Annotated in this window: 51 protein-coding genes and 1 pseudogene (1 of these 52 running past the window's edge); 16 read left to right on the plus strand and 36 right to left on the minus strand. The window is 60.7% G+C overall.

What is annotated here, in order from left to right:
• Together D1223_RS09895 and ligD are read right to left on the minus strand one after the other, a co-directional pair.
• Nucleotides 1-964 (minus strand): NAD(P)H-dependent flavin oxidoreductase (locus D1223_RS09895; RefSeq protein ID WP_147372775.1); only part of this gene is annotated, 964 nt, incomplete at its 3' end.
• 118 nt (nt 965-1,082) lie between these two features.
• Nucleotides 1,083-2,015, minus strand: a complete 933-nt coding sequence (gene ligD, locus D1223_RS09900) for a non-homologous end-joining DNA ligase (protein WP_233353119.1) — start codon at nt 2,013-2,015, stop codon at nt 1,083-1,085.
• Nucleotides 2,016-2,174: 159 nt separating this feature from the next.
• On the opposite strand from ligD, the gene D1223_RS09905 reads away from it, so the two are divergent.
• Nucleotides 2,175-3,257, plus strand: coding sequence for a DUF2855 family protein (locus D1223_RS09905; RefSeq protein WP_119376287.1), 1,083 nt, complete (start codon nt 2,175-2,177; stop codon nt 3,255-3,257).
• 42 nt (nt 3,258-3,299) lie between these two features.
• On the opposite strand, the gene D1223_RS09910 is transcribed toward D1223_RS09905, so the two are convergent.
• From D1223_RS09910 to D1223_RS09920, 3 genes are read right to left on the minus strand one after another with little or no spacing between them, the layout of a single operon-like run.
• Nucleotides 3,300-4,223 carry an alpha/beta hydrolase gene (locus D1223_RS09910; protein WP_158588448.1) on the minus strand — a complete coding sequence of 308 codons (924 nt, stop codon included), beginning with the start codon at nt 4,221-4,223 and terminating at the stop codon, nt 3,300-3,302.
• A gap of 1 nt (nt 4,224) precedes the next feature.
• Nucleotides 4,225-5,973, minus strand: coding sequence for a sulfatase family protein (locus tag D1223_RS09915; protein ID WP_119376289.1), 1,749 nt, complete (start codon nt 5,971-5,973; stop codon nt 4,225-4,227).
• A complete protein-coding gene (locus D1223_RS09920) occupies nt 5,973-7,343 on the minus strand; it encodes an MFS transporter (RefSeq protein WP_147372777.1) in 1,371 nt (456 codons plus the stop codon). Before D1223_RS09920 ends, D1223_RS09915 begins: the two co-directional genes overlap by 1 nt.
• Before the next feature lie 139 nt (nt 7,344-7,482).
• Between D1223_RS09920 and D1223_RS09925 the strand changes: the two genes are divergently transcribed.
• The 6 genes from D1223_RS09925 (at nt 7,483) to D1223_RS09950 (ending at nt 16,280) form a co-directional block, all read left to right on the plus strand.
• Nucleotides 7,483-8,163 carry a TetR/AcrR family transcriptional regulator gene (locus tag D1223_RS09925; RefSeq protein ID WP_119376291.1) on the plus strand — a complete coding sequence of 227 codons (681 nt, stop codon included), beginning with the start codon at nt 7,483-7,485 and terminating at the stop codon, nt 8,161-8,163.
• A 102-nt stretch (nt 8,164-8,265) separates the two neighbouring features.
• Nucleotides 8,266-10,557 (plus strand): TonB-dependent receptor, encoded by a 2,292-nt coding sequence (locus tag D1223_RS09930; protein ID WP_158588449.1) that lies wholly within the window; start codon nt 8,266-8,268, stop codon nt 10,555-10,557.
• A gap of 75 nt (nt 10,558-10,632) precedes the next feature.
• Entirely contained in the window at nt 10,633-12,768 is a 2,136-nt protein-coding gene (locus D1223_RS09935; protein WP_119376293.1) for a beta-glucosidase family protein, read from the plus strand.
• The gene (locus tag D1223_RS09940; protein ID WP_158588450.1) at nt 12,758-14,470 is read left to right on the plus strand and encodes a carboxylesterase family protein; all 1,713 of its coding nucleotides are present in this window, start codon (nt 12,758-12,760) and stop codon (nt 14,468-14,470) included. Before D1223_RS09935 ends, D1223_RS09940 begins: the two co-directional genes overlap by 11 nt.
• A 321-nt stretch (nt 14,471-14,791) precedes the next feature.
• Nucleotides 14,792-15,433 carry a type IV toxin-antitoxin system AbiEi family antitoxin domain-containing protein gene (locus tag D1223_RS09945; RefSeq protein ID WP_206750909.1) on the plus strand — a complete coding sequence of 214 codons (642 nt, stop codon included), beginning with the start codon at nt 14,792-14,794 and terminating at the stop codon, nt 15,431-15,433.
• Entirely contained in the window at nt 15,426-16,280 is an 855-nt protein-coding gene (locus D1223_RS09950; protein ID WP_119376295.1) for a nucleotidyl transferase AbiEii/AbiGii toxin family protein, read from the plus strand. Before D1223_RS09945 ends, D1223_RS09950 begins: the two co-directional genes overlap by 8 nt.
• 142 nt (nt 16,281-16,422) lie before the next feature.
• Here D1223_RS09950 and D1223_RS09955 read toward each other — a convergent pair whose 3' ends face one another.
• Nucleotides 16,423-17,148, minus strand: a complete 726-nt coding sequence (locus D1223_RS09955; RefSeq protein WP_119376296.1) for a hypothetical protein — start codon at nt 17,146-17,148, stop codon at nt 16,423-16,425.
• 730 nt (nt 17,149-17,878) lie between these two features.
• Here D1223_RS09955 and D1223_RS09960 point away from each other — a divergent pair.
• Nucleotides 17,879-17,995: pseudogene (locus tag D1223_RS09960) on the plus strand (transposase); the annotation flags it as partial.
• 67 nt (nt 17,996-18,062) lie between these two features.
• On the opposite strand, the gene D1223_RS09965 reads toward D1223_RS09960, so the two are convergent.
• Genes D1223_RS09965 through D1223_RS10010 form a run of 10 tightly spaced genes read right to left on the minus strand, consistent with a single transcriptional unit; the run spans nt 18,063 to nt 28,657 of the window.
• Nucleotides 18,063-18,416, minus strand: a complete 354-nt coding sequence (locus D1223_RS09965; RefSeq protein ID WP_233349665.1) for a hypothetical protein — start codon at nt 18,414-18,416, stop codon at nt 18,063-18,065.
• The gene (locus tag D1223_RS09970; protein WP_034827876.1) at nt 18,413-19,405 is read right to left on the minus strand and encodes an alpha/beta fold hydrolase; all 993 of its coding nucleotides are present in this window, start codon (nt 19,403-19,405) and stop codon (nt 18,413-18,415) included. Before D1223_RS09970 ends, D1223_RS09965 begins: the two co-directional genes overlap by 4 nt.
• The gene (locus D1223_RS09975; RefSeq protein WP_119376299.1) at nt 19,402-21,039 is read right to left on the minus strand and encodes a flavin-containing monooxygenase; all 1,638 of its coding nucleotides are present in this window, start codon (nt 21,037-21,039) and stop codon (nt 19,402-19,404) included. Before D1223_RS09975 ends, D1223_RS09970 begins: the two co-directional genes overlap by 4 nt.
• The gene (locus D1223_RS09980; RefSeq protein ID WP_119376300.1) at nt 21,036-22,649 is read right to left on the minus strand and encodes an acyl-CoA synthetase; all 1,614 of its coding nucleotides are present in this window, start codon (nt 22,647-22,649) and stop codon (nt 21,036-21,038) included. Before D1223_RS09980 ends, D1223_RS09975 begins: the two co-directional genes overlap by 4 nt.
• A gap of 57 nt (nt 22,650-22,706) precedes the next feature.
• Nucleotides 22,707-23,798: an acyl-CoA dehydrogenase family protein gene (locus D1223_RS09985; RefSeq protein ID WP_119376301.1), complete on the minus strand. Its 1,092-nt coding sequence runs from the start codon at nt 23,796-23,798 to the stop codon at nt 22,707-22,709.
• Nucleotides 23,798-25,048: an acyl-CoA dehydrogenase family protein gene (locus tag D1223_RS09990; protein WP_034827881.1), complete on the minus strand. Its 1,251-nt coding sequence runs from the start codon at nt 25,046-25,048 to the stop codon at nt 23,798-23,800. The genes D1223_RS09985 and D1223_RS09990 overlap by 1 nt, the downstream gene beginning before the upstream one ends.
• Before the next feature lie 7 nt (nt 25,049-25,055).
• A complete protein-coding gene (locus D1223_RS09995) occupies nt 25,056-25,517 on the minus strand; it encodes a Zn-ribbon domain-containing OB-fold protein (RefSeq protein ID WP_119376302.1) in 462 nt (153 codons plus the stop codon).
• Entirely contained in the window at nt 25,514-26,704 is a 1,191-nt protein-coding gene (locus D1223_RS10000) for a thiolase C-terminal domain-containing protein (RefSeq protein ID WP_034827883.1), read from the minus strand. The genes D1223_RS09995 and D1223_RS10000 overlap by 4 nt, the downstream gene beginning before the upstream one ends.
• 24 nt (nt 26,705-26,728) lie before the next feature.
• Nucleotides 26,729-27,871: an NAD(P)H-dependent flavin oxidoreductase gene (locus tag D1223_RS10005; protein ID WP_119376303.1), complete on the minus strand. Its 1,143-nt coding sequence runs from the start codon at nt 27,869-27,871 to the stop codon at nt 26,729-26,731.
• A gap of 45 nt (nt 27,872-27,916) precedes the next feature.
• Nucleotides 27,917-28,657: a FadR/GntR family transcriptional regulator gene (locus D1223_RS10010; protein ID WP_119376304.1), complete on the minus strand. Its 741-nt coding sequence runs from the start codon at nt 28,655-28,657 to the stop codon at nt 27,917-27,919.
• A gap of 190 nt (nt 28,658-28,847) precedes the next feature.
• Here D1223_RS10010 and D1223_RS10015 point away from each other — a divergent pair, with 190 nt between their 5' ends.
• The 4 genes from D1223_RS10015 (at nt 28,848) to D1223_RS10030 (ending at nt 32,834) form a co-directional block, all read left to right on the plus strand.
• A complete protein-coding gene (locus D1223_RS10015; protein WP_034827886.1) occupies nt 28,848-30,110 on the plus strand; it encodes a cytochrome P450 in 1,263 nt (420 codons plus the stop codon).
• A 29-nt stretch (nt 30,111-30,139) separates the two neighbouring features.
• The gene (locus D1223_RS10020) at nt 30,140-30,466 is read left to right on the plus strand and encodes a 2Fe-2S iron-sulfur cluster-binding protein (protein ID WP_034827898.1); all 327 of its coding nucleotides are present in this window, start codon (nt 30,140-30,142) and stop codon (nt 30,464-30,466) included.
• A gap of 67 nt (nt 30,467-30,533) precedes the next feature.
• Nucleotides 30,534-31,745, plus strand: a complete 1,212-nt coding sequence (locus D1223_RS10025) for an acyl-CoA dehydrogenase family protein (RefSeq protein ID WP_034827888.1) — start codon at nt 30,534-30,536, stop codon at nt 31,743-31,745.
• 18 nt (nt 31,746-31,763) lie between these two features.
• Complete coding sequence (locus D1223_RS10030) at nt 31,764-32,834, plus strand: acyl-CoA dehydrogenase family protein (RefSeq protein WP_119376305.1); 1,071 nt, start codon at nt 31,764-31,766, stop codon at nt 32,832-32,834.
• Between the two features lie 33 nt (nt 32,835-32,867).
• Here D1223_RS10030 and D1223_RS10035 read toward each other — a convergent pair whose 3' ends face one another.
• The 5 genes from D1223_RS10035 to D1223_RS10055 all read right to left on the minus strand — a co-directional run bounded on the left by D1223_RS10035 (nt 32,868) and on the right by D1223_RS10055 (nt 39,527).
• Nucleotides 32,868-33,638 carry an NUDIX hydrolase gene (locus tag D1223_RS10035; RefSeq protein ID WP_119376376.1) on the minus strand — a complete coding sequence of 257 codons (771 nt, stop codon included), beginning with the start codon at nt 33,636-33,638 and terminating at the stop codon, nt 32,868-32,870.
• A gap of 330 nt (nt 33,639-33,968) precedes the next feature.
• On the minus strand, nt 33,969-37,130 hold the full coding sequence (locus D1223_RS10040) for an efflux RND transporter permease subunit (protein ID WP_119376306.1): 3,162 nt from the start codon (nt 37,128-37,130) through the stop codon (nt 33,969-33,971).
• Nucleotides 37,127-38,245 carry an efflux RND transporter periplasmic adaptor subunit gene (locus D1223_RS10045; RefSeq protein WP_267896309.1) on the minus strand — a complete coding sequence of 373 codons (1,119 nt, stop codon included), beginning with the start codon at nt 38,243-38,245 and terminating at the stop codon, nt 37,127-37,129. Before D1223_RS10045 ends, D1223_RS10040 begins: the two co-directional genes overlap by 4 nt.
• Nucleotides 38,242-38,661: a PaaI family thioesterase gene (locus tag D1223_RS10050; protein ID WP_034827893.1), complete on the minus strand. Its 420-nt coding sequence runs from the start codon at nt 38,659-38,661 to the stop codon at nt 38,242-38,244. Before D1223_RS10050 ends, D1223_RS10045 begins: the two co-directional genes overlap by 4 nt.
• On the minus strand, nt 38,658-39,527 hold the full coding sequence (locus tag D1223_RS10055; RefSeq protein ID WP_233349663.1) for an alpha/beta fold hydrolase: 870 nt from the start codon (nt 39,525-39,527) through the stop codon (nt 38,658-38,660). The genes D1223_RS10050 and D1223_RS10055 overlap by 4 nt, the downstream gene beginning before the upstream one ends.
• 76 nt (nt 39,528-39,603) lie before the next feature.
• Here D1223_RS10055 and D1223_RS10060 point away from each other — a divergent pair, with 76 nt between their 5' ends.
• Nucleotides 39,604-40,065 (plus strand): MarR family winged helix-turn-helix transcriptional regulator, encoded by a 462-nt coding sequence (locus D1223_RS10060; RefSeq protein WP_158588451.1) that lies wholly within the window; start codon nt 39,604-39,606, stop codon nt 40,063-40,065.
• 503 nt (nt 40,066-40,568) lie between these two features.
• Here the strand turns inward: D1223_RS10060 and D1223_RS10065 are convergent.
• From D1223_RS10065 to D1223_RS10125, 14 genes are all read right to left on the minus strand, one after another.
• Nucleotides 40,569-40,958, minus strand: coding sequence for a hypothetical protein (locus tag D1223_RS10065; RefSeq protein WP_119376310.1), 390 nt, complete (start codon nt 40,956-40,958; stop codon nt 40,569-40,571).
• A gap of 4 nt (nt 40,959-40,962) precedes the next feature.
• Nucleotides 40,963-42,924 (minus strand): conjugal transfer protein TraG, encoded by a 1,962-nt coding sequence (locus D1223_RS10070; RefSeq protein ID WP_119376311.1) that lies wholly within the window; start codon nt 42,922-42,924, stop codon nt 40,963-40,965.
• Nucleotides 42,925-43,040: 116 nt separating this feature from the next.
• Entirely contained in the window at nt 43,041-44,966 is a 1,926-nt protein-coding gene (locus D1223_RS10075; RefSeq protein WP_119376312.1) for a DUF3363 domain-containing protein, read from the minus strand.
• A gap of 218 nt (nt 44,967-45,184) precedes the next feature.
• A complete protein-coding gene (locus tag D1223_RS10080; protein ID WP_119376313.1) occupies nt 45,185-45,685 on the minus strand; it encodes a S26 family signal peptidase in 501 nt (166 codons plus the stop codon).
• Complete coding sequence (locus D1223_RS10085) at nt 45,682-45,915, minus strand: helix-turn-helix transcriptional regulator (protein WP_119376314.1); 234 nt, start codon at nt 45,913-45,915, stop codon at nt 45,682-45,684. Before D1223_RS10085 ends, D1223_RS10080 begins: the two co-directional genes overlap by 4 nt.
• Before the next feature lie 166 nt (nt 45,916-46,081).
• A complete protein-coding gene (locus D1223_RS10090) occupies nt 46,082-46,405 on the minus strand; it encodes a DUF736 domain-containing protein (RefSeq protein ID WP_045694945.1) in 324 nt (107 codons plus the stop codon).
• Between the two features lie 291 nt (nt 46,406-46,696).
• Nucleotides 46,697-46,873 (minus strand): hypothetical protein, encoded by a 177-nt coding sequence (locus tag D1223_RS18835; protein WP_158586588.1) that lies wholly within the window; start codon nt 46,871-46,873, stop codon nt 46,697-46,699.
• A gap of 24 nt (nt 46,874-46,897) precedes the next feature.
• Complete coding sequence (locus tag D1223_RS10095) at nt 46,898-48,670, minus strand: ParB/RepB/Spo0J family partition protein (protein WP_119376315.1); 1,773 nt, start codon at nt 48,668-48,670, stop codon at nt 46,898-46,900.
• Nucleotides 48,671-48,718: 48 nt separating this feature from the next.
• A complete protein-coding gene (locus D1223_RS10100; RefSeq protein WP_119376316.1) occupies nt 48,719-49,195 on the minus strand; it encodes a hypothetical protein in 477 nt (158 codons plus the stop codon).
• Between the two features lies 1 nt (nt 49,196).
• A complete protein-coding gene (locus D1223_RS10105) occupies nt 49,197-49,763 on the minus strand; it encodes an antirestriction protein ArdA (RefSeq protein ID WP_158588452.1) in 567 nt (188 codons plus the stop codon).
• A gap of 246 nt (nt 49,764-50,009) precedes the next feature.
• Nucleotides 50,010-50,762 (minus strand): DUF6339 family protein, encoded by a 753-nt coding sequence (locus D1223_RS10110; RefSeq protein WP_119376317.1) that lies wholly within the window; start codon nt 50,760-50,762, stop codon nt 50,010-50,012.
• Nucleotides 50,755-51,594 carry a hypothetical protein gene (locus tag D1223_RS10115; protein ID WP_119376318.1) on the minus strand — a complete coding sequence of 280 codons (840 nt, stop codon included), beginning with the start codon at nt 51,592-51,594 and terminating at the stop codon, nt 50,755-50,757. Before D1223_RS10115 ends, D1223_RS10110 begins: the two co-directional genes overlap by 8 nt.
• Nucleotides 51,591-53,360 (minus strand): hypothetical protein, encoded by a 1,770-nt coding sequence (locus D1223_RS10120; protein WP_147372779.1) that lies wholly within the window; start codon nt 53,358-53,360, stop codon nt 51,591-51,593. Before D1223_RS10120 ends, D1223_RS10115 begins: the two co-directional genes overlap by 4 nt.
• Before the next feature lie 176 nt (nt 53,361-53,536).
• The gene (locus D1223_RS10125; protein ID WP_119376320.1) at nt 53,537-53,764 is read right to left on the minus strand and encodes a hypothetical protein; all 228 of its coding nucleotides are present in this window, start codon (nt 53,762-53,764) and stop codon (nt 53,537-53,539) included.
• A 266-nt stretch (nt 53,765-54,030) separates the two neighbouring features.
• Between D1223_RS10125 and dcm the strand changes: the two genes are divergently transcribed.
• From dcm to D1223_RS10140, 3 genes are read left to right on the plus strand one after another with little or no spacing between them, the layout of a single operon-like run.
• Nucleotides 54,031-55,263 carry a DNA (cytosine-5-)-methyltransferase gene (gene dcm / locus D1223_RS10130; RefSeq protein WP_119376321.1) on the plus strand — a complete coding sequence of 411 codons (1,233 nt, stop codon included), beginning with the start codon at nt 54,031-54,033 and terminating at the stop codon, nt 55,261-55,263.
• A complete protein-coding gene (locus D1223_RS19280; protein WP_119376322.1) occupies nt 55,256-55,744 on the plus strand; it encodes a very short patch repair endonuclease in 489 nt (162 codons plus the stop codon). Before dcm ends, D1223_RS19280 begins: the two co-directional genes overlap by 8 nt.
• Before the next feature lie 60 nt (nt 55,745-55,804).
• On the plus strand, nt 55,805-57,136 hold the full coding sequence (locus tag D1223_RS10140; protein ID WP_119376323.1) for an MvaI/BcnI family restriction endonuclease: 1,332 nt from the start codon (nt 55,805-55,807) through the stop codon (nt 57,134-57,136).
• 288 nt (nt 57,137-57,424) lie between these two features.
• On the opposite strand, the gene D1223_RS10145 is transcribed toward D1223_RS10140, so the two are convergent.
• A protein-coding gene (locus tag D1223_RS10145) for a DNA -binding domain-containing protein (RefSeq protein WP_119376324.1) crosses the window boundary here: on the minus strand, nt 57,425-57,671 show its 3' end. The gene runs 602 nt beyond the window's last position; 247 of the gene's 849 nt are visible here — the last part of the coding sequence; its start codon lies off the right edge, out of view — the gene reads right to left on this strand; its stop codon occupies nt 57,425-57,427.

Below are 57,671 nucleotides of genomic sequence, written 5' to 3' on the forward strand. Positions count from 1 at the left end.
TCGCCAGCCGCTCATCCATGATCTTTTCGGCATCCGCGATAATCCGGTCGATCAGCTCCTTGACGGTCGGAATATCGTGGATGAGGCCCTGGATCATGCCGGCGGACCAGATGCCGTCGTCGGCATCGCCCTTCTCCATCGCCGCACGCCCGCGCACACCGGCAACGAGGTGCTGGATATCCTCGAACTTCGCCCCGCCCTTGGCCTCGATGGCAACGACTTCCTCACTCACGGCATTCTTCATCACACGCGCTGTGTTGTGGAGCGTCCGGAAGATGAGCTTGGTGTCGCGCTCGTCATTCTCGACCATCTGCTTCTTGAAGTTCTCATGAATCGGCGCCTCTTTCGTGACGCAGAAACGGGTGCCCATATTGATGCCGTCCGCGCCGAGCGCGAGCGCCGCGACGAGGCCGCGCCCATCGCCAAAGCCACCGGAGGCCAGCATCGGTACTTTCACCTTGTCGGCAGCCGCCGGGATGAGGATCAGGCCGGGAATATCGTCCTCGCCAGGGTGGCCGGCGCACTCGAACCCATCGATGGAGATCGCATCGGCGCCCATGCGTTCGGCCGACAGCGCGTGGCGAACCGCGGTGCATTTATGGATCACCTTGATGCCATGTTCCTTGAAATGGTCGATATGCTCCTGCGGCTTGTAGCCAGCCGTCTCGACGATCTTGATCCCGCCCTCGATGATGGCCTGGCGGTATTCGGCATAGGGCGGCGGCTTGATGGCCGGCAGGATGGTCAGGTTCACGCCGAAGGGCTTGTCGGTCATTTCCTTCGTGCGCGCGATTTCCTTGGCGAGGTCCTCAGGCGTTGGCTGGGTCAGCGCCGTCAGGAAACCGAGACCGCCTGCATTCGCGACGGGTGCGACCATCTCAGCATAGCCGACCCACTGCATGCCCCCCTGAACGATGGGGTGCTCGATACCGAACTCTTCAGTGAAACGCGTCTTGATAGCCATTCCTGTTTTCCTCCTCGGGGGCTGCCCCGTCCTCTTCGGGACAGTGCCACGGTCAATCTGCAGGCGTTGATAGATCAACGAGCGCGGCTTGCGAACCACTGCCCCAGCGGAAGTTTTCTCAACCGCTTTCGAGCTTGGTGAGCGTCTCAGCGCTGATCGACTGGCGGGTGCTGGAATAGCCTTCCCAGGGATCAGCGTTCAGCGCGGCAAGTCGCTGGCCAATCGTCGACAGCGTATAGGCATTCGCCGTCTCGATGCCCGGCAGTTCCATCCAGCTGACAGGTGTGGCAACCGGCGCACCGGGACGCGCCCGCAGGGAAAAGGGGCAGATCGCCGTGGCGCCGCGCTCATTGCGCAGCCAGTCGATGAAGATCCGGCCCTTGCGCCGGGATTTGGAGGCTTCATCGACATAGGTGTCTGGCGCCTTTTCTGTGAGCTGCCGGGCAAGCCCCTTCGCCGCCGCCTTCACCGTCTCCCAGGGCTGCCGGCGCTGCAGCGGCGCAACGACATGGATCCCCTTCCCGCCTGTCAGCAGCGGCCAGGAATCGAGGCCCGCCTTCGCCAGCAGGTCGCGGACCTCGAATGCAGCATCTTTCACAGGATCGAAGCCAAGGCCCTCATCGGGATCGAGATCGATCACCAGCCGGTCTGGACGCTCCAGCTTGTCAGTCCGCGCGCCCCAGATGTGGAATTCGAGCGCACCGATCTGGGCCGCCGCGACCAGCGCTTCGGCCGAGTTGAAGACGAGATAGCTTGCGAGGTCGCCATCCTTCTCCTCGATCTGCGTCTCGCCGATCTCGTCGGGAACGGAGCCTGTGTGGTGCTTCTGGTAGAAGCACTTGCCGCCCGCCCCCGAAGGACAGCGCACAAGGCTCGTTGGCCGGTCGCGGAGGTGGTCCAGCATGCGCGGCGCCATGCCGGCAAGATACTCGGCAACTGCGCGCTTCGTTGCGCCCTGGCCTTCGAACACGACCCGGTCCGGATGACTTATCCGGATACCGAGGATCTCGGTGTCCTCATCGCCAGCGCCGGATTCGGCGTGTTCAGCCACGCTGCAGGCCTCCCTGTCATGCCTGCGCCTATCTCTCGGCAGAGCGGGCGCGCGGTTCAAGTTATTTCTCGGCGGCCGGAAAGTTTGCTTTGCGCTTGCGCCCCCGTGCATGCCCATGGTCTTTACAGGGAAAAGCCTGTCCTGGGAGGAAGATAAAAGATGTCGGATATCAAAGAACTGCTGGTCAACCGGTCGGACTATCGCAAGACGCGCGCGATCGAGCGGCCACAGGAGATACTTGCCCCCCGGCAGATCCGCGTCGCGGTCGAGAAATTCGCCATCACCTCGAACAATGTCAGCTATGCCGTCTCAGGCGATGCCATCGGCTATTGGCGCTTCTTCCCCGCCGAGGAAGGCTGGGGCAAGGTGCCTGTCTGGGGGATCGGCAAGGTGGTGGAGTCGCAGGCCGACAGCATAAAGGTCGGCGAGAAACTCTACGGCTACTTCCCGATGAGCAGTGAGGCGGTCCTGACCGTCGGAAAGGTCAGCGACGACTCCTTCATGGAGGCCTCCCCGCACCGGGCCGACCTCGCCGCGGTCTATAACAATTACCGCCGTCTCGCCGGCGAACCCGAAGCCATACAGGCGCTGGAGGATGAGCGCTGCCTCTACTTCCCGCTCTTCATCACCTCGTATGTCCTTTACGACTATCTCACCGACAATGACTATTTCGGCGCCAAGCAGATCGTGATCGGATCGGTCTCCTCGAAGACTGCCTTTGGCCTGGCCCAGCTGCTTCATGAGGACCGCCCAGACGGCCCGCGCGTCATCGGCTTCACCTCCCCCGGCAACCGGGCCTTCGTCGAAAGCCTCAATTGCTGCGACGACATCCTGCTCTATGGCGAGGAGGCCGCTGTCGATGCGTCGGTGAAGACGGCCTATGTCGACATGTCCGGCAATCGCGAGCTGACCGGAAAGCTGCACAGGCACCTTGGCGACAATATGGTCGAAAGCTGTATGGTCGGCGCAACCCATTGGGAAAAGCGCGGCGTCGCCAAGGACCTGCCGGGCGCCAAGCCGACGTTCTTCTTTGCACCGGCCCAGATCGCCAAGCGCAACAAGGAATGGGGCCCGGGCGTACTTTACAACAAGGCCGGCGAAGCCAGCGCCCGCCTCGCGCGCTCTGCTGCCAGCGAAATCACCGTCGAACGTATCAGCGGCGCGGATGCCATCGCCGACACCTGGCGCGACTTCCTCGACAACAAGGTCGCGCCCAGCCGCGGGATCATGGCCTCTCTCTAAACGGAAGAGCGCGAGGCCGTCGGCCACATCAGCTGTCGCAAGTCATCCGTCCTCTGCAGGCTGGACGGACAGCCACGCGACGTACTGATCCAGCCAGCGTTCGGTCGTCGCGCCCTTGCGCAGCGTGCCGAAGCCGTGGCCGCCACGCTCGTAAAGATGAAATTCGAGTTGTCCTGTGGCGCGGTACCAGGCTTGCGGGAGGGTAAAACCACCTTGCCTGAAGAACGGATCGTCAGATGCGACAGCCAGAAAGAGCGGCGGCTTCGTCACAGCCCGCACCGTATGCGTCAGCGGCGGATAGACGAGCGCTGCCGAAGCGATAGCGACATCCTGCAGTGGCGCCTCCAGCATTCGGATGACGGAGAGCGCGCCCGCGGAAAACCCGATCAGGTTCACTTCGTCCGCCGCACAGCCATAGTCCGGGCAGTGCTGCGACACGTAGGCCATGGCCGCCGCCAGATCCGACACGGCAGGTTCATAGGCTTCGAGGTCTACCGTCCCCATCTGGGACGCACGCTCCGCCACAAGGGCCAGAAAAGCGTCCGCCGCCTCGGGTGTTTCCCGAGTCCGGTATTTCAGGACGAAGGCCACATACCCTTCGGCGGCAAGACGCTCTGCGACGGGAAAGCCCTCATTCTCCACCGAGACGAATGTGTAGCCGCCGCCCGGAACAACGATAACAGCTTTGCCATTAGCCCGTCCGGGACCTGGCAGCACGGGATAGAGTTCCGCAGCGGTGACATTCCGGACGGTGAGCTGATCCAGGAAATTTTCCCATTGCGCCTGATCGCCTGCCACCGCACCGAGCGGAATGGCGGCATGGTCCGGGGCGTCTGCGGGCACAGGCGGGGGCGGCAGCGTCCGGGCCGCACCTTCGGTGTCAGCGTCCGATTGCGCGAGCGCCGGTGAGACTGCCGCAATCATGAAAAGGCCTGCAAGGGCGAGTTTCGTATGTTTTAGTAGCATACTAATTGTCTCCTTCCATGATCGTCGGGACGCCTTCGGCCGGCTTGCAGCTTGCGGCGATATCACTCGCGCGATAGCCATAGCGGACCGCGCGGGCTTCGATGCAGGCGCCTGCTGGCAGGCGGATTCCGGGCGTGTAGATCTGCCAGCCCCCGTCGGCATCGTCCTGCAGGCGCCAGGCAAGCGACGCGCCCTCGGTTTCAGAGGTGAGGATAAGGTCCGCCGGGACCGTGCCGGAAACGCCGATCACGGGCGCGCTGGTGACCGGCTGCTGGCCGCCGGGCCACATCGCCTCGACCATCTCGGCCTCCGGCAAGGCAGATAGATCCGGTGTCCGACCGAGCCAGTCATCGAGCGCACCTTCAAGGCGCAGGCGGACGGCATGCAGCGCGGGCTGGTCCGCGAGGTTGTGCGTTTCCTCGGGATCCGCCTTCAAGTCATAAAGCTCAAGCGGCGCGCGCGGCGTATCGAGATAGCTCGCCTGGAGTTCGCTGAGCGCGCCCGTCTCATGCAGCCGCTCAAACGCCTGCATCGACCGCAGCTCCTCGCGGAAGGCGACAGGTTGCAGCAGCGCCACGTCGGGCATGTAGTTCCGGATCAGCTTGTAGCGTGCATCGCGCACCGCTTTGCTGCGGTCCATCCATTGGTCCATCCGATCGCTGGCGGCAAAGACATAGGTATTGGGCGCATCCCGCCCCGTGCCCAGGAAGGTCCGCCCCTGGAGCCAATCGGGCGCCTGCGCTCCCGCCATCGACAGGATAGTCGGGGCGAGGTCGACAAAACTCACCAGCTCATCGCGCACCTCGCCGGCGCCACGCCTGTCCGGAAACCGGATCATCAGCGGCACGCGGATGCCCGAATCGTAAATCGAGCGCTTTGCCCGCGGAAAGCCATCGCCATGATCGGTGGTGACGATCACGATCGTGTCGTCGGCAAGTCCGGCCCGGTCCAGATCTTCAAGAAGCGTGGCGAGCTTCTGTTCGGTAAAGGCGATATTGTCATACTGAGTCGCGATCTCCTGGCGGACACCAGGCTCGTCCGGCAGCCAGGACGGGACAATCACGTCGGCAGGATCGGTGACTGCCGTCTTGCCGGCGAGCAGTTTTTCGTTTCGTGCCGCAACGGTACGGGCGAGCGGCGTGTCGCGAATCGCCGGGACGGGAAACAGGAAGGATTCATGCGTCGTCACAAGGGTGACCATGCCGAAGAAGGGCTGGCCCGGCCTGCGCCCATCCCAGCTGGCCGTTTCGCGATCGTCGTCCCAGACGGTGAAGGGCGTCCCGAACTGGTAGTCCTTCTTGTTCGAATAGGCCCAGCCGCCATAGCCGGCAAAGGTGTAGTATCCCGCCTGGCGCAGCAATTCCGGGAAGGCCTTCACCTCCGGCGGCGGAACGGCCGCATAGCCAATGTCGAACCCTGACGGCTCGAATTCCGTCCGAAAGGCGTGCGTCCGCATGTGCTGGGCGCCCAGGGTCTGCTGGTGTACACCCGTGATCAGTGAGGCCCGCGACGGCGCGCAGACGCCCGCCGTTGTGAAAGTGTTCGGATAGAGAAGGCTGTCCTGCGCGAAGGCATCGAGGACCGGGGTGGTGGCGACAGGGTCGCCGAATGCGCCGACCTTGAGGCTCATATCCTCGAAGACAACCAGCAGGATGTTTGGACGCCCGCCCTCCGGACCGGCCGTGCCGGGGATCGTCTGGCAGGCCGCGGCGGCCAGCAGCACCAGGGCGGTCAGCAGATTGCGAAGCATTACCGGTCTCCGTTCAGCTTGAGCTGCGCGACGATCGTGCTGTGCCGGTTACCGCGCATTGGATAGAAAGCGATGATCACCGCCGCAGCCGCCATGGCAGCCGCTGGAAGTGCGAAGCTGAGCACCCTCAAGCCGACCAGCGTGTCCGCCGTCTGATCGGCATTGGCGACATAGCCAATCGCCTGGAGGATCAGGCCAACAGCGCCCACAGCGAGGCCGGACGCCGCCTTCTGCGAGAACTGGTAAAGACCGAAGAAGATGCTCTCGTCGCGCACACCTGTCTTCCACTCACCATATTCGACGGTATCGGGCAGCATCGCCCAGAAGGCCACGATGGTCGCCGCCATGCCGATGCCGGCCAGGACAACGAAGCCGAGAAACAGCGGCTTGCTTTCCGGCGCAATCAGGAAGAGCAGGAAAAAGACGACGGCATCGAAGGCGAGGCCGATGGTCAGCACGAGCGACTTCGAGGTTCGCCTGGCAAGCAGCGTCCAGCCGAGGACGGCGGCCGCAGCAGCAATCGTGTAGAGTGTCAGCACCTCCCGCACCATTCCGGCCTCACCGATCACATAATGCGTGTAGTAGATGATCGACTTGGTAAAGACGGTTGTGGCCACGACACTCATCACCACGCTCGCGAACAGTATCCAGAATGCGTGATTGCCCCGCACGGCACGAATCGAGGCCGAGAAATCCAGGCGCTGGATGCCGATATCTGCCCGCTCTCGTACGGAAAAGAAGGTCACGAGGAAGACGGCTTCGGCCAGCAAGGCGTAGATGACCGCCGTCATCATGTAGCCGCGCACCAGGCTGCCACCGCCAAGCTGCTCGGCAAGCCAAGGCGTCAGGAATGCGGTTGCGATGGCACCGAGCGTCGCGAACTGCATCCGGGCGCCAGAAAGGGATGTGCGCGTGTTTCCGCTGGTCGTCATTGCGGCGCTGAGCGAAACATAGGGAACGGCGAATACTGTATAGACCGACCGGAACAGCAGGTGCGTCAGCAGGCAGGCGATCACTGGCTGAGCTGGCCACAGCACGGGCGCTGCAAAGAGCAGCACGAAACTCGCCCCGAGCAAGGGGCCACCGAGCAGAATGTAGGGCCGGTAGCGGCCAAATGGTGAACGGGTGCGCGAGGCGACAGCGCCCATGACTGGATCGGTCACCGCATCCCAGAGCAGCGCGACCATGAACAGCGAACCGGCTATGCCCGGCGCGAGCCCCACGACGTCGGTATAATAGTAGAGGAGGTAAAGATTGAGCCCGGTATAAAACAGGTTGAGACCGAAATCGCCCGCACCATAGCCAATGACGGTGCCGAGCTTCACGCGGTTCATCCCGACCGCGCCGCCTTCTGACGGTTCACGATTCACACTCTACCTCCCTGGTCGTTTCGGGCAGCCTTAACCCAAAACTTCATCCAATTGGAATATTTTTGTGATGATAAAGTGCACAAAGGCAGGTTTCGGGTTAGGTCCTAACACCTGCACCATGCAGATGGGAGACTAGGTAATGGCGGGAAAGACAGCACGCAAACCCCTGCAGGCAAGGGCCGAAGCCACACGCGCCCGGATTCTCGATGTTGCCCGGCATCATTTCGCCGAGCGAGGCTTCGACGCAGCCAATACGCGTGACATCGCCGCCGATGCCGACACCTCGCATGCCATGATCCGCTACCACTTCGGCACCAAGGACAGTCTCTGGCGCGAGGCGGTCGCCGACATGTTCGAACGCCTGCGTGCAGAGCTTGGTTTCGAGAACGGCGCCCCACCGGAGATGGACACAATCGAAGGGTACCGCGAATTCCTTCGCCGCTATATTCATTATTGTGCGAAGCACCCGGAGCACGCGCGCATCATGATCTCCGAATCGGTGCGTGGCGGGCCTCGCCTGCACTGGATGGTGGAGAATTTCATCCAGCCGGGACACGCCGTCTATGCGGGCCCGACCCGCCGGCACATGGAGGCAGGAAATCTCCCCAATGCCTGGCATCCGTCCCTCATTTTCATCATCACATCCATCTGTCAGATGCCCTTCGTTCTCGCTGCCGAAGCCCGCGAACTCTACGGCGTCGACATGCTCTCGCCCCAGGCGATCGAGGCTCATATCGACTCGGTTTTCGCCTTCCTGCTGCGTGACCCGTCCCGGATCCGCGCTGACTGGCCGGCCATTCCTGACTGGTTGAAGTCCTAGAAAAGCCGTCTCCGTCAGACCGCTTGACAGGGCCGTCTTTGCATGGAATCCATCCACTTGGATGAAAAACTGGATGAAGCCAGTTTACCGGGAGGATATTCAATGCTTCATAATCGCCTTGCCATTACGGCTTCCTGCATCGCACTCGGCACCTGTCTGGCCACCCCTGCCTCCGCGCAGGACACCGCCGACGACACCGAGCGAAAACTTGACACCATCATGGTCTCCGCGACCAAGCGGCCAGAAACCCTTCAGGACGTGCCGGTGGCCGTGTCTGCCCGCTCTGGTGAGGACCTGGAAAACTCCGGCGTATCCTCGATCGAGGGCCTCGCGACGCTCGTGCCGTCCCTGACCTTCACGCAGAGCTCGAACGAACTGAACAGCTCAGTGCGTATCCGCGGAGTCGGCACCGAGGTTTTCTCTTCGGGCGTGGAACCGAGCGTGTCATTCGTCGTCGATGACGTCGTGCTTGCCCGCCAGGGCCAGGGCTTCCAGGACCTGGTCGATGTCGAGCGGGTGGAAGTCCTGCGCGGCCCTCAAAGCACCCTGTTCGGCAAGAATGCCTCGGCCGGTGTGATCGCCGTGACGACGCAGGCCCCGACAAACACCCTGTCCGGGAAGATCGATGCAACCGTCGCCGAAGGAGAGGAATATGCGCTTCGCGGCACGGTCTCAGGACCGATCACCGACACCGTCCTGGGCCGCCTGACCGCGTTTACCAAGTCGCAGAAGGGCCATATCGAGAACGTGTCGGACGGCCGCGACCTCAATGGCTATGACAATTGGGGCGTGCGGGGGAAGCTTCTCGTTCAGCCGAGCAATGCGCTCGACCTAACCTTCATTGCTGATTTCCGGGACACCGAGCAGGACTGCTGCGCCTATCAGATCCGCGACACGTCCACCGCGCTCAACCCCGTTGTCGGCGCCACACTGGACGCACTGCTGGACCCTGTCGTGGCCAGTCCTGAAAACAACCAGACCAAGCTGAACGCGCCCGTCTACAACAATTCAGAGCAATGGGGCCTTTCCGGCAAGGCGGAATACCGGTTCGACAACGGCTTTACCTTCACCTCCATCACCGCTTTCCGTGAGTGGGATTTCGAGAACAATATCGATGTCGATGCCCTCGACTTCGAAGACCCGATCGCGGGTGTCATCACCTTCGACCTCAATAGCGGCCAGACGAGTCTTTCGCAGACCTCGCAGGAATTCCGCCTGGCTTCGCCGCAATGGGACAAGTTCGATTATGTTCTCGGCGTCTACCTGTTCCAGCTCGACCTCGACCGCTCCTTTCGCCGCCGCATCGAGGCCCTGACCGGGCTTGGCGTTGTCGGCCAGAGTGGCCAGTTCAATGGCTCGGTCGGCAACCGGAACTATGCGGCTTTTGCCAGCGGTAACTACAGATTCGGCCAGGGCACGACCCTGTTCGGTGGTCTGCGGGTGATTAATGAGACGCTCGACTACCGCGTCTTCCGTGATCCGACAAACACCCTACTTCCGGGCGACTTCCCGCTTGGCGGTTCGGCCGGTACGCCGGCGGACATTGATGGCGATACGTCCGACACCGCGCTTGTGGGCAATATCGGTGTTCGCCAAGAATGGTCCGACAGCGTGATGACCTATCTGCGTTATGCTCGCGGCTATAAGGGTCGCGCCTTCGACGTCATCTTCACTGCGCCGCAGTCGACCGAATATGTCGATGCCGAAGTGTCCGACAGCTATGAGGCCGGCCTGAAAGTCCAGACGCCGAACGGCCGCCTGCAGTTCAACGCCGCCGCCTTCTGGACCGAGTATGACGACTTCCAGGCCCAGGAACGCGACGTGGCTGCCTCCACCATTGTGGTTGCCAATGCCGGCAAGGTCAGCACCAAGGGCATTGAGCTGGACGCCTCGGCCCTTCTGACCGACAACACCCTGCTCCAGGGGGGTATTGCCTATACAGATGCCACCGTGGAGAGCTTTCCGTTTGCCCAGTGCTATCGCGGCCAGACACCGGCCGAGGGCTGCGTCGACGGTGCGCAGGACCTCTCCGGCGAGGAGCTGCCCAACTCGCCGGACTGGCGCTTCACCGCAAGCCTGCGTCAGGACATCCCTCTCGCAAGCATGCCTTTTGACGGCTTCTTCCAGCTCGATGGCAGCTGGCAGAGCGATGTCCAGTTTCAGCTCGACCAGAACCCGAACACGACGCAGGACGGCTATGGCCTCTTGCATCTGAGCGCCGGGATCACGGCCGATGACGGTGGCTGGACCGCCTCTGTCTTCGTGCGCAACCTGCTCGACGAGACCTATGCCTCGAACGTGTTCGCAGATCCTCTTTATGCTGGCGTCATCAGCCAGTATCTGCCCCGCGACTTCGAACGCTATGTCGGCGCAAGGCTCACAGCCTCCTTCTGACACCCCTCTCCCACTGGCCTAAGGGGCCGGTCCTGAACCGGCCCCTCCCTTTTCCAGACGACCGAAAGACCCCGAATGTCCGACGAGACCGGCTGCCAGGACAGCATCTTCCAGAGCATGACCATTGGCGAAATCATTGCCAGGCTCACCCTGGAAGAAAAAGTCGCCATGATGTCCGGGAGCGGGTTCTATAGCATTCATGCTGAATCCAAGAAGTGGGGCGCCAAGCCTTATCCTGCCGGCGGCGCCAATGAGCGCCTAGGCATCGAAGGGCTGAAATTCAGCGATGGTCCGCGAGGCGTGATCGTCGGGCACTCGACCTGCTTTCCCTGCTCCATGGCCCGCGGCGCAACCTTTGACCGTGACCTCGAATGGCGGGTGGGTGAAGCCATGGCGCTGGAAGCGCGGGCACAAGGGGTGAACCTGCTCGGCCAGGTCTGCGTAAATGTGCTGCGTCATCCCGGATGGGGCCGCGCGCAGGAGACCTATGGCGAGGACTCATTCCATCTCGGCGAAATGGGCCGCGCCCTCTCCCAGGGCAGTCAGCATCACAATGTCATCTCGACCGTGAAGCACTTCGCGCTCAACAGTATCGAGAATACGCGCTTCAATCTTGATGTGCATGTCGATGAACGCACACTTCGGGAAATCTACCTGCCGCATTTTCGCAAGATCATCGAATCCGGATGCCTGTCGGTGATGAGCGCCTACAACAAGGTCAATGGCACGTACTGCGGCCAGAACCACTACCTTCTCACCCAGATCCTTCGCAATGAATGGGGTTTTGAAGGCTTTGTGCATTCCGACTGGGTGCTTGGCGTCTACAGCCCTCACGCCGCCGAAGCCGGACTGGATGTGGAAAATCCCGAGCCGGCCTGGTTTGGCGACAACCTCCTTGCCGAAGTAAGAAAGGGCAACATTGCCGAAGTCGCCATCGACACCGCCGTCCGGCGCATCCTGCGCACCCTGAAGCAGGTTACCAAGGCAGACGATCCGCGCCCGTCCTACCCGATGAGCCTGGTCGCCTGCAGCGAGCATACCGGCCTTGCGCGCAAGGTCGCCGAACAGTCGGCCGTGCTCCTGTGGAACCGCGACAGTCTTCCGCTCGACGAAAGGTCGGTGCGGCGGGTCGGCGTGTTCGGAAAGCTCGCAACGCTCGAGAACACTGGCGATCGCGGCTCCTCACGGGTCAATCCGCCCTATGTGGTCACACCGCTGAAGGGCCTGACATCCTTTCTCGGGACCGATCGGGTCACGCTCGCGGGCGACGAGGCGGATCCAATTGCCGCCGGCAAGGCCGCAGACGCCTTTGATGCCGCCATCGTCATTGTCGGCTACACGGCCGTGGAGGAAGGCGAATATATTCCCAGCCACATCAATCTCGGCCAGGAGGATATTCCCGAAAACCTGACCTCCATCCTCGATGGCGCGCGCAAGCGCAGCAACGGCCAGACCATGGGTGGCGACCGCAACGATCTCCGCCTGCCCCCAGCGCAGGTTGACCTCATCAGGCAGGTTGCAGCCGCCAATCCGTGCACCGTCGTCGTCGTCGTGGCAGGCTCGGCCGTGATGGTGGAGGACTGGATGGATGCAGCCCCGGCAGCCATCCAGACTTTTTATGCCGGAATGGAGGGCGGCAACGCGCTCGCCAGCCTTCTCTTCGGAAAGGTCAGTCCCTCGGGACGCCTGCCCTTCACGGTCGCCCGGGATGCCAGTCACTATCCGCCTTTCGACACCAAAGCCCACGATGCCGAATATGGCTACTGGCATGGCTACGCCCTGTTCGACCGTGACGGCAGGGATCCCCGGTTCCCTTTCGGCCACGGCCTGACTTACAGTCAATTCGAATACAGCGGGCTTCGGGCCGGCCGGCGGGAGGATGGCGCGCTGGACGTTGCGGTCACCGTCACCAATACCGGTACGCGGGCAGCCATAGAGACACCACAGCTCTATATTGGCTGGCCGGGCAAGGCTGCGCCGCGCCCGAAGCAGAGCCTGCGCGGTTTCAGCCGCGTGCCGCTTGCGCCCGGTGAAAGTGCCGAAACCGTTTTTACCGTCGAGCCGAGGGACCTTGCCTGGTATGACGCCAGCCAACGAACCTGGCGGATTGAGTCCGGCCTCCACACCATTACCGTCGCCCGGTCGGCGCGCGATCCACGGGCCCTGTCGATGCAGCTGCCATTCGAAAGGGAGTTCAATCTTGGCCTCTAGACTGAGCCTTGTCTCGCTTATCCTGCTCTTCATGGCCGCTGCGTGCGCAAAGCCACCGCTGCCTCATGCCGCCCCGCTCGCGCCGCAGCCCACCATGATGGTACAAACCCAACAAGGCGATGTCATCGGCGGCGCCTCGCCAAACGGCGCACGCACCTGGCTCGGTATTCCTTATGCCAGCCCGCCAGTCGGCCAGCTTCGCTGGCGACCCACCGAACCGCCCATGCCGCGCAGCGAAACACTCAGCGCCCTGCAGCATGCCAGCTGGTGCCCGCAGATTACAAACGGGCTCGACAGTCTGATGGGTATCGAAAAGGGCACGCTGCGCGGCGATGAGGACTGCCTCTATCTCGACATCTACGCGCCTTCCGACGCCAAGGCATCTTCCGCCCTTCCAGTCATGGTCTGGATCCATGGCGGCTCGAATGTCTGGGGGCGGGCCGAGCAGTATGATGCCTCGAAACTCGCGGAAGCCGGCGATGTGGTCGTGGTCGTAGTGCAATATAGACTGGGACCGCTCGGCTGGTTCGCGCATCCGGCGCTGGAAGACGGTATCGCCAATTTTGCCCTGCTGGACCTTGTCCAGGCCCTGCGTTGGACCCGAAACAATATCGCGGCCTTTGGGGGCGATCCGGACGCGGTCACCCTGTTTGGCGAAAGCGCTGGCGCCAACAACGTTCTTGCACTGCTTGCCATGCCAGCAGCCGACGGCCTCTACCGGGCGGCTGTTGCCCAGAGTGGCCTTCCCGCGAGCTTTCCCCTCGACATTGCGAGGGATGGCCGGGGATTGCAAATCGTAGGCGCCATACCGGCTGGCCAGGCCTTTACCGAACACATGGAGCCGGATGCCGCCGCTTTGCGAGCCGCGCCCCTCGAGGCGATTTTCGACGCCTATCGCAGCGGCCGTACGCCGGCGGTCATCCGCGATGACATCACGCTGGCCGATCAGCCGCTGGCCGATGCGATCACGGCCCATCAGGCTGGCCGGAACCTCCCTCTGATCATCGGCTCCAATCGGGATGAAGCGAAATACCTGCTCGCCTTCGACCCGGCCATGACACGGAAGGCGCTCTTTCTGTTCCCTGTCGCGCGCGATGCCGACCACTATGAGGCGGTTTCCCGCTATATGTCAGGTGTCTGGCGCGCCATTGGTGTTTCCGGCTTCGCGCAGCAACTCGCCGAAGCGGGCACTGGGCCCGTGCGGACCTACCGTTTTGACTGGGATGAAGGCGCGCGGGTCGGTCTCAGTGATCTCGGCCAGCTGGTCGGTGCGGCGCACAGCCTTGAGATCCCCTTTGTCTTCGGCCACTTCGAGAACTTCATGGGGCGTCTCGACAAACGCCTGTTCACACGCAGGAATGCAGACGGGCGCATGGCGCTTTCACAGGCAATGATGGCCTGCTGGACCCGGTTCGCAACCGGTGGACCAGACGCGCTCCTCTCCGGGGGCACGTGCCCCGCCTGGCAAGCCATTGATGCCAGCGACCGCCAGGCAACCATGGTGTTTGACACCCCCCAGGCTGGCGGCAGCGGCATGAAAGCGGAGACCGGAAGCATCACCAACCTGATGTCCGAACTTGCCGCTGATCCGGTGCTCGACCAGAACAATCGCCGGTGCGAGCTTGCCGCCAGCCTCACCCGCATGTTCGGACAGCTCCGCCCCGGCCTCGCAGCAGAGCTGACAGCCGAGTGCCCGGAGTGATGCCTTTGAATCAACGCGGGAGTGAACCCCTCACTCCCACTCGATGATGAAAGAACTGAAATTATAGTTTTGAATCAACGCTTTGCAAAAAAACCTGTGGAAAACTACCGTCGCCGATTCCGGCAATATCGTTCCGTAGGCAAATTGAATGATGCACGCATGACGCGTCGTTGCAGTTGCCACGATTCCAGTGCACAGCCTGACCTTAGCCGAATTACGGTGTCGGCTCCAGCTTGCGATCGCATCATGGCCGGACTGCTCTTATCACCGGCTCGACGAATGCCAATCAATGTGTTACATAACCTCGGACAGAAATGCATCTTGTCCGAGAATATGAAACACGCCTCTTCACACCCCGTCACCCAGCAGGACAGGCTCCTCGCCTATCTCCGCGATCACGACATCGCCCGCGCTTTCGAGCTGCGGGAGATCGGCGTCAGCGCCACCGCGATCTCAAGGGCGGTGGAAGCCGGCAACGTGGTCCGGATTGGTCGCGGCCTCTATCAGGCAGCCGATGCGGAAGCAGACCTCAACACCAATCTGGCGGAAGTCGCCAAGCGGGCACCGCGGTCGGTCATCTGCCTTCTCTCCGCACTGGCCTTTCATGGTCTAACAGACCAACTCCCCCGCAAGGTCTGGTTTGCGATTGGCGCGAAGGACTGGGAGCCGTCGATCGCCTATCCGCCCGTGCGCGTCGTCAGGTTCCGCGAGCCCTATTTTTCGGACGGCATCGAGACACACAGGATCGGCGGAACGCAGGTGCGCATCTATTCCGTGCCAAAATCGATTGCAGATGCTTTCCGCAATCCGAAACTGGTCGATCGGTCGGTTGCGATCGAGGCGCTCAAGGCGGCCCTCGATCAACGCAAGGCCACGCCGGCCGTCCTGATGCAGGCCGCTGCGGACTATGGCGCTGCCAGGATCATGCGCCCCTACCTGGAGGCGCTGACCTCGAATGGCTAAGTCACCAACGAACATCGCAGCTTCGGTGCGCCAGCGCCTCCTCAACCTTGCCCGGTCAGAGGGCCGCGACTTCCAGACCCTTCTTGTGGCGTTTGGCCTGGAGCGTCTCATCTACCGTCTTTCCAAATCTCCGCACCGAGACAGATTCGTCCTGAAAGGCGGAATGCTGGTCACCCTCTGGACCACCGATCCCGGCCGCTTCACACGCGACATTGATTTCCTTGCATTCGGTGAAACCAGCGATGCAGCGCTGACCTCCATCTTTGCCGAAATCTTGGCACTCGACACGGGCGACGGTCTTGAGTTCAGCATCGACACCATCACCACGACGGACATCCGCGAAGATCAGGTCTATGGCGGCAAACGTCTCCGCACGGTGGCCCATCTCGGCAAGACAGAAATTCCGATCACCATAGATCTTGGCTTCGGCGACGCCCTGCCCGACCCACACTATGAGATCGAATACGGATCGATCCTCGATTTCGAAGCCGCGCGCATACGCGCCTATTCACCTGCCACGGTGATCGCGGAGAAGTTCCAGGCGGTCGTCGCGCTCGGTCTCATTAACGGCCGCATGAAAGACTTCTACGATCTCTGGGCAATTCCAAGAGCGACCAAGATCGATCCGGCAGACCTGCGCGCAGCCATTGCGGCGACGTTCGATCGCCGAAACACATCTATCCCGACTGAACCACCCCAAGGTCTCTCCGTTGCGTTCGCAGAGCATCCGGCAAAAGCAAGGCAGTGGCTGACTTACGCCGACGGCACGGAACTCAAAGGCGTTCCGCTGGGCACGGTCGTTGCCGATATCTGGACCTATCTGAAGGCCGCCCTTGACATAAACTGAGGTCGACGGCTCAGCGTCGGCTTAACAGATTCCTCTATGTCATCTTCGTGGCCTCCTAAAGCTCCCTTGTGGCTCACGAAGGCTACACTCCACCCGCCCCTCATTGAGCAGACCTTGGTCGCCCATCGGTCGAAGCACGCACTTAATGCAGCGTCACCAAACCGACCTGGCCATCAAACGGGAACCGAAAGGCCTCCGACCAAAGATCGGTCGTCCTGTAGACGCGATCTGCGAATTGTTGTCGCTCATCTGACATCGTCTCGGCCAGTAACCCCATCCAGCACAGCGGTTGAAGCACCTGTGACCAGATCATTCTCGGCATGCGGTCATAGGGCTGTCCGACGTCCGGCGGACCGTAAAGTATTTCCCCAAGCGCGCCGCATGTCACGCCTGGCGCCGCCTCCGTATTCAGCACACCGAGAAACACATCCCAGTTGCCAAGCCTCGGCTCGGGCATCCGGGACGCCGCGGCATGATCGACCTCGAACAGCCAGAACGGCGCTATCAGGTTGAAGAGATCGCCGGGCTGGTCAGCAATGTCCCTGCCCGCCTTGGTGAGCCGACAGGTCAGCTTGTAATGCCGGATCAGCTTGAGTCTCAGCAGAACGAAATGCAGGGCTTCGAGCGGCGGGAAATCGTACTCATTCAGAACCTTGTTGACGAGGAACAGCTTGTCCTCTTCCCAGCCCGGCCAGGCGAACTCGGCAGCCGCCCAGTGAACGAATTTCCTCTGAAACGCCTTGCCCTTCGTCAGGCCGATCGTCTCATGTTCGGCCAGATAGGCCAGAAGCTTCTGAGCCGCGCCAATCATGGGCGCACCGGCAAGTGCAGGCTCATCATTCTTCACGGGCTGGAGCAGAAAAGTCATCGCATATTCATTGTCAGGCTTGTTGCCAAACAGGCTAACGACGAAAGCGCGGGATGCCTATTCGCGGTGTTCAAGGTTCGAGCCCCGAATGTCGCGCCCAACCCGACGCATCGCGCTCTTGCAGAATTTTTCTGCTTCTGAATCAGAGGGTTAGGTGGTCAAGTTTGGCGCGAGTGACGTGCCACGATCCATATTATTTATCCAATATATTCAAACACATACGTGCATGAAAGTCAATTTTTGGTCCTCAGTTCGGTCGGATTTTGGTCCACAGTTTTGCGGACCTCACTAGTTCGACGCGCGGTTAGGCGTCGAACTAGCTGATAGCATAGAATTCCAAGATTAGGAGCCCAAACGAAAAGCCTTGCCTATTTCATAGTCTCAGATCAACCAGTTCTGTGTTTAGGTGGTGTCTCAGTTTGAATCTTCCGCTGCAGCTTGCGGCCGGAAAAGGCCTCAGGATTGCCGTTCGCAATGGGACCGGTGTGAGGCGGATATTCGCCGGAAGGTGCCGGTCACAACTGATTGCCGATTCCGGTCGTTCGATGTTCTGCGGTATCATTGTAAATCGGCGTCAAATTGGGACCCCTGCACCTCTAGCAAAATCAACTGGATATTGCGCCGATCGGCGTCGGTTCACCGCGCTGATTTACATGCATTCATAGAGTGTGACCTGATATCCATTTGGTCCCGCATTTGAATGGAGAGCCTGTCGCAACGGAGACAGACAATGCGCAAAAGCAAATTCACCAGGGAACAGATCATCGCGACCCTGGCTGAAGAGGAAAGAGGCATGGCAGCCGCAGACGCGTGCCAGCGTCATGGTGTCAGCTCGGCTAACTTCTATATCTATGGACGGCTCTCCCGGTGCAAGCGATTTGAGTCCTGATCGAACGGGTGTTGGATGCCAACATCTACTGGCAACGCCCCGCAACGTGACAGCATCGCCTGGTGCCCAGACACATGCCCTTGCGCTTCTCCACCATCCGGACATGCTTGCGCCGGGCGGCATGGCGAAGGGCCTGGACGACCTTGAAGACGACCGAATTGCGCAGCGTGGTATCCGTCGCGTCAAGTCGGCGCTCGATCATCACCCGCTCAGCGAGATCCCGGGTTGTGAGTTCGCCATCGACCTCAAGATGGCGCACACAGATATCGGTGAACAGCCGGATCGACGCATTTATATGAGCCAGGTCTTGCTTCGCCTGCGCGATCTGAGCCTGGTACGCCGTGATCCGCCCGTGGATCTCGGCGCGCTTGTCCTTCACGCACACCTTGGGTGTGCCTGCGCCTCCCAAAGGGAGAGAATGCTTCTGAGCGCAGTTAAAAAAGCTAATGGCTGATCGAGCATCAAATGGTGGCGCGCCTCAGGTACGGCGATTATCGGAATGTCACCGCCCCCTAGCTCGCGGATGTAGTCAGCCGAGTCCCTGGTGAAGAGCTGACTCTTTCCGCCATGAACGATGATCTTGCGGCCCGGCGCATTCACGAGTCGATGGCCGATTGTGAGCCATTCGTCGGACTTATTGCTTCGTCGGAATACCTCGGGTGAGAACTTCCATGTCCAACCGTCTCCGTCGCGTCGCATTGAATGATACGCCATGTAATCTAGGAGGAACGGCTCGCCGACTGGCTGGGGCGGAGAAAGGACGTATCTTTTGCGCGCCTCTTCATAGCTCGCATAGAGCCGGTTGGGCTTGTCAGGATCACCTGATCCCGGGCTTGAGCGGCGATGGTTCCAGTATTGATCGAGGAGCTCGGCTCGCATGACCATCAGATCGCAAATCACGACGCCGGAGAAAGCATCGGGCGACAGGGTCACGGCTGTCAGCGCTGCGCCCGCGCCGAAACTGTGCGCGATGATGGTGGGTTTGTGGCCATCTGTAAACAGATCGAGTGCCTCGGCAATCTCACCAAACTCGCGCCCCCTAGCCGCGGGATCGGCTTGCCCGCGCATCTCCGTGTCGCCCATGCCGGCGAGATCGAACGCCACCACGTCGTAATCTTCTGCGAGAAACGGAGCGATGAAGGCAAAGCAACGGGCGTGGGAGAGAAAGCCATGTGTCATAAGCACTTTCGGCTTTTTCCGGTCGCCCCAGCGGAAGTAGTGCGTCCTGGCACCGTCGATCTCAACATAACCTTCTTCGCGCGGCACCTTGAGGGCCGACACAAACCATTCCGGCAGATGCGAACCATCGCCGGCCCAGACAGGGTCGATGTCGTCGGGAAAATCTCCAATCTTGGACAATACGTTCATTTCGTTAAGTGTTCCTTGCTAGTGGGTTTGTCGATCACGAAGCCGCGGTACCCCACATTCGCTACATCTTCGCAGCGTGCGACATAGCCAGACACGCTTGGAAAATTGATCAGTTGACGCGCCTTGCCCGGGATGTTTGCGCCCATGTACCAAGAATCCGCTTCGGGAAAGAGTGTCATCGCGCCTGCTTGGGCAACCATTTCGGTCCAGCCCGTTTCAGCTGCCGGATCGGCTTCGAAAAGATCGACACCATTTTCCCGCATCCAGACCAGAAAGTCGCAGATCCAGTCACCCTGTATCTCTGCGCTGGTCGGGCCGTTTGAGAAACCCGACGGGCTGAGTGGCCCGTATGCGAACAGCATATTGGGAAAGCCAGACACCGCCATTCCCAGATAGGCGCGTACTCTGTCTTCCCACGCATGGGACAGTGATAGGCTGTTCGTCCCCCTGATGTTCATATCGATCAGCCCGCCGCGCCCGGCATCGAAGCCGGTGGCGAAAACGATGAGGTCGCATTCCATCTCGCCGTCTTCGGTCGCAATAGCGTGCGGTCCGATCCGGATGATCGGAGTCGCCTTGAGATCGACTAGCGCGACATTGTCTTGCGCGAAAATTTCGTAATATCCCTGTTCAAGCGATGGCCGCTTCGTACCGAATGGATGCGGCGGTTCGGATGGGGCGAGTTTCTCGGCCAGATTGGGATCGGCGATCCTTGCGCGAACCTTGTCGCGCCAGAAATCGTAGGCGTGCCGGTTGGCTTCGCGGTTGGTAAGCAAGTCAGCGAAGTTGTGATACCAGAACCTGAGGCCGCCCTGTTGCCACAGATCTTCAAAGTGCGCGGTGCGCGCTTTCTCGTCAACTTCGAGCGCCGATACGTCTAGCGATTGGCATTCGAATCCTCCGCTCGTCTGCTTGCGCGTTTCGAAGATCGCGGCATAGCCCTTCTTGTCCCGTTCCTGGTCTTCTGCCGAAAGCTTCTTCTGCTGCATAGGCAGCGCCAGGATTGGTGTTCTTTGAAAGAGGGTCAGCTTCGATGCGGATTTGGCAGCTTCTTGCGCGACCTGCACACCACTTGCACCGGTGCCGATCAAGGCAACCTTACGTCCGCTGAGATCGACACCCTGCTGCGGCCAGCGCGCCGTGTGAAACCATTGGCCTTCGAAATCCTCAAGGCCGGGAAAATTGGGGACATACGGCTTTGATGCGAAACCAAGAGCGGGCAACAGGAACCGTGTCGAAACAGTTTTGTCGCTGTCGAGTTGCAGACGCCATTGCTTCGTCTCCTTCTCATAGTGCGCGCCTTTGACCCCAGACCCCATGCGCATCATGGGCCAAAGGTCGAGCGTATCGCAAACATGCCGGAAATACGCTCTGAGCTCTTCCCAACCGGGAAATCGCTCGCTCCAGGCCCATGATTTCCACACTTCAGGTATAGAGTACTCGTAAAGCGGAACCTGTGAATCCACTCGTGCGCCTGGATAGCAATTCCAGTACCAGATGCCGCCGGGCTGGGCCGCAGCATCCACCAGCAACACGTTGAATCCAGCGTCACGCAACTTGTGGAGCAGGTATATCCCGCTGAAGCCGGCACCGACGATTACAACGTCGTAATCAGGAGACTCCCGCTGGCTCACGGTGCGACCGTCAAACGTTCGGCGATTGCTTTCGCCGTTGCATAGTCGGCCTTGCCGTTGGATGCACGCAGGGGTTTTTCCGTCGGATATATGGCCTTGGGCGTTTTGTATCCTGCCAGCTGATCGCGCACATGGTCCTTGACAGCTTGCTCGTCGAACGGGACGTCGTGGTTGAGGTGGACGACGGCCGTGACGGCCTGGCCCCATTTTTCATCCGTTACACCTACGACCAACGCTTCACCGATGGCGGGATGGGTCTTGAGCACTTCCTCGACTTCTTCTGGATATACCTTCTCGCCAGCAGTGTTGATGCATACGCTGCCGCGGCCTAGCAGGGTAAGGCTTCCATCGGCCTCTACCCGGCACCAGTCACCCGGAATCGAATAACGCACGCCATCGATTGTGCGGAATGTCTTGGCGGATTTTTCGGGATCTTTGTAATATCCCACGGGGATGGCCCCCTTGCGGGCGATAAAGCCAGGCACGCCGCTTCCTGGTTCGACTTTCTGATCGTTTTCGTCGAAGACATCGCAGAATTCGCCAATCCCGAATTTCGCGGTGTTCGTACCGCCCTGTGCAGTCGTGACGGAGAGGCCGAAGCCGAGCCCTTCGGAGGCGCCGAAACTATCCATCAGCACGACCTGGGGAATGTGCTTGCATAGACCGGCCTTAATCTCCTTGCTCCACATCACGCCGGACGAGATGATGGAGACGAGGCTCCTGGTATCCCAGCGGCCCGCGTTTTCTTCGAGCGCGCGAAGCATTGGCTTAGCAAAGGCGTCGCCCACAATTGCGATGCTTTCCACCTGGTGCTTTTCGACCGTATCCCACAATTCTGAAGCTTCGAAGGAAGGGGCCGTCAGCGTGACGATCGCGCCGCCCGACATGAGCGCACCTATCGCGGTGATGAAGCCCGTCCCGTGCATGAGCGGGCAGGCGGAGAGAGTGCGCCTGCCGGGCCCCTCTTTCTCGATCAGCGCAACATTTTCTTCCAGCGTCCGCGGAACCGGGCCCAGTAACTTCTGTGCGTCCAGCTGGGCCTTGCGCATGTCGTCGTGCCGCCACATCACGCCTTTCGGCATCCCGGTCGTGCCGCCGGTATAGATGAAGAGCAAATCGTCGGGTGAGCGTTCGATGCCGAGCGCCGATCCGTCCCCTTTTCCCGCCAGCGTCTCATAGGGACTCGCAAAAGACGCGATTTCGGAAGAGTCGCCAATTTCGACGAAAGTGTGAACCTTCTCGAGCCTATCCTTGAGTTCGACGATGCATTCGCGAAACTCCGAACTGTAAACAATCACTTCGCTGTCAGAATCTTGGAAAATGTAGAAAACTTCTTCGGCGCGATAGCGGTAATTGATGTTCACATGGGTCAAGCGCCCCTTAAAACAAGTCGCCATCAGCTCGCCATATTCGGGGCGGTTGCGCATGTAGAAGGCCACCTTGGCACCATCGCACGCTCCGCGTTGACGCAACGCGCGCGCGATATTATTCGAGCGCGCGGACATTTCGGGCCAAGTGACGATCCGGTCGCCGTGTATCAGCGCCGGAGCGTCCTGAGGCATGGCGGGCTCGACAGCGTCGAGAATGTCACCGAGGTTCCAGTCGATCATGTTCCCTCTCCCTGCCGGACGGGGCAGCCAGTCTCGGACGCCCCCTCAACGAGTGTGTTACGCGGCCTTGATCCAGCCTTGCAGTGCTGCCGCCTCGGCCCGCACCGTTTCGGGTCCGCCAAGCACCTGCCGGTCGAATCCAATGCGTTTGAACCAGTAGTGGAGACCGATCAGGTCCGTGAATCCCATCCCGCCATGCACTTCGGTGGAAGTGCGGGCGACAAAGCGATGGACTTCGCCGGTGTGTGATTTCGCGTGGCAGGCGACGAGCGATGCCTCTGTCGGAACTGCGTCAAAGGCGTGGGCGGCGTACCAGACGAGCGAATGGCACGGTTCATGCCGCGCGGCCATCTCGGCGCACATGTGCTTTACGGCCTGGAAACTGCCGATAAGGCGACCAAACTGTTCGCGCTGGCCAGCATAATCGACAGCCTTTTCGATCATGGCCTGACCTGCGCCAAGACTGTCGGCGGCGAGGATCACACGCCCCGCAGCGCGCAGCCGGCCCACTGCAGCTCCCCCATCATCAGCCAGTGGTTCCGCTTCGGCCCCGTCAAACCGCAACTCCCCGACGCTGCGGGTCCGATCGATGGTCGTCAGCGCGATAGCCTTCAGGCCCGACGCCTTGGCACCGACAAGGTGCAGCCTGCCGCCGGAATCGGCGACGATGAAGGCATCGGCTCCTTCGAAATCGAGTGCGAACAGGGCGGTGCCGTTGAGCTTCCCGGCAGCAAAGGAAACCCCCGCGCCGTCGCGCACCTCGATTGTCTCGGAAATCGCGACACCAATACGCGCCTCGCCGCTCACGATCTTTGGCAGCCAGTGGGCCTTTTGCTCCTTGCTGCCTGCCTCGCTCAGCGCGATAGGCGTCAGAACATGACTGGCGAGAAAAGGTACTGGCGCGACCGCATAGGCGAGCTGTTCCGCAACTATGGCAGCGTCGAGAAGGGTCATGCCGAGGCCGCCATGCTCTTCCGGTACCAGCATCCCGGGAATTCCCAGGTCCTGGACGGCGCGGAGCACCTTGTCGCTAAGCGGATTGTCACGCTCGGTACATTCGCGGACATGATCGAGCGGGCAGGTATCCGCAAGACACCGCGCAACGGCATCGCGCAGCATCTGCTGGTCCTGAGAAAGTCCGAAATCCATTAGGCTGATCCCTGTTTGTGACGCGGCATGTCTGCGGTTGCTTTCGCCGCATCCGAAATCTTCGCCAGCTTCGGTTCGCGCGGCATTTCGAGGCCACGTTCAGCGATGATGTTCTTCTGGATCTGGGCGGTGCCGCCGCCGATGATGAGACCGAGCTGGAACATATAGTTCCATTGCCACGCCCCCCCTTCCCGCTCACGCGGGCTGTGGTGATAGAGAATGCCCAGTTCGCCCATGGCGTCGATTGCCAGCGCGGATATCTGGTGAGCGAGTTCGCAGCTTTGCAACTTGACGATCAGTTTCGCCATGCCGCCCGGCTCACCCCTGAGGCTGTTCGAAAGGATCCGCATCCCATTGTATTTCATCGCCGCCACTTCGGCCTGCAGTGCCACCAGCCGGTCGCGCAGTACCGGATTGTCGATCGCGCGACCCTGGCCCAAACGCTCTTCCTGCATCAGCGCGATCAGTGCCTCCAGCCGGTTTTCAAGCGCGTCGGGATCGCCCAGCATTCCGCGCTCATGGCCAAGAGTTGCGTTCGCCACGAACCAGCCCTGGCCCCGCTGGCCGACGATCTGATGCATGGGGACCCGGACATCGGTAAAGAACACTTCGTTGAATTCGGCATGACCGGTCATCGTCTTCAAGGGGCGAACCTCGATGCCCGGCGTGTCCATCGAAAAGATCAGGTAGGAAATGCCGCCATGCTTGGGCGCGTCAGGTTCGGTCCTGACCAAGCAGAAGATCATGTCGGCCTGCTTGGCGGTGCTGGTCCAAATCTTCTGGCCATTGACAACAAATTCGTCGTTCTCGATGTGCGCGCTGGTCTTGAGATTGGCGAGGTCCGACCCGGCACCGGGTTCGGAATAGCCCTGGCACCAGACAACATCGCCTTTCAACGTGGGTTCGATCCAGCGCCGTTTCTGTTCCTCGGTGCCGAGTTCGAGCAGAGTCGGCACGAACATCGAGATTCCCTGATTGGAAAGTCCGCCCGGCACCCTGGCCCGCGCAAATTCCTCTGCGATGATGCGCGATTGGAGAATGTCCGGCTCCGCTCCATAGCCGCCATACGCCTGCGGGATCGTTCGAGCGGTATACCCATGCTCGATCAACAGCTTCTGCCATTCGACCGCCTTGGACGAAGGTCGGGCCGCCCGGTCAGAAGAAGGCGGAGCAAGATGGCTGTGCGCTTCGATAAAGGCCCGCACCTGCTTGCGGAAGACATCGTATTCGGGTCCATATTCGAGATCCATGGCGCTTCTAACTTTCACTCAGGCGGAAAACAGGAAGGCGGAAGTCCTCACCGATCAGTTCGAACTCCACGACCACCGGAAGGTCGAGCGCAAGACGCTCGTGATCGCAACCAACCAGCCGCGTGGCCATGCGCACCCCCTCTTCCAATTCAACCACCGCAGCCACGAAGGGGATGTCGGCGGCAAAAGCCGGGTGGAGGGCCTGGTGGGTTACGGTCCAGGAAAACAACGTGCCCCTGCCGCTGCTGCGTTCCCAGGAAAATTCCGGCGAGCCGCACTTTGCGCACATATAGCGCGGCAAGTGGCGGAAGCTGCCGCAATAGCCGCAGCGCTGGAAATAGAGATGGCCGTCCTGGCACCTCTTCCAGAATTCCTGCTCAACCGGGTCTTGTGGGCGCGGTCGCGGCTTGGGTGGCACCATCTGCGCGGAAGGCCGCATTTTGGGGGGCAGATCGCTTTCGCTGCTCATGCAAACCTCCTGAGAATGGCGATGCTGCCGTCGCCTAGGTCGCCCCAACCGGTCACGAGGCCGGTCTGGGCTCCCGGCACCTGGCGCTCGCCGCAGTCGTGACGAAGCTGACGCACTGCCTCGACCACGTGGTTGAGGCCCCAGACATGCGCCTCACTGAGCAAGCCGCCATGGGTGTTGATCGGAAAGCGGCCACCCAGCTCAATCTGGCCGTTGGCGACGAATTCGGCCTGTCCGCCTGGTTCGCAATACCCCATCGCTTCCAGTTGCAGCAAGACGACATAGGTAAAGCAATCGTAGATCTGCAGGAAATCCATGTCCTCGCGCTTGACGCCAGCCATATCGAAAGCGCGCGGGGCGGCATAGCTAAGGCCGATCTTGAAGGGATCGGGCCGCGACGGGATGTCGTCGGCGGGATAGGGGTGGCCTTCCGCGGCACCGGCGATGCTGACGGGCACATGGGGCATATCCCTGGCCCGATCCATTCGCGATATGACAACCGCGCAGGCCCCATCGGTTTCAAGGCAGCAATCGTAAAGGCGGAAGGGCTCGGATATCCAGCGCGCTGAATGATAGGTTTCCGCGTCGAGTGCGCGCCCATAGGTAAAGGCGCGCGGATTCAACTGCGCGTGACGACGGCAGGCCAGCGCGACGGCCGCCATCGCATCCGCACCCACGCCGTAAAGTTTCGAGTGGCGGGTCGCCAGCCAAGCATACATCTGCACCGGCAGGAACACACCATAGGGGATGTAATAGCCCTGGATGGTATTGGTCAGCGTGTTCATGTTCATCGCCCGAGTGGGCGGGGCACCCGGCTTGGACCTGAGGGCGGAATAGCCGTTCCAACCGAGCGTGACCAACACGTGATCGCAAAGCCCGCTGGCAATCGCCATCGCAGCGTTCTGCAGCGCCGTCGTCGGGCTGGCGCCACCCATGTGAACGGTGGCCGCATAACGCAGCACATCAATGCCGAGATTGGCGGCCATTTCCTCCGAGGTAGTATAAATCGGCGGCGGCACCATGCCGTCGATATCGGAAGGTTTCAGGCCGGCATCCGCGATGGCGCGGCGCGAGGCTTCCAGCATCATGTCCACTGCAGTCCGTTCGGTGCCCTTCACGAATACGGTTTCGCCCACACCCGTTATGGCGGCCTTGTCGGCAAAGGATAAGGTCTGTGAAGCGCTCATACCGCGTCCCCGTCTTGCCGGAATTCAGGAATAAAATCTGGTGTCAGCCAGCGCCCTTTCGGCCCCGTCGACAAGATCGCGCATGACCTCTGCCGCTGGACGGATCGAATGGATCAGACCGATTCCCTGCCCCGCGAAGCCGGGCATGATATCCTTGCGCTGAGCCTTGATGCCCGAAGCCATGACCGGCCCTGAAATCATCGACTGGTAAGGCATGGGAAGCGGTTCCTTGCCCGCCGCAACCCAGGCATCGGCCCATTTGTTGCGGATCATGCGCGCGGGCTTGCCGGTCATCGAGCGGCTGACGATGGTATCTGCATCGCCGCTTTCGGTGATTGCTTCCTTCTGGAACCGTTCGATGCCGGCTTCTTCGGTTGCCAGGAACGCCGTGCCGACCCACGCGCCCACAGCGCCCAGTATCATCGCCGCAGCGACTCCGCGGCCATCGGAAATTCCACCCGCTCCGATCACCGGAACCCGGTCCCCCACCGCATCGACCACTTGCGGAATCAGCGAGAAGGTTCCGATCGGGGAGTTGTGTCCGCCGCCATCGTGACCTTGCGCAACAATCATGTCGATACCGGAATCGACCACCTGTTGGGCATGTTTGACCTTGCCGATCACCGCCATGACCTTGGTGCCATTCGAATGAAGGCGGTCCATCCACGGTCCGGGATTGCCGAGGCCGGCGGCATAGACTGGCACCTTTTCCTCGATTACAACTTCCATCTGCGCCTCGAAAAACTCCCGCGAGAACAGCTGCGGCCCGCCCTTGCCCATTTCCGGCGCGCCAGCCGCGCGCATGGCCATTGCGGCATCCACTTCGGGCAGATCCTCGCGTTCCATGAAATCGCGGGTGAACTGCTGGTATTCGCCAAGCAATGCCATCGGGTTTTCGGGCACGGCGCCGCTTTGCGGGGCCGAACCGCGCCTGACGGAGGCAGGCAGAAGGGTATCGACCCCAAACGGTTTGTCGGTCAGCTCGCGGGTCTGGCGGATCCAGCTACGCAACTGGTCCGGCGAGCAGGCCGCAGCGCCAAGAACGCCAAGCCCCCCCGCATTAGATACTGCAGCCGCGAGCGCGGGGATACTGGCCCCGCCCATCCCGGCCAGAAGGATCGGGTACTCGATCCCGAGAATTTCGCAAATGTGGCTCTTGAGTGCCATCGTGTTACCTTCTCCAAATTGCGCCATCCACGGGCGCCTGTTATTTTACGTCTGCCCCCACTTGACCTTCTGGGACACAAGCTCAGGGCTTCTTTCTGCGAGATAGGAGGCGGAGCCCGCCACGAGACGAGCCATCGACTGCCGCGCTCCTTCGGCATCGCCCTTGCGCACAGCTTCAAGGACGCGGCGCAAGAAGCGCAACTGGACCGCACGCTCTTGCGCCGAATACCCCAGCGAGAGCGAAAATTTGCGGGTAAGCATGTGCAACGCGGAAGTCAGAAGGCCGAAAAGCGGATTACCGCTGGCCCAGCCGAGCATATCGTGAAAACGGCGATTCAGTTCCTCGAACTGGCTGCTGGCTTCGTTGCGCTCCAGCTCTTTGAGGCAATCGGCAAGTGCGCTCAGATCACCCGTGGTCGCGCGCTGGGCGGCATAGGCTGCAACATTCGGAGCTATGGCTTCGCGCAGTTCGAGCAGGCCCCTGAGGTCTGCTTCCATGAATTGCAGGATGAGAGAAAGATTATTCGCAAAATCACCGGCCTGCGGGCGGGCGACCACCGGGCCGCCACTACGGCCCAGTTGAAGATGGATTACGCCCTGAAGCTCAAGGAAGCGGAGCGCTTCGCGCAAAGTCGCTCGAGCGACATCGTATCGCGCAAGCATTTCGTCCTCGCGCGCCAACCTGTCGCCCGCAACATGCGCCCCGGCTTCGATATCGCGTACGATGTCATGCGCAAGCGTGAGCGCGCGCTTGGCTTTCCTGGAATCATCGACCTTCGGTTGCATCTCCGGGAATCGCTCCTCTGATAAATCCTTATAAGGGTTTATCGGCGGATATGTCTAGAGCTTTCCTAAACAGTTCACAGTTTGACCGAATCTTGCAATAATCCTTATAAGCTTTATTGACCACGGCCTGCAAATTCCCTAACGATCCCCAAACGAGGTGAGTCTGCTTGCTGGGTATGGAGGACAAGACATGAGCATCGACACGATGGAGCTGGATACTGCCGAAAAAATCGCGGCCATGCCGATCGACGAAATCGATGTCTCTCGGCCGAGCCTTTTTCAGCAGGACACGATCGGCCTGTTCTTCGACCGGCTGCGCAAGGAGGAGCCAGTCCATTACTGCCGTGAAAGCCATGTCGGACCCTTCTGGTCGATCACCAAATTCGACGACATCATGGCCGTCGATACCAACCACAAAGTCTTTTCATCGGAGGCAAAGCTCGGCGGTATCGCCATCCAGGACATGCATAGTGTGGAAGGTGCGCTCGAACTTGAAATGTTCATCGCCATGGATCCTCCAAAGCACGACCAGCAACGCAAGGCCGTCACCCCCGCTGTGGCACCGTCCAACTTGCTGTTGCTCGAACCGACAATCCGCGAACGAGCGTGTCAGATTCTCGATGATCTACCGATCGGCGAGGAATTTGATTGGGTTGACAAGGTCTCGATCGAATTGACCACGATGACCCTTGCTACCCTGTTCGATTTTCCGTGGGAAGAACGCCGCAAGCTCACCCGCTGGTCTGATGTCACAACCGCTGCTCCTGAAACCGGCATCGTCGCATCGTACGAAGCGAGGCGCGAAGAGCTCATCGAGTGCGCGATGTATTTCAAGGGCCTGTGGGATCAGCGCGTCAATGAGCCGCCGAGGAACGACCTGATTTCCATGATGGCGCATGCCCCGGCGACAAAGGATATGCCTTTCCTCGAATTTCTGGGTAACCTCCTGCTGCTGATCGTGGGCGGCAACGACACCACGCGCAATTCAATCAGCGGCGGTGTGCTCGCCCTCAATCAGAACCCCGACGAATATCGCAAACTGAATGACGACCCATCGTTGATCACCAGCATGGTGCCGGAAATCATCCGCTGGCAGACGCCGCTGACTCACATGCGCCGCACCGCGCTTCAGGAATGGGAGATCGGCGGCAAACAGATCAAGAAGGGCGACAAGGTCGTGATGTGGTACCTGTCGGGCAACCGCGACGACACGGTTATCGACCAGGCCGACCGGTTCATCATTGACCGCAAGAATCCGCGCCATCACCTGTCATTCGGCTATGGCATCCATCGCTGCATGGGCAACAGGCTGGCAGAACTGCAGTTGCGGATCATCTGGGAAGAGATTCACAAGCGCTTCGCCAAGGTCGAAGTGACCGGCCAACCCGAGCGCCTGTATTCAACCCTTGTGCGTGGGATCACCAAGCTGCCGGTGCGGCTGCACGCCCGCTGATTTACCAAAGCAGAAATACGGAGTTTATGATGGTCAAAGTGACGTTCGTATCCAGCGATGGAACGCGGCGGGAAGTCGAAATTGCTGAGGGCGAAACAGCGCGCGAAGCGGCGCTTTTCAACGGCGTGCCGGGCATCGACGGCGATTGCGGCGGGGCCTGCGCCTGTGCGACCTGTCATGTCCATGTCGACCCGACCTGGATCGACAAGGTGGGTCGTCTGAAGGAAGGCGAAGCGGAGGCCGAACTCCTGCAATTTGCAGAAGGGGCCAGCGAATACAGTCGCCTCGCCTGCCAGATACCCATGGAAGCTGCGATGGAAGGTTTGGTTTTGCACGTTCCTGCGCAGCAGTACTGACCAGCCAGAGCGCGGCCTTGTCGTCCGAGTGGGGTGCCACGAATTTGATTTTTGAACGGAGGTTTCCGTGCCAACACAACTAGAATCCGATGTCCAGACGAGCGAAGACGCGTTTCGCACCGAAGTGCGGCAATTCCTCGCCACCAATTTCCCTGACGAACTCAAGGGCACGGGCAATATGATGGCCGGGCTCGACGGTCCGACCGACGAGAACCCTGTCCAGAAGAAATGGCGAGAAGCCGTGGGCGGGCGTGGTTGGGGCACGCCAACCTGGCCCAAGGAATATGGCGGGGGCGGACTGACCAAAGGCCAGGCCAGGATCATCGAGCATGAGTTCGCCAAGGTCGGCGCCTACAATCCGATCGGCGGAATGGGTGTGATGATGTTCGGCCCGACCTTGCTCGAATACGGCGACGAAAGGCAGAAGCTGGAGCATATCCCGCCAATCTGCCGTGGCGAAATTCGCTGGTGCCAGGGCTACTCGGAGCCGAATGCCGGATCAGACCTCGCAAACCTGCAGACCTTCGCGGTCGACAAGGGCGATCACTACCTCATTAACGGCCAGAAGACCTGGACCAGCGGTGGCCAGTGGGCTGACAAGTGCTTTGCCATCGTCCGCACCGACCGGTCAGACAAACACAAAGGTATCAGCTTCATGCTGATCGACATGGACGCACCCGGCGTTGAAGTCCGCCCGATCACAATGATCAGCGGAACCAGCCCGTTCTGCGAGACCTTCTTCACCGATGTGAAGGTGCCGAAGGAAAATCTCGTGGGCAAGGAAGGCCAGGGCTGGACTATCGGCAAGCGCCTGCTTCAGCACGAGCGCACGAACATTTCGGGCGGAGGGCGCCTCGCCGGCATGATGGGCCAGAGCCTTGGCGATATCGCCAAGAAATACTGCGAAACCGGCGGTGATGGCGCGCTCGTCAACAAGGTCCTGCGCGACAAGATCGCCGATCTTGAGATCCGCTGGAACAGCTTCCTGCTCACCGCGCGTCGTGCGGTCGAGGAAAGCAAAGCGCAAGGCGGCGTTTCAGAGATCAGTTCGGTTCTGAAAAAGGTCGGCACCAAGTTGGCCCAGGACCGCAGCGAGTTGCTGATCGAAATCCGCGGCTTTCAGGGCCTCGGCTGGGAAGGCGACGAGTTTGGCAATGACGAACTTGAGGATGTGCGCGGCTGGCTCTTCGGCAAGGCAGCGACGATCTATGGCGGTTCGACCGAAGTCCAGAACAACATCATTGCCAAGCGGGTGCTTGGCATGCTCGACCACCAGTAAGCGAGGGTAGCAAGGACAATGGCAGTTCTCAGCGAAGAACAGGAAATGCTGCGCAACATGGCGCGCGACTGGGCGACCAAGGAAAGCCCGGTATCCGAGTTCCGCAAAGTCCGCGCAGCAGGCCAACCGCAGGCCTACAACGCTGACGCCTATGCCGCGATGGCCGAAATGGGCTGGGTCGGGATCATCATTCCCGAGGCCCATGGTGGATCAGATTTCGGTTTCTTGTCGGCCGGCCTCGTGATCGAGGAACTCGGCAAAACGCTGACCGCAAGTCCGCTGGTGGCCACAATCATCGCGGCGAGCGCAATCCTGCTCGGCGGAAGCGACGCGCAGAAGGCCAAATGGCTTCCCAGGCTCGCCAGCGGCGAAACCGTGGCAACGCTGGCTGTCGATGAAGGAGCGCATTGCGATCCCTCCGCAATCGAGACCAGCGTTTCGGGCGGCAAGCTGACCGGCAAAAAGGCATTCGTGCACGAGGCGCATGGCGCCAGCCTCTTCGTGGTCGCAGCCAAGGACGGCCTATACCTGGTCGAAAAGGGCGATGGCGTTTCACTGACCACGCGCAAGCTCACCGATCAGCGCAGCCACGCCGATATCCAATTCGCTGGCGCTGCCGCCGAGAAGCTCGAGGGCGGAGGCGACAGTCTGCTTGGCGACGTGCTCGACCGGGCGCGCGTGCTTTCCGTTGCCGAAATGCTCGGCATGGCGCAAGCTGTGTTCGACACGACCCTCGACTATCTGAAGCAGCGTGTGCAGTTCAATCAGGTGCTCGCTACTTTCCAGGCGCTGCAACATCGCATGGCGGATCTGTTCGCCGACCTCACGCAGATGCGCTCCGCGGTCGAGGCGGGTTTACAGGCAGTCGACAGCGGTTTTGGAGTCGCGCGTGCAGCGACCATCGCCAAGGCCGAGGCAAATCGCGTACTGCACGCGATCAGCAATCAGGGTATCCAGCTGCATGGCGGCATCGGGATGACCGACGAATTCAATGTCGGCTTCTACCTCAAGCGTGCTCGCGTGCTCGAGGCGAGTTGGGGGTCGTCAAGCTACCTCAGGGACCGTTTTGCGCGATTGTCCGGTTACTGACGACGAAGGTTTCTCGCCACTCGCAGCTTGCCGTCAGCCCACAATTTCGTAGGCGGGGCCGTAACCCGCGTCTTCGGGAATAGTGAGGACATTCTTCCCGTCTCGCTGAATGATTTCAGGCAGAACTGTTACGATATCGCGGGTTTCAGCCTGCGCCACGCAATCCGCTGCGCTCGCAGATTTGGCCAGCAGTTGCAGGTTCAAGCGTGTAGGAAATATAATGGTTCGCTTGCCGCTGGCTTCCATTTCCAACGCCTTGTGCGGCGAAAGCCATTCCGCATCGACGGTTTCGTATCCATCGCACGCGGCAATCTGGCGTTCGGGCGCGCGAACAACGAAGAAATGTGTGTCGAAGCGCTTGTGCATGAAGGTGGGCGTTATCCACCTTGCAAAATTGCTTAACCGATCGAGGCGTAGGTGCACACCGGCCTCGCGAACGACGTCAAGAAATTCGCGCTCCCCTCGCTCCACCGCTTTGCGGCTTTCAAGATCACATGTATCCTCGAACGCTCCTCCGTCACGATAATCGCCTAGCAGGATGCCGGCTTCCTCGTACGCTTCGCGGATCGCGGCAATCCGCAAAGTGCGCTGCGTATCGTCGAAAGTGCTCCAGCCCTCGCAATGATTAGCCCATTCGAGAGCTTCATCCCCGGCCGAAGGCTTTCCTCCGGGAAATACCAGCGCGCCGGAGGCAAAATCGATCTGGTGATGGCGTTTGACCATCAGGACCTGAAACTCCGGCGCGTCGCGAAGTAGGAGCATGGTTGCCGCGGGGACGGGATCGACGGGCTTCGGCATGGTCATCAGTTTCTCCAGTAGTCCAGGTTCGGACCCAAACGATTTGTTGTGGCACCGGGCCATTTGCAGAGGCTACGCCGCTGGATTTGCATTCTCAAGGCCGTTTGCCCTGACACTGCCATCGGACGAAATGAACTCGTCGATTCAGTTGAAAAAGTTCTAAACCGCAAAACATCGCCTAAGCCGTCCGAATGCAGACGCAACGCAGCATTGGTATCTCACCGTTTGCTATTCGGCCTTCTCACTGAAATTGCGAACTTTGATTTGTTCAGCGCAATCCGCCAAGATTGACCAAATAAAATCCCACCCACAGTGACCGGCACCAATAATTCGCCATCAAATGACGTCTTCTGTTGCCCCGCCGGTAAGGGCGGCCGATCGTGCAGCATCCTCGCCGCGTCTTAACCGCGTGAGCGGCCATAGGAACAGCCGCGTTAGCTTTCTGACGACGTTGGCAACATCACTAGGGATCATGAAGACCGCTGGAATGACGACAAGCGTCAGGATCGTTGAAGAGGTCAACCCTCCAATGAGAAGCGCGCCGAGCGCGTTGCGCCACTCAGCTCCATCCGAGGTCGCCAATGCGACTGGCACCATGCCAAAGATTGCGGAAAAGGCAGTCATGAGAACGGGGCGAAGTCGTTCGGGACAAGCTTGAAGGATCGCGTTTCTTTCTGTCATTCCTTCCGCGATCAACTGGTTTGCGCGGTCGACGAGCAAGATGCCATTCTTCATCACGATCCCCATCAGTCCGATCAGGCCAATCTGTGCGAACAGGGAGGATTCTAGTCCAAAGTAATATAGCCCGGCGAATGCTCCAGAGAAGCTGAGCGGCGCCGTTACCATGATCAGAAGCGGCTGTACGAAGGAATTAAATTGGCTCGCAAGCACCATGTAGAGCGCCAGCAAGGCGAGCAGTAACGCGAAGCCGATCGCGCCGGCGGTCTCCTGCATGCGTTCCGACATGCCGCCGACCGAGTAAGTGATGCCAGCCGGCGGTGGGTTGACTTCAAGCACCTCGATCAATGTGGTTGTCGCCTCACCCAGGGAAACACCGGTTGCAGAACTGGCAAGCACCGAGATCTTCCGGGCGCGGTCTGATCGATCAATTTGCGACGGGCCGGAAGCGAACTCAACACGTGAAACCGCTCCAATATCTACCAGTCGCCCGTCTGCACCGCGCACTTGAATGCGATCAAAATCCCGCACGCTTTCCCTCTGGTCTTCCTCCAGACGCAGGCGCACATCATATCGCTTTCCGCCCTCTTCAAAGGTTCCTGCATCGAGTCCGCCCAGGGCAATCCGGGCTGTATCCGCCAAGGCACGAGCGGAAACGCCCTGGTCCCCGGCCCGCGTTCGGTCAAACAGAATCTGTGCTTCCGGTCGACCGCTCTCGAAGCTGGTTCTGACATCAGCAAAATCAGGTCGGGCACGCATCTCACGCACGAGATGATCGCCATATTGCGCAAGGGAGTTGAGGTCAGATCCCTTTAACAACAAGTCGATGTCCGAGCTACCGGAGGTCGTCCCGCTGACCCACGGAACTTCAAGCACGGATATCTTAACCGCCTCAGGGGATGCAATGCGGATGGCTTTCCGCGCTTGGTCCATGATTTCAAACTGACCCGTTTGGCGCTCCTGTTTCGGTGTCAAGGAAGCGTATAGATCTATGACACGGGCCTCGGCTTGCGCGCCTGCCCCGATCGAGACGAACACTTCTTCAACGTGCTCGATCTTGCGGAGTTCAGCATCAATCTTTTGCGCGGCGTCGAGCGCAGAAACAACGCCAGTGCCCAGCGGCAGCTCGATCGAACCCTGAAACTCGCTCCTGTCGGCGCGCGAGGTAAAACCGGAAGGAACGCGAGCTGCATACCACGCACCGGCAAAAACCGAGGCACACGCAATAAGAATCACAACTATGCGAAATCGAACGGCCAGCTTTACGAGACCTGCATAGGCCCGGTCAGTTGAGTCCCAGAAGGCTTCGAGCGGCCGAAAGACGGGTGAAACGCCACTGGATGTGAGGATGCGCGATGCAAGCATTGGCGTGAGTGTCAAAGCAACGAGCAAAGAGACCGACACCGAAAACACGATCGTCAGACCGTACTGGAAAAAGAAGCGTCCTACGATGCCATCCATGAAGGCAATCGGAACAAAAACGGCAAGCGTGGCCGCTGTGCCTGCAACCACGGCAAGTCCTACTTTGCGCGTACCGTCCAGCGCGGCCTCAGGCGGCGACTTGCCTTCCTCCAGCTCTTTCATGATCGCTTCGATCACGACGATGGCGTCGTCAACGAGCAGCCCAATGGCAACGGTGAGTGCAAGCAGCGTCAGGACGTTGATCGAAAACCCCAGAAGATAAAAGCCAAAAAAAGTGGCCACAAGGGATGTCGGGATCGCCAGGGCTACGATTATCGTCGCTCTGAAATTCAGGAGGAAAACAAAGGTCACTGCAACGACAAGCCCGATGGCAATCACGACGTCATGAGTGACGTCCTCGATTGAGCTCTCGATAAATTTCGACACATCTCTTGTCGCGACAATCGTTACTCCGGCGGGCGCAAGCGCGCGCAAGTCTTCTGCGGCGGCCTTGACCTTGTGCGCGACCTCGACAGTATTCTGACCTGATTGTTTCCTGATATCGAGCGAGATACCTCGTCTGCCATTCAAGAATGCCGCTGAGCGCTCATCCTCCAGGCCATCCTCCACGCGGGCGACATCAGAAATTCGGATTGTGACGCCATTTTCCCTATAGGCGACTGGCAAGTCTGCAAAGCCATTCGCACGGGTAACTTCAGCGACAGTTTTGACACCAAACTCCCGCGTGCGGGCAGCAGTTTCCATCCGCCCGCCGGGAAGCTTTGCATGCTCACTCTGGATCGCACGCCTTACATCATCCGCCGTGACGCCAAACGCCCTCAGTCGCTCATTGTCGAGCCAGATGCGCACCGCGCGCTCACGACCCCCGACCAATTTCACGGCGCCCACACCGTCGAGGCGTTGAAGACGTTCCTTTGCCACATCGTCGGCGAACGCAGTCAACTCGGCGATTGGCAGATCGCCGGCGATCATGACGGAGATGATCGGCGCCGCGTCCGGATCGACCTTGTCCACGATGGGTGGATCCATATCCGGAGGCAATTCTGCCAGGGCGACCTGCACCTTGTCCCGAACATCCTGGACCTTCTCGCGGGCATTGGAACTCAGATTGAACTCGATCAGAATTTGCGCGCGCCCTTCACTGGAAAAGGATTGCAGCGTTTCAATTCCGTCGATCGTGTTGATGTACTCTTCCAGGATGTCGGTGACTTCCGACTCCATGGTTTCCGCAGAGGCCCCGTCCAGCGTCGCTGTCACGTTGACATACGGAAATTCAACATCGGGAAACAAGTCGACGCCCAATCGTCCCATCGACATAACGCCGAGGCCGACCAAGGATGCGATGAGCATCACGGCAAATACGGCGCGGCGGATCGAAATATCGACGAGCCACATCATGAGGGTGTGAGCTCAATCCTGGCGCCGTCATACAGCGGCTCCGAGGCTGTCAGCACGACTGTTTCTCCGCTCGTCAACCCGTCAAGAATCTCTACACGATCAGCATCGATGTCTGTGATTTTTACGGGACGTCGCTTAGCTTGCGCGTTTGTGACAAGGTAGACGTATCGATCTTCGCCCGCACCTTGGATTGCTCTGCGCGGCAGGACGGTGGCTGACCGGGGATCAACTTTCACCTCGGCGCGGACCGACTGACCGGCTTTGACTGCGCAATCGGGGTTCGCAAATGCCATGCGGAATTCTACCATCCGCGAAGTCGGGTCAACTCGGTCGTTCAAGATGAGGATCTGTGATTCTATCGGATCACTGCGGCCATCCACGTAGAGATGACCTTTCAAGTCGAGCCGCAAACGCGCGAGCTCGGACTCAGGCGCAAACAAGATCGCTGCCGCAATCCCGCACTCCTGAACCTGAACAACGGCGGAGTTGCCCATTCCGGAGAAGCGGTTGGCCATGAACACGCCCTCATCGATATAGCGAGCTGTGATGGCGCCATCGAATGGCGCGCGGACGGTTGTATCCCGGAGCGCCTGCTTGGCGGTTTCCACTTTTGTCTCCCTGAGTCGAAGGTTGGCGCCGGCAACCTCCAGGGCGGTTTTGGCATTGTCAAAGACCACACCTGAGACGAAGCCTTTGGTTTCGAGTGGCGTGTAGCGGTCCACGAGTGTCTGTGCGCTTGTAACTTCGGCCAGGGCAACGTCCCGCATTGCTTCGGCTTCGACGAGGCTGCGCTGATAATCGACCTGCCGGGTTCTAAAGAGCGGATCGCCCTTACGAACCCTGTCACCCACCCGGACGAAAATCTGTTCAACGACCCCCTCAGCCAACGCGCCGATATTGCTGGTTTGCTTGGCGGCAATGGTCCCGGATGCAATCAAATAGTCGTCCCGCATGACCGTTTCTGCGGAAACCGTTTCAACCTGGACAACCCGGGTCTCGACTTCAGCGGTAACGCCGGCCGCCGCAGGGGCGGCTTGCCCTTCAGGCTCTGCGTCCCGGCATCCAGAGACCAGAACGAAAATCGCACAAAGTGAAAGTGTCGCACAAATCCTCACGAACGCCCCTGCATCAGGTAGGCGCCGCGCCCGCTCGAAAGCAGGGCTCCGTCGGCGTTCATTACAGTTGCTTCGGCGACAGAGAGAGTTGCCCCCAGACGGACAATTCTTCCCGTTACACTCAGCGTTCCTGGCGTGGCCGGTTTGTGATAATCGACCCGCAAGTCCGCCGTCGCGGCAGGCATGTTACCCGAGGCGAGCAGGGCATAAAATCCGGTAAGATCAATCAGCGCAGCGATGACACCGCCATGGGCGGATTGTATCCGCGGGTTGGAAACCACTTCCTCTCTCCATGGCATTTCCAGCACCAGCTTTTCCGGGTCCGTACTGATCGCCTTCAACCCTAACCAACGATGGAAGGGTGCCGCTTCGAGTGCAGCCTGCACCTGTTCCAGACTGAGCATGGAATCACTCATACAGGGGTCTGCTCTCGTATCGTTCGAAGAAAGGACACAACCGCTTCGATGAACACATCGTTGCGATCGCCGGCGACCATATGTCTTGCGCCTGCAACGTCAGTGTAATGTGCCTGGGGCGCGAGGGATCTAAACGCCGCGACGGAGTCTTCTGAAACCAGCTCGCTCATACGCCCACGGATCAGATGAAGCGGCACACGGATGTCCCGAACCGCTTGCTCCAGATCACCGGTGTGAGCAACTCCGGAGCGGCGCATGACGCCGGTGATAAATGCAGGGTCCCAGTGCCATCGCCAACGCCCATCTTCGCCCTGCCGAAGGTTCTTGCGCAGCCCTTCAAGGTCTTTCGGTCTGGGACGGTGTGGTAGGTAGGTGGCAATCACATCAGCGGCCTGTTCCAGTGAGTCAAAGCCTTCGTGAACATGCGCGCCCATGAACCCGACAACCTTGGTGACACCCGCGGCGTCCATGTTCGGCGTAATGTCGACCAGCGTAACCGATTCAAACGCATCGCGTGACAACATGCCTGCGGCAACTATGGCTGCTAGTCCGCCAAGCGAAGCGCCGACCACATGCGGTCGCGTACCACCACGCGCCACGTGTTCACCAACCTCAATAAGGTCCCGCGCGATAGCTTCCAGAGAGTAGTCACCATCTGCAGCCCAATCACTTTCACCGTGTCCGCGAAGATCCAAGGCAATAGAGCGATAGCCTTCAAATGCCACCGTCTTTGCGGCGCCGCTCCAGGCGTGGCGGGTTTGCCCTCCGCCATGGGCAAAGATCACCGGCGGGGCAGCTGGATCGCCAAAAGAACTGAGCGCCAGTTTCAACCCTTGCGCATGAAGATACCCGTCACGACTGCTCAAAATACCCATCCGCTTTGGCTACTTGTAAGGATACTCTTATTAAGTTACCTTACAAATATCGTCAATGGAGAAACGTATGACGTCGCCCACTCGGTCGCCCGCTGCCGTCCTTCAAGGAGATCCCAGAATAGATTTCAGCTTCCTTCTTGGTGACGTCACCCGCCTAGTGCGCCGGGCATACGATCAGGAAATGGCAGCGATTGGCCTGACGCGATCACAGTGGCACCTGCTTGTTTACGTGATCAGGCTGCAGAGCCCGACCCAGACGCAACTTGCGGAAACACTCGATATTGCGCGTCCATCTGTCGGCACGCTGATCGATCATCTCGAAAACACAGGTTACGTCTCACGTGTGCGCGATGCTGGCGACCGACGTGTCTGGCGGATTATTCCGACCCGTTTGGCGATCCAGCGCGCAGAAGAGTTTGAGCGAGCGGCCGAGCGTGTTGCATCGCAAGCCTTCGACTCGGTCGCGCGCAATGATCTGACCAAAGCAACGGCATTGCTTTTGACAATTAGCGACAATCTGAAGTCCTGACTCGTCTTTGGCCGGACTGAAATGAGGAACTCCCGCGAAAGTCGCGGATCGGCACACAAACGAAACATCGCGGCACCTGACGTGCCACTGAGTTTCTGTCCGAAAGGGAATGGCGTTTTTCGGCGCCAAACTCCAAGCAATTGCTGGTTCAATGTCGCTTTTGGGCCAATCCAGCTCTGATGGCCAGAACATTACGACCGGCTGGTTCGCTCAACAAGCGCCGTTACGCCCAAGGGTGGAAGGCTCCTCGATTTCAAACTGAGGCACAACCGAACTGAGACCCACAAGGGCGGACATTCTCAGGAACAATTGGTTGAGGCAGCGACATGATCCTTCGGGAACATTCTTGGATGCGGCAATACGTCGGCCATCTCGGTTGTCGCTCATCACGACGTCGACCGCTTTCGGATCTGCAGATGCCGATCCCTCGTTTCCAATTGCTCCCCCCCTTACCGCCGCGGCGGCGACTCGACTTTTCATGGGCGGTGTGAAGGCAACCTGGCCTACCTATCGATATTCCGTGTATCGCGACCTCCAATCTTCCGCGCGACCTGACCGATGAAATGATCGAACCGCTTCTGGCCGAGGGCGTGGGCGATATCGCGATCGCCCTCCGGGATCGGTTCGGTGCGGGTCAGCCAATAGTAGATGTAGTGGGCGAGCGTCTCGTAGGTGTAGGCGACATCGCGCTCGATCTCGGCTTGTCGTCGGTCGAAGGCATCCACCCGCGCCAGCAGCCGCTCTTCGAGGACCGAGCGCGCCTCTGGATCGAACCAGGCCCTGAGCGCGTCCTCAACGATGGCGGTCTTGGTCGCGCCGGGTCTGTCGGCCGCCTCGCAGAGCTGGGCGTAAAGTTTTGTTGAAATTCGAATGTTCACACGTGGCTTTCCCATGGGATCAGAACTCCGGCAGGAAATCAGGATCACCGCGATCGGCGGCGACAGCGCGTCGGACGGTTTCGAGGTTGCGGTCATCGGACGGATCGGCGCCGTCCTGCGGATCCGGTGACAATTCGGGTTCAGGTTCTGCACGATGAGCCTCAGCCGTGATCTCATGTTCCGGCTCGCGGGTGCGTTTCAGCGCAAGGCCGTCCGTCTCGCCGGGACGCGGTTCTGCTGCCTCGGCAGCAACCGGCGGGGCAACCCATGTCGTCCAGGCGGCGGCGGAGGCATCGCCGGTCCATTCGACAGACGCAGGCGGCAAAACCCGCCGCGTGAAATTCCCGTCCTCGAAATAGCGCAGCTTCTTGGCCAGAACCGGCGGCGCGCCCGACGCCATCACGATCTCGTCGGTCGCTGCGAGCTGCATGACCTCGCCGGGCGTGACCAGCGCGCGCTGGGTTTCCTGGCGCGAGACCATCATGTGTGACAGCCAGGGCGCGAGCCGGTGGCCGGTATAGTTCTTCTGGGACCGGAGTTCCGTCGTCGTGCCGAGCGCGTCGGATATCCGCTTTGCGGTGCGCTCATCATTGGTCGCGAAGGCGATCCGCACATGACAATTGTCGAGGATCGAATTGTTGGGCCCGTAGGCCTTCTCGATCTGGTTCAAAGACTGGGCAATGAGATAGGCGCGGATGCCGTAGCCCGCCATGAAGGCGAGCGCGCTCTCGAAGAAGTCGAGCCGCCCGAGCGCCGGAAACTCGTCCAACATGAAGAGAAGCTGCCTCTGTCCCTTGTCCGGAAGCTGTTCGGTCAGCCTGCGTCCGATCTGATTGAGGAAGAGCCGGATCAGCGGCTTGGTGCGCGACAGGTCCGAAGGCGGAACAACGAGATAGAGCGACAGGGGTTCACCTGCCCCGACCAGATCCTCGATGCGCCAGTCTGAATGGCCCGTCACTTCGGCGATGACCGGATCGCGATAAAGCGACAGGAAGCTCATCGCGGTGGAAAGAACACCGGAGCGTTCATTCTCTGACTTGTTCAGAAGCTCCCGCGCCGCCTGCGCCACGATGGGATGCACGCCGCGCGTCCCCAGGTGCGGTGTCGTCATCATGGCGCGCAGCGTGACGGCGAAAGAGCGCTTCGGATCGGACAGGAACCGCGCGCACCCCGACAAGGTCTTGTCGGTTTCGGCATAGAGCACATGCAGGATAACGCCGACGAGCAAAGCGTGCCCGGTCTTTTCCCAATGATTGTGCCGCTCCAGCGAGCCTTCAGGATCGACGAGAATGTCAGCGATGTTCTGGACGTCGCGCACCTCGTGCTCGCCCCGCCTGACCGCCATCAGCGGATTGTAGCGGGGGCTGCGCCGGTCAGTCGGATCGAACCGTACGCAGCGCGAAAAGCCCGCGCGCCACCCCGAAGTCAGGTCCCAGTTCTCGCCCTTGATGTCGTGAATGACCGCGCTGCCGGTCCAGGAGAGGAGCGTCGGCACAACGAGCCCCACGCCCTTGCCGGATCGCGTGGGCGCAAAGGCCATCACATGCTCGGGTCCGGCATGACGCAGATACCGCCCGCGCCAGCGCCCGAGGAAGACGCCGTCCTCTCCCAGGAGCCCTGCGCGTTTGAGGTCTGCACCATTGGCCCAGCGCGCCGATCCATAAGTGGTGACGTTGCGCTCATGGCGGCTGCGCAGGACCGAACCGGCGATCGCCGCAAGAAATCCGAGCGCCGAACCGGAAACTGCAATCAGGCCACCCCGCGCGAAGACCTCCGGCGCATAAGCCTCATAGGCATACCACCACTGGAAGAGCCGCCAGGGCTTGTAGACCGGCGCGTCGCCGACGAAGAACCAGGGCGCGCCGAGCGCAGGCTGGAAGCCCAGCGCCTCCGCCGTCACTTGCGTGGCGAGCCAGACTGCACCGATGATGAGCGCAAACACCACCGCGATCTGGCCGATGAGGATTTTCGTGCCGGTCATGGCGGGTCCTTCCGGGAGCAGGTTTTGTAGGCTCCCAGAATGGTCGCGCGCGGGCAGGTGCGCCCAGCCGCAAAGCGCGCCAAAGCGTGCAATCTCCTGCAAAGACTTGCATGGAGTCAGCGCGACAAGCCCCGCGTCCGCTCCATGCCGAGGCTCCAGGAGAGGCCCCGCGCGGTGCGCTGGATGCTCAGCTCGCGGCCGATCTGTCGACCGAGCGCCTCGCGCCAGGGCACGAGGGTGAACTCCCTGGCATTGCCGACAATCGCCATGCGTCCGGCCCCGAGATCGACATGGCCTTCGAGCTTGCCCTCGAACCCGTCGCCCGGCTGAAGTGTCAACGCCTCACGGTTCGAACGCGCCGCAATCGCGGCGCTGGCGCGTGTCAGCTCCATGACCCGAAGACGTGCACGCTGATCGTCTGACAGGCGGTCCTGCCCCTCGCCAAGGTAGCCTTGCTCACGGAGCCATGCCTGTCGCTGTGCCCGGAGCCTGCCGATCTGCGTTTCGGCTGGCGCTTCCGCATCTGTCGACCGATCGAGCCAGGTCTCACCTCGAAAGTGAACCTGCTCTTCGGCGGGCACCCAGGACAGGACCGCCAGGCGGACCCCGCCTGCGCGCTGCGCCTCATGGCTCGCCGCCCGCTCCAGAAAATCCTCACCCACTTGCCATTCGCCGCTGGCAAGCCGCGCGCCGATCCCGGCCCGGCGCAGGGCTTCGAGCCTGCGTTTCAGGGAGAGCCGGTAATCCGGTTTCGAGCCCGGATCGTGGCGCGCATGCAGCGCCTCCGACCAGATGCCGCCCGCAGCCTCCGCTACGGCCGCGATGGCCCGGTCGGAGGCGCGGGCCACGGTGCTCGCCCGCCTCAGCTCCACCATTGCGCCTTCAACAGGCGGCGCCGCCATATCGACTGCGCCTGCCGGGACATGCCAGACCCGGCCACCAAAATCCTCGACCAGCAGAAAGCGCGTGTCGCGCAGCTCATCCTCAGGGCCATAGGCCTTCACAAGTCCCTGCACCGGTCCGGCCTCCGGCTTCAGCTCCTCGATGAAGGACACGGCCCGTCCCTGTCGCGTGTATTCCGCCGCCAGCGTGCGGATGATGTCGCCCCGCCGGGCCTCGCGTTTCAGTCTGTCCTGCCAGCCGGTTTTCATCTCGAAGGCCCGCTCATCGAGCCGCGTTGCGAGGCCGAGGGATTCCAGATGCCGAAGCCGCTGGAGTTTCACCGCGCGGTCGAACCGTGCCCCGCTGCCGCTCGCGTCATCAAGCTCGATACGCCCGCCCGAAAGAGCCGCATCGATCTCGCGGTCGATCCCGGTCCAGCGATCCTGGCTCACTTCGCTCTCACGCGCCTGCGCAATCTCCAGCGCCCGCCGCGGACCGAGCCGCTGCGTGACGAGGTCCTCGGCGGTTTCGCGAAGGCCGTTCATCAAATAGTCGCGGGCGATCACCACATCGCGCATGCGCGCATCGCGTCCGCGAATGACGATATGAGTGTGCGGATGCCCTGTATTGTGATGATCGACGGCGACCCAGTCGAGACGCCTGCCGAGGTCACGCTCCATCTGCGCCATGAGTTCTCGGGTGGCGCTTTTCAGATCGCCAAGGCGCGCGCCGTCTTCGGGTGAGACGATGATGCGGAACTGGTGACGGTCCTGCTCGCTGCGCTCCAGAATTCCCCGCGCATCGACACTGTCGCTCTCCCGGTCATAGAGCACGCCGCCTTCGCCGTCCCTGTCCACACCGTCGCGCTGCAGATAGCCAAGATGGGCACGGTAAAGACCCGGCCCGGAGCGTCCGCCGCGTGCGATATGAACCTTCACCACGACGCGGCGCATATGCAGACGTGAAAGACGCCCGGTCTGGAGCCCGCGCGTGCCGGCGGCGCGCCCGGCGCCAGAACGCGCCCCTGTGAAGCTTGCCCTCGTCGCCCTGGGCAGCTTTGCGATCGCCCGGCGCAGCTTGCGCGCAGCCGGCCGTCCTGAGCCTTTCCCCTGATCGCCGATCCGCCCGAGGCGCGGCGTGAAGGGCGTCTCCTCGCTCATGGCGCGGCCTCCGGCCCGTGCACCAGAAAAACCCTCGATAAATCTGAGACTTGCCGGAAACCCGTGCACCGCAATGCTGTGCAAAGGGTTCCAAAAATGAGATGTGCAGACAAGGCGTTAGGTGGCATGTGGTGCCACTGCTTCAATCTCGCCCTACCGGGTTCGCTTGTCCATTCGCTGCACCGCCTTGCATCGCTTTGCATGCGCTTGCAGTCCCGTCACTCATCCGAAGTCATGAGCGGGCGTGCCACGCCGACGAGATCGGAGCGCTGCATGGCCCCGAAATAGCGCCCGTCGAGAGAGTCCGGATGCGGCGCAAGAAGGAAGACCTGCTCCTCATCAAGGAGCACGCAGCCCTGCCAGACCGGCAGGGCGCGGCCCATGGAATCGCGTTCCCGGGCCCTCGCGACGGGCCTTCCATTGATCGAAACGTCCACGCCAGAGCGGCAGATTTCATCGCCGGGAAGGCCGCCTACCTGCTTCAATAAAGGCCAATCCCGCCCGACAAATCCGTGCTCCTCAGCCCACTGCGCTTCAGCGCTCCTGGCTGAGACGACGACCCATCGGCCAGGGGTGAATGGCTCGTCGCTCAGCCAGTAAAGCCCTTGCGGCGCGCTGCCGGTCCGGTTCCAGATCAGCCTGTCCATGGGGGAGAAGATGAGGCCGAACAGAGCAAGGCCGATGCCCGCGCCCGTCATCAGAAGTGCGCGGCGTTTCATTTGGTGTTCCTGATCTTCTCAGATGTGGAGGCACAGGCGTTGCGCTCTGACCAGGCGATGAGATCGGGCTTCGGATAGAAGACCCGTGCGCCATGTTTGCGGTAGATGGGACCGCGTCCCTCGCAGCGATAATGATCGAGTGTCGAGCGTGTCAGGCGCAGGAATTCTGCCGCCTCTGTCACGGTGAGAAGCTCCGGCCAGTCATCGTCATTCCGTCTGTTTCGTGTCATTGCAGCCGCTCCTTTTCTTCCTGCAGGCTTGGCAAAGACTTGCCGCGAACTGCGCCGATTTGGACGGAGAAAATCGCGCCCGCGCATTTTCTCCCCCCTTCCTGAGCACGCAAAAACCGCCCCGGAGCTGATCTCCGGAGCGGCTCATTGGCGATGGATCGGACCCCTAGTCCCGCGGGTTCCAGAGGATCACGTGGCGGCCTTTCTTGCCTTTCACGGGGGCGAGGTTTGCGTAGATCTTGCGCGGGCCGATCTGCGGGTCTGCGAGCGTGATCGAGACATATTCGCGGCCTGAAGCCTTGGCTTTGCGAAGCCACCCGCCGCCGATTTCGGTCGAGGTTTCGCCGGCGAAGATGCGGTAGTCGGGCTGTCCGTCGGCGGCTTTCTCCGCATTCTTCTCGATGCGGATGGCAGCCGAGAGGTTCATCATTGCAAGAGCGCCTTCGAAGCCGGTCTTGGTCTCAGAGACATATCCGAGTGCGTTGGCCATGGTGTGGTTCCTTTCGTTTCCATGTCGTCCCGGGGACCCCTTGTCCCCGTCGACGCCGGACCGAAAGGACGGCGCAGGGCGGGCCTGAACCGGCACGGGCGCAGCGCAGCAGAGCACCGGCCCGGAGAAGAATTTTGATCCGCGAGGAGCCGCGCATTCGGGGTCCCCATGGCGCTCGCGCCATGGGGTGAAAAGCGGCGGGGAAAATTCTTCGAAAGGGCCGGTTTCAAGGCCCGACAGGCGTCGTCCAGGTCACACGGCATGAGACGGGAACGAGGGGTTCGGAGCGCATCAGTTGGAAACGGATGAACCAACGCTGGCCGACATTTCGGAAAGCCAGGCGAGACCCAAAGACGGGGCGATTTTTTTGCGGCGCAATTCAATCAATGAACCCTCTGCCTGCGCCCAGGTTGCATCAATCAGTGCGCGGAAAACCGCCCGGCGACTGTCACCGGGCGGCTCCGTCATCCGCCTGACGAGGAGACTGAAAACTCAGGCGGCGTGTGGCCGATCGAAGGCTTGCGTCGTGGCCCGGACAATGTCTTCGCCGCGCTCGAACAGGCCCGCAATCCGTGCCCATGAATCTGCGGGCGGTGAGCCTGCACCCTCGATAAGGCGGGCGGGCGGCACCTGCATCCATGCGGGCCGCCAGTGGGGATTGGGTTCGCATCCGTTGCCGGTGATCCGGTTGCCGATGATTGCTTTCTGGACCTTGGCGGTGTCGCTGGCGCAGGATTCCGCCAGCGCCTTCGATCCGATGTCAGCAACCATGGCATTGATCGCGCGCTTGTCGCGCAGAAGGTCGAAGAAGGCTGGGTCCGGCTTCCAATGTTCGGATAAGTCCGTCTCGCAGACATGCAGTACGGCCTCGACGACCGGCCCGCCTGCTTCGAGTGTCTGCGCCATCGTGAAGGCCAGAACCTCCATGACTTCCGCGTCCGACATGGCGAGCAAGGCGGCGAAGATTTCGCAAAGCCGGTAGGCGTCGGCGTTGCGGCGGGCGTCTCCACGCACACCAAGCGCCTCGAACAGGGCCGCGATGCGGGCGCGCTTTCCTTCCATCTCTGCGGTGGCTTGCGAGCCTTCAAGGCTGGCGCATGTGTCCTCTTTGCGGCTGGCGCACTCATGGGTGCGGACATTCCAGAGTGCGCTGCCGGTCATCGCATGGGCGACCATCAGGCGCAGCGCGATAGAAGGCTCCGCAGCAAGGCTGGCCGCAGCTGCGCCATGGCGATGCAACAGGATGTATTCCGCCATCGGGCCTGACATTTCCGGTTTGACCGGTGCGGCTTGCGCATCGCCATCGCCGGACTTCGCCGTCTCCATCCGCCGCGCCTCGGCCTGTGAGATAAACCCCTCATGGAAGGTCACGGTGCCGTCATGGCGTAGCTCGACGAACACCTTGCCGCCTTGTTTCTTCGTGCGCGTCTGGTGATCCCAGCGATGGAAGAAGGCCCCGCGCTCAAGGCAGACAACGTCCTTCCAGCCGTCTGCAATGTGAGCATCAATGCTCTGCGCCACGGCTGCTGACTGCGCCTTCCAGAAGGCGTCCGGATCGGCGAAGACGCCATGCTCGCCGAACAGGTCGGCGGTGATCTGGCCTTCATAGTCGGCGATGTCGAACAGCGCCTTGTCGGTCGTGATGATCGCCCCGCCGGTGAGCCAAGCCTTGCAGTTCCGGCCCCGTGGTGCGCGCTCATCCTCGCTCTCGTAAAGCCGCAGCCATTCGGCCTGCTGGTCTTCTGTGGCGAGCGTCAGGGCGCGGATCGTCTCGCGGTCGATCTCCTCCTCGGCATAGAGCTTGCGGATCGGTTCTGCGAGCGACGCGAGCGCCAGAACGCGGCGCACCAGAAGCTCTGTGACGCCAAAGAAGCCAGCGATCTCGTCCACGCTGCGCCCCTCATCATGCAGGCGTTTGAAGGCGGTGTACTGCTCCATTTCAGAGGCTGGCAGACGTCCGACATTCTCGATGACGGAGGCTGCGATGGCGCTCGCGGCGTCGTCCTCGGTCATGATCGCGCAAGGCACAAACGGGGTCTCGCCGGTCTCCTTCTCGATCTCTTTCAGAGCAAAATAGCGCCGCCGTCCGGCGACGACGCCATAGTGATCGCCTTCCTTGCGGACCAGCAAAGTCTGACGGATTCCGCTCTCGCGGATGGATGGCAATATGTCGGACACGTCCGGCTTCTTGCGGCTGTGGCGCATATTGAGTTTTGAAATCCGAAGCTCGGACAGGGGGATGGTTTTGAGAATGGGCTGGGCCATGATCTGGCTCCTTGCTTGTTGAGGGGTTTGTGGATTGGGGGCGCGCCGTCAGGCGCGCGCCCCGCTGGTTTCCAGCGCCGCGCATAGGCGACGGGCGGCGTTGCGTCCTGCGTCCAGCGCCTCGGGTAAAAGCTCCTGCGCGACCTCGGTCAGATAGGCGTTGTCACTATCGGGATAGTTGGCCTCGACGCCCCAAAGGCTGGCGGCATGGGCGTCCAGCGTGACGCCCTCCAGCGCCACGGAAAGAACGATCCCGCAATAGCACCATTCGTCCTTGCGCCATGCCGCCATGACGGCTTCGGCCTTGGCCAGCGCCTCGGCAAAGCGTTGCCGGTGGTTCGGTCCGGGGCCGATGAATCCCGGCACATCCTTGTAGAGCGAAGGCCAGAAACCATCCTGGCGCTCATCCGGCGCATCGGGACAATCGTCCCGCACAATCCGCGCCGTGATCTCGAAGCCTTGGACCTCGCAAGAGATGCTGTCGCCCTCGCAAACGAAGGGCTGGAAGCGCTGTGTGAAGCTCATGTCAGCGGCTCCAGAACACATGGACTTCGTCGAAGCCCGTCTGGAACACCATGATCTCGCCATTCAGCGCCATGTCGCGGGCCAGCGCCTGCCAGTCGATATAGTAGCGAAGGGAGTCGGGAATCTCGGTGCCGGTGTCCTCGTGCAGCTGCTCGGCGAAGTCTGCGGCGCTGCGATATTCGCCCGCATAGTCCTCGAAGGCGGCGCGCGCCTCGGCGAGGTCGTCGCCGAAATGGCTCATGAGTTTCGCGCCAAGCTCGCCATGCTCCTCGATGAAATCGGCAAGCTCGCAAACGGTTTCGAATGAGGCGTATTCGGACAGGTTCGCGCCCTCGAAGCCTTCATAATCATGGATCGCCCATTCCTCGGCGTCGGGCTCCGGCGAATCCGTAAGCATGGCGCGGACCTGTTCCCAAATCTCTTCAGGGGTGGTCGCATCGATCCATCGTCCATGCAGGCAGCCGGAATTGTAGGCTGCAAGGCAGGCCACGTAGATGCGCGGCCTGTCGGGCTGCGCGGGTGCGGCGGTGGCTGCAAGAGGTGCAGCAGTTGCGAGTTGGTCAGTCATGTCAGTCTCCTTCCCCGCCCGCGTTCTTTTCCCGACAGTCGGGTGGGCGGCGAGGAGGTGCTCAGCCGGAGCGCACCAGGGCGGCGCGCAAGGGGAAGCTGTAGGTATGACGCCTAAAGACGATCAGAGCTGACAAAGACCCGCCCCCTTGCGCGGCGACCGCGCTCTGGCAGACGCACCGTCCGCCCACCTGACTGATGGGAACAGATATTGAGGCGGAGGGAGGCTGGAGTGGCTGGAACCGGTTCAGCTGAGATGCCGCCTCGCGTGTGCTGCCTGAGCGGCGGGCAGGTTTTTTTTGAGGAAAGCATCAATTTCGGTGTCAGTTGATGCCTCAAACACCCTGCCGCCGCCATTCCGGTCGAGCACCCTGATGAAGTCCTCGAAGGCGCGGTCATGGCTGTTGAGCCAGGGTTCGTCCCGCAGAAGCCGGATCAGACCGCGCGCAAGAGGCAGGCGAAACGATGTGTTGGCACGGTCGACGAATTGCAGTCGGATGTTCGCGCGCTTCAGCATTTGCCGGAGCACCCCTTCGGGATTCGTAGGATCGATCAGCGACGCGAGGTAGCCGTTCCACCAGAGCCGGCCAAGAGCGTTATCGTCCCGGCATTGCGCCAGACCAGAAGCGAAGAAGTGAAGTTCGATATCCCTCACAGGACTGGTCTCTCCGATCCATCGTTCGTGGGCGTATGCGAGCGCCTCGATGTGGCAGAGCCTCACCCAGACTCTTTCGTCGCGAGCGAGTGCCGGAGTCATACCTCTGATCGAACGGAAGACGTGAAGCGAATTTGCGACCTCTGCTTCGGGATCCCGCGAAGCGAGCAGTGCTTTCGCGAAATCCGGATCAACAGATGCCGTTCTGGTTTCCAGCGCCCAGCCAAGCTCTCTGGCCTCGTCGGCGAAGCCTGCGGTCAGGTAGCGGTCGAGATTCTCCTCAACACTGTCAAACAGTCTTGCGGCTACATCTGCAGAAACGAATCTGACGGGTCCTTCAGCCATTGTAAGTCTCCGTCAGCTTCGTGAGGTCAAGAAAGGGCCTTTCGAGCAGTCGTTGCGCGTCGCCGAACGCCGTCGCTGCTGCGGGCTCAATTTCGAGGCGGCCGCACCTGCGCCTGAAAGGTTCCAGCCAGCGAAAGCCGGCGAAGTCGTCTTCGCCATGCGCTTCGATAGCGGTCAGGACGGTCATAATCGTCGGAATGTACAGGCCGTTCATGACCGCTGCGGAAGCCGGCCCCTTCATCTCCCTCAGCGTATCAACAAGGTGCTTCGTCTGCGGTCCTGCAAGGATTGTGATCCGGTCTCGTCTGAGATCGATTTCAAATTCGCCCTCAGGCTGGTCCTCTGCGACTTTGAGGTCGAAAATCGTCTCAAGGGCGGGCAGGTCTGCCTGCGCGACAGTGATGGCGAATTCGTCTGCCATGGCGACGATGTCCCCGGCGCTGAGGTCCTGCGCGCCGGCGAATTCGGGGTGAACATCACCCGGCTGCCAGCCTGCGAGCTCGCTGAGCATCCAGACAATCGGCCGGAGCAGGACCGTATCGAGCAGCTCGCCGGACGCAAACGTGTATGAAGCCGGAAGGGTCCCCAGTTCGATAAGGCGTCTCAGACCGGTCGCCTCACAGATTACGAAACAGCCAAGCATCGCGCGTCCCGCAGAGATGAGATCCCCGATTGCCGTGGATGTCAGTACGCCTTCAAACCTCAGCTCAACGCCGCCGTCCTGAACGTCTTCTTCAAAACCGATCTCAACCTCGAACCGGCCGCTGCGAAAGTCGTCGCGCCACGAAGCAAGAACCGGATGCGGGAACGTCATCTCATTGGTCAGTCTCATGCCGCATTTCCCTCCTCAAGAGAGAATGACGAGAACTCGACCGGCCCGTCATAGGGCTCAGCGAATGACAGCGATACGGACTGTCTTTCCCCTTCGACAAGGTCGAGGACCAGCAGTCCTCTGGCAATACGACCCTTGTCGGCATTCGCCAGAGTGAGGCGGGTCGGACGGGTCAGACCCGACGCATCAATCCGGATGGCGGCAGTTACCGAAGCTCTTGGGGTAAAGAATATCCGGTGCGTGAATGCCGCGTCAGGCGCTTGCCGTCGGCAACGCTTACCTGAAATTGCAATCTCTTTCGCCTGGCCACGCGTTCCTGCACCACCCGTTCCTGAGCCGGTGCCTTGTCCGGTCCCGCCACCCGTTCCGCCTGACTGCCCCCCGGACGTCCCCGAACCGCCGGTGTCACCCTTTGTGCTTTCAGGTTCTGGTCTCCTGGCTTTGGTCCGTCTAGCCCGCCCGGTGCGGAAACGCTCGGGATCCCGCTCGTTCGCTTTCGCGTTTTCCGCCTGCTGCGGATCGCCCTGAAAGTATCGAGCGAGTTCATCAAGGCTGGTCGATTCGGATTCCCTCACTCCTGCAGCGGAACGGATGGCCTCACGTACAGTTTTGGCGAGCTTCCGGACCTGAGCGCGGGCCTCTCTGATCTCTCTGCTGTCATCAAGCCTTTCAGCCGAGAAATTATCATGCTCGGGATTCTCCATCCGTTTCAGGAACTCACTGAACGCCCTGCCATCCTCGTCGGGCCCGGGTTCCAGAACAGCAACAAACGGCCGGGTGCCGGAGAACGTTCTGAACGCGTCCCCGAAGTCCCTCAGATTGTCCGTTATATACATGCCGTTGCGAACGATCAGGACAGAACGCGGCTGTTCAAGGTCGTCGGCCACCAGAATGCGCAGCTGCGCACCTCGTGTCTTTCCGGTCGGAAGCGTGAGCGTTTCGCTCACGCCGGAAGTGAAACACGAATAGATATCACGGGTCCGGTGCAGAGCGTTGCGTTGTCCGGTTTCCTCCGCAATCTTCTCAAGCTCACTGTCTTTGAGATAGCCGGCCAGAGTACCCCGGTTGATCCTGTACCGTCCGCTGTCGATGCTGAATTCCATCTGGCCATCCATGATGGCACGGAGAAAGTTGGTGATTATGGAGAGGGCCATTCGTCCGGCCCACTGCTCATCCTGTCTGAAACCCACAGCAAAAATCGACGTTCCGCGATCAGATCTCACCAGCCAGTCCGGTAATCCGCCCGGTTCTGTAATCGCGTAGAAGTTCGCTTCGCCCCAGTATCCTTCTGCGGAAAAAGGCTTCCCGTCCCGTTCGTGAGAAATGAGCTGAAACCTGGCCTGGCACGCAAAGGCGCTCACGCCTTCATGTTCAGTAAGGGTCGAATAGAGAACGGTCTGAAGATCTGACACTGCGAAAGCGGCATTCTTGCCAATACCGAACGACCCGCCGGAGTCGGCGTTCTGCTTATTGTTGTCGCCGTCAGCCTTGACCAGAGAATTGAACACAGAACCGGGATCGTCAAACGGGCCGGTGAGTCCCGTCGTGTTGAAGTCTGCAATCTCCAGTACCTGAATTACGTCAGCAGACAGCGTTTCGGCTGCGCGCCTGAAGAAGCGCACTTCGGGGTGCTTCTCGGGGTTGCCGCCACGGCTCGCGCAACGCCGGATGCTCTCGCTAAGGCAAGCCGACACGGTTTCGGCAGCCTCGTCGGCGAAGGGCAGGTCCTCACGGGCGATACTGAGAAGATTGTATTCAAGGCGCACCGGCACTGCGGGCGTGCATGCTTCGCTGTCCTTCAGGCGTGCATCATTTGAGTTCTGCCCGGTTTCGCGCGCACAGCTACGGTACGGGTCATCTCTGAACTGCTGGACATTGCTGCCTGTGAGGCCCTGCGTCTTGCGTGCAGCATTCGGTATGAATTCGATCCTCGGCACCGGAACTACTCCCCCAGCCTGAAGACAGGATTGGACGGCGCACCGGGTTCGCTGAACCTTGATTTGGCTGCATCCAGTCCCTTCTGAAGCGCCCGGAACATCTGCTTCACGTCCTCCTCGCTGTATTCATAGGCGGACCGGTTCGACAGGTTGCCGATCAGCTGCAGTTCTTTCAGGGCCTTGCTGACCCTCGCCTCCGCAAGTTTCACAAACTTTTCCCGTTTGTCAGCCATGCAGCCTCCCACAATTCAACTTCCTAACGGTAGTATTACTCACAAACTCGGAATATGTCAACAATATGCAGACAATGTTTGATGCATATGTGCTGTCGCGCAAGCGCGGAAGTGGCCGGGCGGTGGTCTGCCTGGCACGGGGGCGGCGATCAGAGAAACGCCATCACCGCCGCGAGGGCGCCTCAGAACAAATGGTGAACTTTTGCTTGACCGGCGGGACGAATGCTGACATCAGGACATGAAATTTACCATAAAGGGCGATTCGGATGGCGACGGAATTCTCGAAACTCAGACTTCAGACCGGCTGCACGGCCGAGCAACTCGCGGCCGAGCTCGGCTATTCCGAACGCCAGGTCTACCGCTGGGAGACTGGTGAGACGAAGCCGCGCAAGGCGGTTCTTGACCGGGTCCGGGATCTGGCAGGACGACCTGCAGAGCCGGTCCCTTTTGCCGGGTTCACCTTCATCGATCTGTTTGCCGGGATCGGCGGCCTACGCACAGCGTTCGATGATGCCGGCGGGCGCTGCGTCTTCACGTCTGAGTGGGATAAGTACGCCCAGCTTACCTATCAGGCCAATCACCGAGACAACCGGCAGATCGCCGGAGACATCACTGAGGTGCATGTCATGGATATCCCGGCCCACGACATCCTTGTCGCAGGCTTTCCGTGCCAGCCCTTCTCCATTGCCGGTGTCTCAAAGAAGAATGCACTCGGCCGCCAGCACGGGTTTAAGGACGAGACACAGGGCACGCTGTTCTTTGATGTCGCGCGGATCATCGACGCCCATCGCCCTGCAGCCTTTCTGCTGGAGAATGTGAAGAACCTGCAGAACCATGACCGGGGCCGGACGTTCGAGGTGATCAGGCGGACGCTTGAAGATGAGCTTGGGTATGAGCTGCATGTCCGTGTCATCAATGCGAGGCACTTCTCGCCCCAGAACCGGGAGCGCATTGTCATTGTCGGATTCCGCGAGCCCACGGCGTTTTCATGGGATGCCCTGGAGCTGCCGCCGGAGGGTTTGAGGCGGATGCGCGACATTCTTCACCCGGAGGACGGCAGCGAGGCCCCGGAAGGTCATTATACTGTCGGAGAACGCGCTGAGGTCAGCGAAAAATATACGCTGACGGACAAACTCTGGGCCTATCTTCAGGGCTATGCGGACAAGCACAGGGCCGCCGGCAACGGGTTCGGCTTCGGACTGGTCGGGCCGGATGATACCTGCCGGACGCTTTCGGCGCGCTACTTCAAGGACGGATCGGAGATACTGGTCAGCCGGGGGAAAGGCAGAAATCCCCGCCGCCTCACGCCGCGCGAATGCGCCCGCCTGATGGGCCTGCCCGACAGCTTCAGGATTCCGGTTTCCGACACGCAGGCCTATAAACAGTTCGGCAATTCGGTGGCGGTGCCGGTCTTCCGGGAGGTTGCGCGGATCATGACACCGCATGTTCTGGACATCCTCTCCCCGCCGCAGGAAAGCCGTCTGAAACAAAGTGCCTGATGTTCATGACAAGGCGACCCGTAGCCGGAACATGGCTGCGATCAGAGGCTCAGACACCAAGCCTGAGCTTCTGATTCGAGGAGGCCTCCACAGACTGGGGTTCAGATACCGCCTTCACGCCAGAGACCTTCCCGGTCGTCCTGATCTCGTATTTGCGAAGTTCAGAGCCGTTCTCTTTGTTCACGGCTGCTTCTGGCACGGCCATGACTGTGCGCTGTTCAGGCTTCCGCAGACCCGCACTGAGTTCTGGAGACAAAAAATCCGGAGCAACACGGACAGGGATGCCAAATCCGCAGCGGCGCTCGCGGCAGACGGATGGCGCGTCGGAACCATCTGGGAATGCGCGCTGAAGGGACCGGAGCGACTGGACGCCGAAATTGTTGTCGCTGCTGCAGCAGGCTGGCTTCAGGGTAGCGAACCGTCTTTCTGTCTGGCGTCCCGGTCATCTGGTCACGGCCGCTCGCCGCTGCTGCTGACCTGACACCGCTGGTACGAATCCCCGTATTCTGTGTTCTTGTTTTGTAAGGGTTTCAGCGCCGGAATGAATTCGCTTGCTGCACTTATCGGCTTTTTCCGCTCGAAAGGCGCAACGCGTTTCTTTGCCAAGAAGCTCGCGCCGAACGATAACTCCAAGAACCAGATTTATCTCGGTGGGGATTTCTCCGCGCTTGGTCTGATCCCGCATGATGAGGTCCTTATCGATGAAACCGGCATCGCCGGGAGCGTGCGCGACCGCGCCAAAGCGAAAGTGCGCTTTCACTGGTATGCCGGCGGTCAGTTTGCGGCTGCACCGAATGCTCAGCTGATCCTGTATCCGAAATACCCTGAAGTCAGACTGTCTGGTCTTTTGCAGGGGTGCCGGAACGCGCCAAATGACGTCATCGCTGTCCGGGACGAGGGCCGCGTTCTGCTTTTCGCTGTCCATCCGGACGGGACAATCTTCGGTTTTGCCTGTCTCGCCGACCATCCTGTCGCGAGAGAGATTGAGAGTCTCACCGATCCGGAGATGCTTGGCGTTTTCGTGATGCTCACCGGCTATGGCACGGCCCGCAACGATACGCGGGGCGCCCTGATCGAAAAACTCCGGGAGATTCATCTTGAAGGCTGGATCCTGTCGCAGAAGCTCGGTGCGTCGGGGACTCCCGAGCCTTACGCAGCGCGCAACGGCGGAGGCTATACACTTGAAGCGAGACTCGGCATCAGCGCAAACGGCCTTGCAGAACCGGATTATCTCGGCTGGGAGATCAAACAGTTCGGCGTGAACGACCTCGGAAAACCCGTCGCAAAATCGCAGATCACGCTGATGACGCCTGAACCGGTCCGCGGGGTTTACAGGTCAGAGGGGCCTGAAGCATTTGTCCGGCGGTTCGGCTATGCGGACAAGAGCGGCAAACCCGACCGGTGGAATTTCGGTGGCATCTATAAGGTCGGAAAGACGGTCCATGCCGACACCGGACTAATTCTGAAGCTGACAGGGTTTGACCTCGCCAGCGGAAAGATCGACGACATGGCAGGAGCCATCTGTCTTGTTACACCGCAGGGGGAAGAAGCCGCTGCCTGGCCATATACCGCGCTGATTGATCACTGGAACCGTAAGCATGCCCGCGCGGCCTATGTGCCATCGGTGTTTCAGGGTCCGCCCCCGCAGTACAGCTACGGCTCGCTCGTCAGCCTTTATGAGAACACGGATTTTCTGAAGTTCCTCGCTGCCATCGCCGCCGGACACATTGTCTATGACCCGGCGCTTAAGCTTGAGGACGCATCCTCTGCCCGGCCAAAACTGAAGCGCCGCAGTCAGTTCAGGATCAGCCAGCCATCGCTCTCTGTACTTTATGACGATGGCGGGCACGTCGATGTGATGTCCGCGGCCTGACCTTTAAGCCACGGCTTTGAATTCAGCGCCCGCGACCCCTCTGGCGCCAGCCAGTGGGAAGCGCGGGCGCGCGGCCAGCCGGCGAGGCCCAGCACCACGATCTCCAGACGAACTACCGGACCCTCATTGAGCCTCGCCGGGCCGGTCGGCGCAGGATGGCTCCTGCGGCTCCGGGGCGAGCGCCGGGCGAAGGTCGGCGATCACCTCGGACCGCCCTGTTGCCTCTCATCGGCCTATCCAGCCGGGCGAACAGCCCCGCGCCTTTGGCGTGGGCAGGCCGCAAAGGACTCAGGCTGCCTGACAATCTCCGCCCAGGCGCGCCCCGAGGAGCTCCATCAGATACCCGCCATCGCGCAGGCCTTCGGCTTTGGAGATGACATAGCGGATGGATGCCCGTAGCGAACTGCCATCGACGCCCCATTCCTCGGCGACCGTTTTCGGCCCGTGGAGCAGTGAAGCGATTTCTCTCTGGCTCATCCCGGCCTTCAGGCAATCAAGCGCGATGACGCCATTGCGCAGGATCTGGGTGGTCTTC

Origin of the sequence: Henriciella mobilis, assembly GCF_003576285.1 — a bacterium.
GTDB classification, from domain to species: domain Bacteria; phylum Pseudomonadota; class Alphaproteobacteria; order Caulobacterales; family Hyphomonadaceae; genus Henriciella; species Henriciella mobilis.

Bases quoted from the DNA above. Each gene is read 5' to 3' on its own strand.
- D1223_RS09905 (WP_119376287.1), top strand. From the start codon at position 2,175: ATGTCGGATATCAAAGAACTGCTGGTCAACCGGTCGGACTATCGCAAG.
- D1223_RS09910 (WP_158588448.1), bottom strand. From the start codon at position 4,223: ATGCTACTAAAACATACGAAACTCGCCCTTGCAGGCCTTTTCATGATT.
- D1223_RS09915 (WP_119376289.1), bottom strand. From the start codon at position 5,973: ATGCTTCGCAATCTGCTGACCGCCCTGGTGCTGCTGGCCGCCGCGGCC.
- D1223_RS09925 (WP_119376291.1), top strand. From the start codon at position 7,483: ATGGCGGGAAAGACAGCACGCAAACCCCTGCAGGCAAGGGCCGAAGCC.
- D1223_RS09930 (WP_158588449.1), top strand. From the start codon at position 8,266: ATGCTTCATAATCGCCTTGCCATTACGGCTTCCTGCATCGCACTCGGC.
- D1223_RS09935 (WP_119376293.1), top strand. From the start codon at position 10,633: ATGTCCGACGAGACCGGCTGCCAGGACAGCATCTTCCAGAGCATGACC.
- D1223_RS09950 (WP_119376295.1), top strand. From the start codon at position 15,426: ATGGCTAAGTCACCAACGAACATCGCAGCTTCGGTGCGCCAGCGCCTC.
- D1223_RS09955 (WP_119376296.1), bottom strand. From the start codon at position 17,148: ATGACTTTTCTGCTCCAGCCCGTGAAGAATGATGAGCCTGCACTTGCC.
- D1223_RS09970 (WP_034827876.1), bottom strand. From the start codon at position 19,405: ATGAACGTATTGTCCAAGATTGGAGATTTTCCCGACGACATCGACCCT.
- D1223_RS09980 (WP_119376300.1), bottom strand. From the start codon at position 22,649: ATGATCGACTGGAACCTCGGTGACATTCTCGACGCTGTCGAGCCCGCC.
- D1223_RS09985 (WP_119376301.1), bottom strand. From the start codon at position 23,798: ATGGATTTCGGACTTTCTCAGGACCAGCAGATGCTGCGCGATGCCGTT.
- D1223_RS09990 (WP_034827881.1), bottom strand. From the start codon at position 25,048: ATGGATCTCGAATATGGACCCGAATACGATGTCTTCCGCAAGCAGGTG.
- D1223_RS09995 (WP_119376302.1), bottom strand. From the start codon at position 25,517: ATGAGCAGCGAAAGCGATCTGCCCCCCAAAATGCGGCCTTCCGCGCAG.
- D1223_RS10000 (WP_034827883.1), bottom strand. From the start codon at position 26,704: ATGAGCGCTTCACAGACCTTATCCTTTGCCGACAAGGCCGCCATAACG.
- D1223_RS10005 (WP_119376303.1), bottom strand. From the start codon at position 27,871: ATGGCACTCAAGAGCCACATTTGCGAAATTCTCGGGATCGAGTACCCG.
- D1223_RS10010 (WP_119376304.1), bottom strand. From the start codon at position 28,657: ATGCAACCGAAGGTCGATGATTCCAGGAAAGCCAAGCGCGCGCTCACG.
- D1223_RS10015 (WP_034827886.1), top strand. From the start codon at position 28,848: ATGAGCATCGACACGATGGAGCTGGATACTGCCGAAAAAATCGCGGCC.
- D1223_RS10020 (WP_034827898.1), top strand. From the start codon at position 30,140: ATGGTCAAAGTGACGTTCGTATCCAGCGATGGAACGCGGCGGGAAGTC.
- D1223_RS10030 (WP_119376305.1), top strand. From the start codon at position 31,764: ATGGCAGTTCTCAGCGAAGAACAGGAAATGCTGCGCAACATGGCGCGC.
- D1223_RS10035 (WP_119376376.1), bottom strand. From the start codon at position 33,638: ATGACCATGCCGAAGCCCGTCGATCCCGTCCCCGCGGCAACCATGCTC.
- D1223_RS10040 (WP_119376306.1), bottom strand. From the start codon at position 37,130: ATGATGTGGCTCGTCGATATTTCGATCCGCCGCGCCGTATTTGCCGTG.
- D1223_RS10050 (WP_034827893.1), bottom strand. From the start codon at position 38,661: ATGAGTGATTCCATGCTCAGTCTGGAACAGGTGCAGGCTGCACTCGAA.
- D1223_RS10060 (WP_158588451.1), top strand. From the start codon at position 39,604: ATGACGTCGCCCACTCGGTCGCCCGCTGCCGTCCTTCAAGGAGATCCC.
- D1223_RS10065 (WP_119376310.1), bottom strand. From the start codon at position 40,958: ATGGGAAAGCCACGTGTGAACATTCGAATTTCAACAAAACTTTACGCC.
- D1223_RS10070 (WP_119376311.1), bottom strand. From the start codon at position 42,924: ATGACCGGCACGAAAATCCTCATCGGCCAGATCGCGGTGGTGTTTGCG.
- D1223_RS10075 (WP_119376312.1), bottom strand. From the start codon at position 44,966: ATGAGCGAGGAGACGCCCTTCACGCCGCGCCTCGGGCGGATCGGCGAT.
- D1223_RS10080 (WP_119376313.1), bottom strand. From the start codon at position 45,685: ATGAAACGCCGCGCACTTCTGATGACGGGCGCGGGCATCGGCCTTGCT.
- D1223_RS10085 (WP_119376314.1), bottom strand. From the start codon at position 45,915: ATGACACGAAACAGACGGAATGACGATGACTGGCCGGAGCTTCTCACC.
- D1223_RS10090 (WP_045694945.1), bottom strand. From the start codon at position 46,405: ATGGCCAACGCACTCGGATATGTCTCTGAGACCAAGACCGGCTTCGAA.
- D1223_RS18835 (WP_158586588.1), bottom strand. From the start codon at position 46,873: ATGACGGAGCCGCCCGGTGACAGTCGCCGGGCGGTTTTCCGCGCACTG.
- D1223_RS10095 (WP_119376315.1), bottom strand. From the start codon at position 48,670: ATGGCCCAGCCCATTCTCAAAACCATCCCCCTGTCCGAGCTTCGGATT.
- D1223_RS10100 (WP_119376316.1), bottom strand. From the start codon at position 49,195: ATGAGCTTCACACAGCGCTTCCAGCCCTTCGTTTGCGAGGGCGACAGC.
- D1223_RS10105 (WP_158588452.1), bottom strand. From the start codon at position 49,763: ATGACTGACCAACTCGCAACTGCTGCACCTCTTGCAGCCACCGCCGCA.
- D1223_RS10110 (WP_119376317.1), bottom strand. From the start codon at position 50,762: ATGGCTGAAGGACCCGTCAGATTCGTTTCTGCAGATGTAGCCGCAAGA.
- D1223_RS10115 (WP_119376318.1), bottom strand. From the start codon at position 51,594: ATGAGACTGACCAATGAGATGACGTTCCCGCATCCGGTTCTTGCTTCG.
- D1223_RS10125 (WP_119376320.1), bottom strand. From the start codon at position 53,764: ATGGCTGACAAACGGGAAAAGTTTGTGAAACTTGCGGAGGCGAGGGTC.
- dcm (WP_119376321.1), top strand. From the start codon at position 54,031: ATGGCGACGGAATTCTCGAAACTCAGACTTCAGACCGGCTGCACGGCC.
- D1223_RS10140 (WP_119376323.1), top strand. From the start codon at position 55,805: ATGAATTCGCTTGCTGCACTTATCGGCTTTTTCCGCTCGAAAGGCGCA.